Here is a 55771-nt window from a genome sequence, read left to right on the forward strand (position 1 = left end):
GTCGGCGTGAACTCTTCTCGGGCACTGACCGCATAGTTCGCGTTCGGCGCATCGGCCGCAACCGCCCCGGCGAGTTGCACGCGGTTTTCAGGATAACGGAACTGCACGACATAATGCGGCGTCTCCCGGGCTTCGACGACATGGAAGTAGTAGGAGCGGCGGTTGGTGTAGACGGTGATGTTGGTGGCGACGCCAGATGCTGTCGGCTTGATGGCGAAGGCACGGCCACCAGGGACACCGTCGAATTGAAAACCGACCGTATCGCCGGCGATGATCGAGCGGATGGTTTCACCATCACCGAATTCGACTGTGGTCACGCGGGTCAGAGTCGTGACGACACGGTAAACCTGGCCTTCGGTCCAGGTCGCCACGCGCACGCGATTGTCGTGAGAACCCGGGCGGGGCGTGGTCTCGGCCAGGGCGGTCGTTCCAGCAAGCGCGAGAATGCCGGCGGCCAGAAGCGCAGAGATTGGAGTCCGAGTCATTCGGAACGGTCCGATCGGATGGCATATTGGGTGACGGTGAAACCGAAAGGGTTCTGCCAGACATCGTCGATCAAGCGGGTCCGTTCGGGCTGAAAAGCGAACATCAATGTTGCGGTGAAGGATCCGTCCTGTGCCCCTTGCGGGTTGGTCAGGCGCTTTCTGAGACGCACCTGCGCGCGGTTCTCGCCGATCAGCGTGATCGAGGCGATCTCGACGGCCATCTCGGCCGCGGGGCCATATCGCGTCGGCGGATAGCTCTCCTGCCCCGAGGTCCACATGGCACGCATGCTGGCCTCGGCCGCACCGGTGGATTGCGCCAGCACCCGGCGCACGCGCAGATCGTTGTCGAGCTGGTTATAGGTCTCGCGGTCGAGGATGTAGCGATAGATCTGCGCCTCGATGATCGCAGGCCGCTCGGTAAGCCGCACCGTCTCGACCGTGGCATTGGCCAGGGCGAGACCGGTCGCGGGATCATAGGGCACAACGACTGGCGGGGGCGTCTCGATCATCAGGACGACAGCCGCAGCGGCAAGGCAGCCGAAGATCCCGAAGCCAGCCCCGCCAAGGCCGATCATCCGCCAGAGCTGCTCCCGGCGCAGCGCGCCATGGATCAGTTCCTCCTCAACGAGTTCCCGCGCACTCATGCCTGCCGTCATGTCCGGTGCCTTGGCCATGGCCGCAGGCTCGGCAGGGTGAAGTCCATGTAGCGGCGCTCTTCGGCGACGGTGGCGGCATCCACCACGCCCGCGTTGCCCGCGCCGAGTGTCTGGATCGCTTCAAGCTCCCACATCCGGGTCATCGCGATGGCCAGTTCCGCCGTGACGCGGGTGTTGTGATCCATCGACTCCTTGAGGTCCTCGATGTCGGGGATCATCGCGACGAGCTGTTCAACACGTTCGAGCGACTGAGCGGCCTCGGCATGGCTGTTCTGGGCCGCCGCCGACATCACGGCGCCGGTTGTGGCGCGGGTGGCGACACCTTCTGCGCCGGGATTGCCGCTGGTGGCAATCTCGCGGAGTGAGTCCTCGTCAAACCCGGCACTTGCCAGCGCCTGTTCCATCTGCGTGCGCATGGGCCCGGCATTGGGCCCGATGAGAGCGCTCCAATCGCCCGCCTGGATGCCTCGGATCAGGCCGGGTATGTCTTCGAAGTTGGCCTCAATCAAGGTGTCGAGGTCCCCGCCCATGGCAAGCCCGAGGATGCTGCGCGGCCCGGTGATCGAGGCATGCATCTCGTTCAGCTGATCGAGCTGGCTTTGCAGCATGTCCAGTTGCTCCAACGCATTGTCCAGAAGATCGGTCTGGATCCCGAAATCCTGCAGCATCTGCTGAAGCTGGCGGATTTCCTGGGCAATGTTCTGGGTGTCCACCGTGGGCACACCCTGTGCCGCGGCAGGTCCGGTGACATTGAGGGCAAGCGCGAGAGCGATGCTACCGGCGAAAAGGGAACGGGGCAGGCGCAGGTTCAACGCAAATCCTCCTGACTGTAATCCATGTATTGCCGCTCGGCAGCCTGGGCGGCCGCCCAGGCGATCTGCTCGGCGCTGAGTGGCTCGGTTCGGGCGGCCTTGATCCGGGTCCGGATTGCGACCAGCCGGGCCAGTTCGGCCCGGGCATAGGTGTTGAGTGCGATGGCCTCGTGGAGATCTTCGGTCTCACCGAGGCGGGTGATGATGTCCTGAACCCGCAGGGCGGCGGCACGGACCGAGACCAGCGAATAATCGCCATAGACCCCGGCGCCATGGGCCGAGAGGCTGAAACTCGCGTTGGCGAGGAGCACAGGGTCGATGGTGCCGAGCGCATCGATGCCGCCCACGGCGGCGAGGTAGCTGTTGTACTGCTGCGGGATCACCACGACATAGTGCTGGGTTTCCGCGAAGGGCGGCACACCGCCATAATCCTGCACGTTGCCCGGACCGGCGTTATAGGCGGCGAGCGCATGGATAATGCTGCCATCGAACATGTTAAGCATGTGGACGAGGTATCGCGCACCGCCCGTGACCTGCAGATAGGGATCGTCGTAATAGGCTGGGTAGATCCCGAGATCGCCCGCTGTGCCGGGCATGATCTGGGTAAGTCCGAAGGCCCCCACGGGTGAGCGTGCCCCGATCTGGAAACGGCTTTCCTGCCAGATCAGCGCCTGCAAGAGAAAGCGCCATTGCACGAGTGAAAGACCCGCGCGGCCGACCCCGGACAGACTATGGGTGTCGCGTGCTGCGCGGATGATCAGCTCCTCAATCCCCTCCCGGGCATCGCCGAACATCCGCGCAGCCGCTGGATTGGTATCCTCGGGCGCATAGAGACTGGCGGCCGCGCTTTCGATGCCGTCCACAGTCCCCTGCCCCGCCTCGAGCCCGGCCACGGTGCCTGCGACATCGCCGGAGCCGAGGGACATGGCATCCATCAGCCCTTCGAGGGAGGCGAGTTGCTGACGCTCGATCTCGGCCAGTTCCTCCTCGCGGCTTAGCCGGTCCTGCTGCAGTGCCAGGTCCCGATCGGTCTGCTCAAGGATGGTCTGCCGCTCTGCGAAGAGGCGCAGGTCGAAGGTCGGCACGCCCTGGGCGACCGCTGGCCCCGCCGTGGGAGCTGCCAGTGCAAAGCCGATCATCGAGAGAGGAAGCCAGGTCCGCATTGGTTCAGCCGCCCGCCCCCAAGAGGACGAAATCGCAGGCCGTGTCGCGCGCCCCCATGGTCGAGATCGTGGCGGTGGCGGTTCCTGCCTGCGCAGGAGCCTCGCGAAAATTGAAGCAGTTGGCTTGCGGGGGGGTGTGCTGTGCACAGGCTGTCAGGGTCAGGCCGAGCCCGAGCAGCACGACGCTGCGAATGATGGTACGGGTCATGTCACTCTCCAGAAATCAGGACGGTCGCGATAATCGGCGCCCGCAAGCGCTTCGCCTTTCTCCATTCCGCCAAGGATGGTCACGAGCGGGCCGAGCGCGCTGAGATCGGCATCGATCACGACCGACCCGCGGTCGTCGCGGACAAGCGCGAGCCGCGAGGCGGAACCGACGCCCAGGAGCACGTCGAGTTCTTTCTCGGTCAGGCCGAGCATCGCGTAGTCAGCGGCCGAGGCGCGGATGTTGGGCAGAAGCACTTGCGTTGGCACGGCTTCCACAATGGTCTTGCCGGTCCGCGTGCGCTCAAGCTGGCTGGCATATTGCGTCATCATCACGACGACGGCGTTCTGCTTGCGGGCGGTCACCAGCCAGTTTGAGAGGCGCTCTGCGAAGTAGGCGTTGTCGAGGGCTTTCCATGCTTCGTCGATGACGATGATGGTGGGCTTGCGGTCCTCGATCACCCGCTCGACCCGGCGGAAGAGGTACGACAGGACCGCCATACGTTCCCGCTCACTCTCGGAATCGAGAATGCCGGTGAGGTCAAAGCCCGCGACGTCGCCGTCGATGCTGAAGCTGTCCTCGGCATTGGCCCCGAAGATCCAGCCGTAGCGACCCTCGGCCGTCCATTCCTGCATACGCTCGAAGAGATCGCCCTCGTCATCGGTCGAGACCAGCAGCGAGGCGAAATCCGACCAGTTCCTGAGCCCTGCATGTCCTGCGCTCGCGTTCTGACGCACGACCTCCTGCAATCGGTTGGTTTGAACCGGGGTCAGCGGTCGATCGCGCCGCTCCAAGAGGCTCGCGAGCCAATCAGCAAGCCATGCCTGGCCCCGCATGTCGATCTCGGTCTGGAGCGGATTGAGCCCCGTGGGCCGTCCGGCACGCACCGTCGAATAGCTGCCCCCTAGCGCGCGGACGGCCATTTCCATGCCGGCGCGATAGTCGAAGACGACGACCCGCGCGCCAGCGCGCCGGGCCATGGTCATCAGGAAAGCCGCCAGCACGGATTTGCCCGAGCCGGGACGGCCGAGGATCAGCGTGTGGCCTCCCGTGGGTTCGCGGTCCGGTGCGCCCTGTTCGTGGAAGTTGAAGCGAAAACCGCTGCGCTCGGGCGTCGGGAAAAGCGTGATCGGCACGCCCCAAGGGACTTCTCGACCTGTCTTGCCAAGGGGCGTGCGGTGGAAGGTGGCGAGATCGGCGAAGTTGTGGTTCGTGATCGCGGCCTTGCGGCTTCGCGCCCCTGTGTTCCCTGGATGCTGCGCCATGAAATGCGCCCTCGCCCCGAAGGCTTCCGAGATCAGGTTGATGCCGGAGGTGGCGGAGATGTTGCGGATCTCGGCCGCGATATCGTCAAGCGCCGTCTGGGTGCGGGCATAGACCGCCACGGTCATGTGGTGGTCGCCGAAGATCAGGCGTTTGGATTCCAGATCGTCCTGCGCGAGTTCCAGTTCCTGCGCGAGGCTGACGGCTCCGTCATTAGCGGCCTGCATAAGCCGCAGCTGCCGCTTGATCCGGCCCGCCATGATGTTGGCGTTGATCGGCACAAAGGAGTGGGTGACCACCATGTCGACGGGCAGATTCAACTCGTCGAGCATCAGGCCATCGGTCTTGGCGGGGTAGTTCTTCACCGCAAAGATCGCCCCGAGCTTGTCGCCCACGGCGCCGTCCGAGAGCGCGATGGTCGTGCCGCGGAAGGTGACGCGGGTATTGGCAACATCTTCGGCGATTACGCCGAGGCGCGACCGGGGGAAGAGCGGATGCTCTTCGCCTGTGTTGAGCGACCCGAGGAAGCCCAGAAGCTCGCCGGTGCTTGCGGCCAGCAGGCGGGGCTTCAGCTCATCGAAGGACGACAGGAGGAACCCGACGACCTCGTCGAGCTTACGCAAGCGGCGGGTCGTGTCCGCTGCATGTCGCGCGCGAGACGCCCCGAGACCGAAGGGCAGACGGCTGCTCGCCTCGGGACGCTTCAGCACCGTCAGGGTCAGGGTCTTGTCGCGCAGGCCAGATTGACCGAGATGCGCGCGCCAGCGCTGGTCGATGGCCGCTGCGAACCCTTCGCCGGGGATGGGCGGCAGGGTCACATCGACCGCTTTCGACACCTTGTGCAGGTAGAAGGAGAACTCGGTCCCCACCTGCGCGACGATGCCTGCCAGGAGCCCGCCGATCCGGTCGAGATGCCCGTCCTCGCTGGTGGTGCTGTTGACCCCTTCCAGCCTGATGCATTGCATCAGCTCGTTGCCGCGTGTCCGGATCGTTCGGTCGTTTACGAGGCTCACATAAGGCAGCATCATTGAGAGCCGCTTCTCGCCCTTGACCCATGAGGGTAGCGCAGTCAGCGGATCGAGCGCCTCCGCCACGTCATCGGCAAGTCCATCACGGGGCATAGCTGTCGCCTCCGTCGAGCTTGCGGTTCGTGGTCGGCGGGGTTTCCTGCAGGGTGATCACCAGGACATCGAGGAAGTTCGGATCCCAGTCCGCGGCCTTCCAGAGTGCCGGCCAGGCCAGCCCCGCGAACACAGCCACCACCCAGCTCTGTACCCAGAGGAACAGGAGCGTCGAGCCGAAGAGCCAGACCATAGCGTACATGATCGGCAAGCCCATCAGCTTGGGTGGCCTGAGAAGACCGATGAACACGCGGGACTGGTCAGCCATGGATGGAGCTCAGGTGGTCCAGATGGCGGCGACGATGGTGGGTGCTGCGGCGATGCCCGCGATTGCAACCACGACCCAGAGCGCCTGAAGGAAATCGAGGATGCCGAAGAGCCAGGAAAGGAACACGCCGATCAGCGCAAGCGTTCCGATCACGATTCCCAAGGGACCGGTGATCGCATCGACAATGCCTTGAAGCAGGGTCTGCACTGGCGAAAGGTCGATGCTCTGCGCAAGCGCTGGACCCGCCAGCACGATAAGGGCCATCGCGCCGAGCGCAACGGTCGAAGGTCTCGGTGTCATGAAAGATCTCCTCTGAGCCGCTCATACACGGCAGTCACACGGGCCACATGCCCTTGGGTTTCGCGAAAAGGGGGAATGCCGCCGTGGCGCGTGACCGCCTCCGGACCAGCGTTGTAGGCAGCAAGGGCCAGAGAGCCCTCGCCGAACTGGTCGAGCATCATCAGCAGGTAGCGGGCTGATCCGTCGAGGTTCTGCACAATGTCATGTGGGTCCACGCCGAGATCGCGGGCGGTGTCTGGCATAAGCTGCCCCAGGCCTATGGCACCGACAGGGCTACGTGCAGCCGGATTGTATGCGCTCTCGACTTCGATATTGGCCCGGTAAAGGAGCGCCCAATCAGTGACTGAAAGCCCTGCGCGACGCAGCGCACCATGCCCGGCATAGCGTAGAGCCGTGGTCTCGATGGCTTGGAGGATTTCTGGGGTGGCGCGGGCGGCAGATCGAGCCGGGATCGCTATCTCGCTCGTTGCGTCAGGAACGCGAGGTTCTGCAAAGAGAAAAAGACGCCCGTTTGCCTCTTGAGACGAGGAAATCAATTGGCCGTCGGGGCGGACCTGGAAGATGAAACCGTCGGCCAGGGCCGGGGGCGCGGAACAAACGCCTGTACCCAAAGCAACGACGAGCGCAGTTGCGCGGTCAGCTGCCTTTGACCGGAGGCGCTGCGTGGCGCTCGCGGCCACCTTCTTCAAGTGGGATGCTAGCGGTCGTACAGCCCATGTCGGCCAGGAAACTGACAAGACCAACGATGGTTTTGAAGTCGCGGAGTTTGAGGACGCTTCGGCTGGTGACGAGCATTTTATCGTCACGCCCATCAGTGGCGACGGCGCGGATGACCCACGAGCCGTACCAGCTGTTGTGGCGCTTCTCCGCTCTCTCCTTGCAGACCACCTCAATGAGGTAGCCCTCGGCGAGTAAGCCGCGCAGTCCGTCTTCGGTGACCACATTCGGTGCTTCTTCTATCATGACCTCCCCTGGGCCCTCCTCATCATGAGTATCGGTCCGCGGGGACATTTTCACACGGGCGATACAAGACAACATAATTGACTGCAAGACGATTTATTTGAGTTGACGAACCGTCTTTGGCTGCAATAGGTAGCTACCGCACGAAACCATAAATTTGAAGTGGCAAAGGAGTTTTGCCCTGCGCATGTTTTGTGCATTTCGATACGGTTTGCTTGGTCTTGTTGTGCCTCTCGCGTCGATTGGCCAAATCGCCAATGCATGTACCGCGCCGGAACGGCCCTTCCTGCCTGAGCGGCCCGAAGACATTCGAGAATATGCCGATCTGCTCCGTTCTGATTTCGAGGGCTACATCGCCGACATTCAGGAATACTTCCGCTGTCTTGATGCCGAGCGCGCCCGCGCGTTTCAGGAGGCGCGCGAGGTCAGTGAAGACTATGGAAGGCTGGTCGAGATATTGGAATGACTCTTCATCGTCTCCATGTTGGAGACTTTGAAAGCAGACACTATATAACTTTAATGTCCGCATAAGCGGACATTAAAGCGTCAAAGCCTTCTCCAGATCGTCGTGCTCGAAAGCACTTTCCAGATAGTCGAGCTCGCGTGCCAGAGCCCCGACCTGATGCGCAACTTCGCGCCACGTCGCTGTCGCTCTTGCGACTTCAGTGACGATTCCCCGGGCGAATTGGGTGCGGAGGCCGAATTCAGGTGCCACGGCCAACACCAGGTCAATGTCACAGGTCCCGTCGTCGAAATCGATCCGTGTCTGCAGGACACGCGGTTTTTCCAACTGGGACGTCGGGTTGATGTCGAACGCCGGCGACAGCCGCCATCCAGCTGGCCCATCCCATAGAAACCCGTGATTGCGCAGATGGTCGTCCGTATTCGAAACCAGAACAGTGAAGACAAGGCGGCGATAGAGTTCTTCACGATCCCTGGCAGCCTGGCTGCCAGTCCTGGTGATCGCGTCTACGATCTCGAGATAGCTGCCAGATACGCCATCCCGGTTCTGGGTCATGGTCATGGCTGACATATACGGGATGCGTTCGCCTGCGGCGCTTCGGTCAAACCGGGCGCTCAGGTAGACCGGCCGATCGCCGATTTTTGCCAGAGAGTGGTCAGCCATGTTCAGGCCGGCCCGATCTGCCAATCGCGCGGCGACTTCCTCCCAGCGTTCCTTGCTGTAATCGTCGTCAGCCTTGGGAAACTTGGCGATCGAGAGCTTGCCCTGCACATCATAGACCGAGCATTTTGGGCGTGCACCGCCAAGCGATGCCCCGGGCGCAAAAATGAGATCGAGGTCCTCGTCTCGTTCCTCGCCAGCTTCGAAACGCCCGACTGCGTCGAGAAGACGCTGGAGCGCGATGTACCCTGGAACGCCATCTTGGATGGGTGCTGCACAGCTGGCATCGCCACGCCATCGCAGCCGTAAGGCTCCGATACGGCTGACATCGGAGACACCCATAAGATAATCCGTCTCGAACAGGGTTCGAACCGGACGTTCCTCCCGCGCAGCGCGGCGCCGTTCCCGACGCCGCATCAAGGCACGACCCCAGTTGTCTGGGGCACTGTCGCCAAGGGCCGGAAACATCTCTCCGTTGCCTGAAGGCACAAACGGCCCGGGCGAGAGAGGCACGCCCTGATCAATAGCAAACCGCTCTGGCCGGTTCAGCCAGTCGTCCGAGTATTCGAAAACGACGGTTTCGCGCGCCCGGGATGGCACACAACGCATGGTGCCGACAGGCACCATCTCTCCATCGAGCTCAATGTCGATTTCGACGACCCGTTCTGCCATGGCCTAGCTGCTCTCCTTGGAGCCAGGCTTCTTGCGCGCAAGAACCGCGCGTTTCGGCAAGCGCTCAAGAGCTGCATGTGCACCTTGGGGATCGTTCCTGGCATCAGCGAGATCTGCAAATCCATCCATCAGGTTCAATGCTTGCAGCACAGCCGCATAGATGCCGATGGACACGCCAGCATCACCTTTTTCGATCTTGTGGTAGGTTGAGCGCGCAATACCCGCCCGCTCGGCGACAACAGACGCCGGCAAGCCGCGGCGCAAACGTGCGTCACGGATATCGGACCCGAGCTTGCGGATCGCTCGCTTGGCTGCGGGGGGAGGTAGGTATGACGCAGGCAATGCTTCTATCCTCGGTCTTATTGCGACCTTTATGTATGCATAAGTAGACATACGGCAAGTGATTGAGTCTCGCTGACTGGCTTCTCCGAGCAATTGCCGCATCCAAACCATAGATCCTGGGCCTTCGAGCCGGATATCCCAATCAAAGAAATCAGATTGCTTTCAATCGTGTTGCATTGTATTCGTGCGAATGGTTTTGTGGGGAGTCGATACATGAGACACCATATCGTGCGGCTGGCGATGGCCGCGACATTGGCACTTTCGGGCCAAGTTCCTCTTGCGACGCCCACAAGTGCCTACCAAGTGGATTGCGCCATCCTGCTTTGTCTTGCTGGTGGCTGGCCAGCATCGGCACCTTGTGCGCATGCTCGAGCCGTCTTCATCCGCCGGATTACCCCCTGGCCCATCGAGCCGCCGCTCCAGATATGGCGCTGCCCTATGGGGGTGTCGTTTTCTCCTGTGGAAAGCCCCGGACCGGCCGAGCGCCTGTTCGACGCCGCATTCCAAGCCACCCTGTCCCAGCAGTCCTTCCCCGGCGACGGACAGGTGATCAAGGTTCAATCCACGGATGGCGCCGACATCGATATCTCGGGCGACGCCTTCGATTTCGTGCGCAGCATTCGCGTCTATCACATTCAGTACCGCCAGCACGAAAACCGAGACGGCGACTGCAATCGCAGCGACTCGACGCGATTGGGGTCCTACGGCGTGCAAGGCGATTACCGATGGACAAGATCCAACGTGGGCCAAGTGCCGGCCGCATCTGGCCTGAGCATCCCGAATGGATGCGGCAGCTACTTCTACCGCTCCGTCTTCGTCGACTGGCGTGATCACGCCGGGACCTATGGTTCTGAAGAAGTTCGCTACTGACAAAATCTGCGCGCGGTTCCGCCGCGCGCGTCCTCACAACCCCGCACGAAAGGCTGTGCAAAGCCCGCAAAAAGGAGACGACGCCAGACCGTGAAGCCTGACGCCGTGCTAGAAAACTCCGTGAACAAGAGTTTCCTAGTGCACCGCCAAAACACCTGCAGCCAGAAAAGTTGTTTTGCTGGCAAGAATGTTGTTGTCTCACGACATGACGTCGGATCTCCAAGGAGACCTCGACCATGGAACCTACGACCGGCCTGATCCTGCGACGGATCACGCAAACAAATCTCTCTGTTGCAGCGCACAAGCTGGCCACCCTTATCCTCGATGCCATCGCCTGGAAGGATGGCTACAACGGTTTGTCGCGCGGAACGGCAGCCTTCACCCTCTCGGCCCTTGCGGAGAAGATGGGTGTCTCACGGCAGTATCTTGCGGTCCTTCTGAGCGAACTTGACACGTCGGCGTTGCAGCTCGAGCGGGCAAAGCCGAATGGCAAATTCGCGCCCTGGATCTTTCGGTTTTCAGCCTTCGACGAGGAGAGTGAAACCCATGATCTCGCGTCAGGTGAAAGCGACACATCACTATCTAGAGATAATAATAGCAAAACTATCTTCTCAGGGCAGATCGAAATCACCGAGAGTTCGAACGTTTTTCAGACCAGTTGGGCGGAGCTCATCAAGGCAGCGAAGGCCACGCTCCCCTGCTGGAACGTCGACGCCCAGGTCATCTGGGATCGCTTCCTCGCCTTCAATCGGTCCCGAGGCAACGGCAGGGTGCCGGCTGGCTTCCTGCTTGGCTTCATGCGCCGATGGCGGAATTCGTCGGGGACTCCGCCTCGTCCCGCGGCCAAGCCGCCCGCGAGATCAATAACCGGCTCCAAAGAGCGCGAATTGCTGAGACAGATGCAAGCCGCGCCAACTGCGAACCGCCAGTTCCACGCGTCCGACTTGTGTCGCTTGATCGGACACGCTGCCTACGAAGCGCGGGTGCTCGATGTGATCCGCAAGTTTGGGTGTCAGAGGTTTTCAGCAACCTTGGCGGTGCACGGACGAGCGGTGTTGGCAGGGCAAATTCCCAGGTAGGTTCGCTTGGCAGGCGTTGTAGGCGGGAAACCCCGCTACAGGCGTCAAGATCCGATAGTGAAGTTTATGTTAAAAAACTGAATGCTCCGAAGCTGAGAGGGCTTCGAACAGCCGTGCGACGGCTTCGGCGCCTGGGTCATTGTTGCCGCGCAATTGATCGCTGCGGACGTAACTGGAACGCCCGGCACCTGCGACGGTCAGGAATGACGTGCTTTCGGCGCCGGAACGCGCCGCTTCGGCAGCGGCGACGAGGCCATCTTCGAGGCGTTCGAGCGCGGGCGCAAAAGCGTCGATCATTGTCCGGTCTCCCGGCTTGGCCCCGCCGATGTCCTGAAGGCTGTGCAGCCCCCACCTCAGGGCCTCCGTCACGGGTAGGCCTTCTGCACAGGCCTCGGCTGCAGCTGAAAAGAGAATTGCCAGCAATATACCCGACGATCCGCCCATGGTTTGCGTCAGCTCCTGACTGATCGCCCGGAAAAGCTGGGTCAGATCGGACAGAGGCAAATGCTGAAGCCGCTCGAGCAGGGCCCGCGCGGCGATAGCGACGGTGGTGCCGGTGTCGCCATCACCGGTCCTGGCATCCAGATAGTTCAGGTCTTCTTCGGCCTCGATCAGGGCTCTGCAACAGGTCTTGAGCATCCGGGCATTGCCGGCATGCCAGGAGGCCGGGCCGGTCGGGGCTTTCGCAAGATCGGGAAGAGCGACGACGCCGGGCGCCCCGAGTGTCTTCATGGACATCCAGCCAGGCGCTTCGGTCGGTGCCTCAAGGTGCGGCGTATCCTCGGTGGAAAGCGGATAGAGCGAGATCGAAAACCCGTGCATGTCGAGCGCGGTCATCATCGCGGCCGGGCCGATCACCTGGGTGATTTTCGATCCGATCGCCGAGGTGCGCAGTGCATCGAGGAGGATCAACATCTCAAGGGTCGTCGTTCCGCCCAGATTGTTGACCAGAGCGACATAGGTGCCGGCCCCCAGGCGTGGTTCCATTTTGGCCAGCACATCGGCCATGGCCTTGCGGGCATCCAGGAACGGGATCTGTTCCGCCCCCGGTTCGCCATGGATCCCGAGGCCCAGTTCGATGTCTCCGTCTGCGATTCGATTATCCCGCCGGGCGCCCGGCACAGTGCAGCTGCTGAGAGCCATGCCGATGCTAATTGCCTGGGCCGAGGCGCATTCCGCAGCCTGTGTGGCCTCGGCCAGGTCGCCGTCGGCTTCGGCCACTGCGCCCGCAATCTTGTGAACGAACAACGTTCCAGCGATGCCGCGCGGACTTGAGATGTCCGGCAACGCGAAATCGTCACCCACGACAACCATGCTGACGCGCAGACCCATTTCGCGGGCCCGGGCGGCGGCAAGCCCAAAATTCAGCCGGTCACCCGTGTAGCTTTTTACGATCAACAGACAACCCGCCGGGCCGGTCACGGCCACGATACCCGCGAGGATCGCATCGACAGAGGGAGAGGCGAAGACATCGCCGCAGACCGCGGCTGTCAACATGCCCTTGCCCACGAACCCGGCGTGTGCCGGTTCGTGACCCGATCCGCCGCCAGACACGATCGCGACCTTTCGCCTGTCCCAGTCCGACCGGAGCACGACACGAACAAAGGGGTACCCGTCCAGACGGACCAGCCTGCCATTCGAGGCCGCGACGAGCCCGTTGATGGCATCCTGAACGATATCCTGCTTGCGATTGATGAATTGAGCCATTCCGCTTCGCTCTCCTAACGCGTTTTGCTGACGTCCCGCCGAGCGCCCCTGGAGGTGGGCACCCGGCGAGCGCAAGTTTTCAGGTATGGGCCCGGCGAGGGCGCCCGGGAGGCCTGTTGATTGGATCGGAGGGCCGGGTGCGAACCCGGCCCCCACTGGGTTCAGTTGATGGCGCTGCTGTAGAAATTCGCCTCCAGCTCAGCCATGTCGACGGCGGCAAGGTCGTCCGGCAAAGCATAGGCATAGGCATCGGCCCTGACCTGATCGCGATCGAAGGCATTTCCTTCCGCGATGAAGTCATTGAGCACGTAGTCGGCGGCGTTGATCTCGGTCGACAGGAGGCCAATTTCCCGCTGCACGTCGAAGAACCGCTGGAAGCCCGCGATGTCATGTTCGCCCCAGCCGGCGCGCTGCGACAGGTCGCCCTTGAAGGTGCGGTGGATCTGCATGAGGCTTTCGGTTCCGGCGCGTGCGCCAAAGCCTTCGCGGGTCGCCGGAAGCGCCTTGAAGACGATATCGGCGGCCGCACGCGGGTTGTGTTCCGCGAATTCGTGCCCCATCGCCATGCCCTTCACATAGGCCTGCAGGAAAGCGCGGCGGTCAGGGTCTTCGACATCGGCGCGGCGCACCACCTGGCTGTTGGACGGCAGCGGCGAGCCGCGCATGCCCATCCAGTAGTCGAAGGACTGGCCATTCTTTTCCAGAAGCGCCCGCAGGCCTTCCCAGGCAAGGCAGGCGTCGCCTTCGCCCGCGGCTAGGGCGGCCGTCCAGTTCGGGAAACCGGCCTCGATATAGCGCACCTTGGTCACGTCGACGCCGACCGCCTTCAGCATCGGATCGGCGATGGATTGCCACGCGGCCGAACCGAGCAGGACGGTCTTGCCTTCAAGACCGCGCAAATCGGTCATACCTTCGCCCTTGCGGAAGGCGATGTTGAAAAGGTCAAGGTAGCCGGTGCCGAAGATGGACACGAGGCCCATGTCGTTCTCGATCGAATTGCCAAGAATACCGGGCGCTGGGAAGCCCATGTCCGCCTGCCCGACCGAGACGAACTGCACCACCGCGGTGCCGCCCGGGGGCCCCGGTTGCAGCTCCAACTCCACGCCCAGGTCGCCGAAGTAGCCCATCGCCTGCGCGACCCAGATGGCGTAGTCGTCCATGACCTCGATCGTGCCGCGGGGCGAAATCCACGTATGTTTACCCGAATAGGGTTCGGCGGATGCGGCGCCGGGCAGCCAGAGCCCGCTACCGATGGTGCTGGCCATGACGACGCCTGCCCCGCTGACTTTCAGAAACTTCCTCCGGGACAGGCCCGAAATGTTGACAGGGTTCTGCATGACCCACTCCTCCACTGTATCCGCTCTGTTGGATGGAACCGGCCCGCCGAGCGGCTGGGCAAGGCCGCTCCGCTTCAGCTTTCCCAGCCGGCCAGTTTCTTGCCGAGCCAGGAGAAGAAGACGTAGATGCAGATCCCCATGATCGCGAGGATCAGGATCACGGCAAAGAATTCGGCGGTGCGGAGCGTCGACGAAAAGGTCGTCAGCTTGCTGCCGAGGCCAAAGCCGCCGCCGGACATTTCCGCGCCGATGGCGGTGATAACCGAAAAGATAGCGCCCATCATCAGGCCAACGATGATCATTGGCATCGCCATGGGCACACGGATCTTCGTGAAGATCTGGAAGGTCGTCGCGCCGTAGGACCGCGCCAACGCGATCTTGTCTTGGTCGACGCGGCGAAATCCGGTGGCCGAATTGATCATCACCATCGGCCCCGCCGCGAGGGCAACCGCGATGATGCGCGGGGCATATCCAAAGCCGAAATTCAGGATCAGAAGCGGCACCAGCGCCAGCATGGGCGTCGTGACAAGAAGCAGGATGTAGGGCGTGATGATCTTTTCCACGAAGGGAAACTGGGTAATCACCGCCGCCAGGATCATGCCGATCGACGCGCCGATGGTGTAGCCGACGGCCAGTTCGACCAGTGTGTAGCCAAGATGCGGCGCGATCTCTCCTGAATGCTCGAACAGCGCCGTCACGATGGCCGAGGGCGTCGGCATGACGAATTCCTTGACCTCGAAGAAGCGCAGCAGGAACTCGGCGCCGCCGATGATGACGATTGCGACGGCGAGGATGGCCGCGACCTCTGTCATGTTCTGGATCTTCGGCCCGCTGGTCAGGCCGCCCGCCATGTTCACGCCGGTGGTCTTGTTGCTCTCGCTCATGTGGCTCACTCCGCTGCGACGGCCGCGGAGGCCGAGGAAGGTTGATGTTGGATTTCGGCCTTGATCTCGTTCACGAGGTCGAAGAAGGCCTTGGTTTCCATGAGCTTGAGGTTGCGCGGCCGCTCGAACGGCACCTCGAAGACGCGGTGCATGCGGCCCGGACGGGCGCTCATGACGTAGACCTTGTTGGACAGGAACACCGCCTCTTGAATGGAGTGGGTGATCAGCATGATGGTCTTGCGGGTCTCTTCCCAGATTTCCTCCATCAGCAGGTTCATCTCGTCCCGCGTGAAGGCGTCGAGGGCGCCGAAGGGTTCGTCCATCAGCAGGACTTCGGGGTCGGAAGCCAGCGCCCGGACGATCGAGGCCCGCTGCTGCATGCCGCCTGAAAGCTCCTTGGGCATCTTCGCGCCAAAGCCGCCGAGGCCAACGCGCTCCAGAAGTGCGGCGATCTTCTTGCGGTCGGGCGTCTTGCGCCGGATCTCGAAGGGAAACTCGATATTCTGCTGAATCGTGCGCCAGGGCAGAAGGTTTGCCAACTGGAACATCATACCGATGGCGTGGTGCGGTTTCCTGATCTTGTCAGGGCCGAGGGAGATTTCCCCGGAGCTGAGCTGGTGAAGTCCGGCGATGGACCATAGCAGGGTCGTCTTCCCGCATCCGGACGGACCGACGACCGAGATGAACTCCCCCTGCTCTACCGTCAGGTCCACATCCTGAAGCGCGTGAACCTGGCCGGACCCGGTTTCATAGGCCTTGGTGGCCCCTTGAACACGCAATGCCTTGCGATCTTGTGTCATGTCTTAGCGTCCTTCTCCTCGCGCGCCGACAAACGTCGGGCGCCGGGCCGCGCGACGGGTCTCGCGCAGGCCAATCTGTGTTGCCTTGTCGGGTGGGTCAGTCCGTTAGCAAGTCCGCGAGCGTGGCATCGACCTGGGCCATGTAGCCCGGCTCGAACCCGTTCAGGCCCATGTGGCCCTCCTTCGATCCGATCACGGCCAGCGTCGCCCCCGGGATCATGGCCCGGTCCAGTTCGCATTCGTCGGGCGGAAAGAAGAGATCGTGGTCAATGGGCATGATGCAGGTCTTCGCCGTGATCCGGCCGAGGGCGGCGGCAAGATCGCCCCCGGCATGGCGGCCGACATCCGCGCGGCGCCACTTGTGCATTTCGCAAAGCAGCACGTTTGGGTCCATCGGTTCGAAATAGGCCTTCATCACCCCATTGATGAAGTCATCGAGTGACGACATGCCCAGCACGCTGCGCCAGCGTTCTTCCTGGTAGAATGCGCGCGACCAGCCCAGCGTCGCGACGATCCGCGCCATCCGGTCCATGCCATTGCGGACATCTAGGCCAGAGGCATACCAGCCCCCGTTCCAGGCCGGGTCGGACATGATCGCCTCTTCCAGCGCCTGCACGAATACTTGCTGATGTAAGGAAATTTGCGCGGTGGCCGCGATCGGCGCGGCGCGCTCCACCATGTCGGAATGCTCCACGGCCCATTCATACACCTGCTGCCCGCCCATGGAGCCGCCGACCACAAGGGCAAGCCTGTCGATGCCGAAGTGCTCGGTCACCAACTTGTGCTGGGCGGCAACGTCATCGCCGATACTCAGCTTGGGAAACTTGCCCATGGTTTGCGGTGCAGGATTGTTCTGCGGCGAGGTCGAAACCCCATCGCCCAGCTGATCGGCGATGATGATGAAATACTTGCCCGGATCAAGCGCGTGATCCGGCCCGACATAGACATCCTCCATCACCTTTGCGGTCCCGGAAAACCAGGTGGTGACGAGGATGGCGTTGGATTTGTCGGCGTTGAGCGTCCCGAGGGTGCGGTAGGCCAGCCTGGCTCTGCGCAGGGTCTCCCCTGGCTCGAGCACAAGGTTGCCCAGGTCGAAAAGTTCGAACGCGCCTTGGGTTGCTGCCGAATAATGGCCGTTCTCGATCATCGTTTTCTCCTCCCCTGATGCGCCTCTCCCCGGGCGCAGCCGGACCGCCGGAGCGGCCCTGTCTTGGGATGGGAAGGTAGAAAACGGGGCGGCCGCGATCTATCGCGAATATTCGCGATGCGCGGTGGTGCTAGTGCCGGAGGCTTGTCAGCCCGGCCAGCAGGCTGACAAGCCCCGCGGTGCTCTGGACGCCCAGCTTGGCGCGAATGCTGCGCAGCTGGTGGTCGATGGTCGACAGGGAGCGTTCCCTTATGCGGGCGATTTCCTTGTAGCTCAGCCCTTGCGCGACAAGTCTGGCGATCTCGATCTCGGACTGCGTCAGGGCATCCAACGTCCCATCGGCTTGCCGGCCATAGTGAAACACGCTGGTTACGTCCTGGCGGTGGACCGGTTTCGCCGCCACGGTCTCGGAGATATGCCGGGCCACGTCGATGATCGGGCTGAGAACGTCGGCGACCGTCTGCTCGAAGCAGTCGAAGAGGCCGGACTCGCTCGGGACCTCATGCTCGGTCCAGTCGGCGCAGATCAGGCCGAAGCTGTTGCCCCGCACCCGCAGCGCCGCCCCGAGTTTTGACTTGGTGCGCGCGCCGGACAGCCTTTGCCGCATTCCCGGCGTGACCCGCCTGTCCTGCTTGAGATCGGCGAAGATCACGGGCCGTTCGCCCGACCACATCGCCTGCATGATCGGGTCGCGGTTGTCGACCGCCCCGCTGCCGAATGACGGGATGTCGTAATCCGCGTTGCGGGCTTCCGAATAACCAGGGTGGTATTGCACGGCGACCGCCTGACCAAACCCGGTGTCGACGCGGTGACAGCCCAGCTCAGCGCGGACCCAGGTGGTGCCGAGGCTCCAGCATTGCTGCAAATCGCCAAGATGCAAGAGCATGTGCGCGGCTAGGTCCCGCGCGGGTTTGTGCCGAATCACCGGTTGATCGAGAAGCCGGGCACGAAGCTGACGCTGCGCGTCAAGCACATCCGCGGCCTCGATCGCGCCGCCTGTGATCGTGGCGTCTGTCTTGCCCGGCACTTCGGGTCCACCTCCCTTTTCGCCGACTCCGCGCCGTCTGGTCCGGAGAGGCAAAGACCCGAAACCGCGACGGACAGGGGTCTGCGATCGCGCATTTATAGACCAACGCGGCGGGAAATTCCACTTCGATCACGCATCCTGACGCGCCGTCGTTCCATGCTGGCGCCCAAAATGTGCCATAAGTGGATTGCGACGACACCCCATGTGCTAGAAAGCCTTCACATGGCGGCGCTGGCGGGCCTCGACTGGGCGATGGTCGCGGCGACCGACGCTTGCCAGGCGGCATAGCAGGCAGACCGCGTTTCAGGGTCCATGGCGGGCACGAACCGCCGATCACGCTGCCAGGCGTTCGAGAACCCCTCGATCCCTGGCCAGAGACCGGACGTGTACCCCGCCAGCCAGGCGACACCGAAGGCCGTCGTCTCGGTTATCCTCGGACGGTCGATCGGACAATCGAGCATGTCGTCCAGGAATTGCATCGTCCATTCGGGACTGTTGCACTAGTTGGGGCGGGCTGAATCGGGCCGGCCACGTGGCCGTTTGTCAGGCCGCTGTCTCGAATAGGCCGGCGATGAACGCGATTTCGCCGTGGACGCCCGGTTGTTTGTCATAGACATGGCCGCGCTTGATGGTGCGGATTGTTTCGATGCCGCTCAGAGTCGCTTTGGCAGTTCGCAAGGACCGGAAGCTCTGCCGATATCCCAGGAGACGCTTCATCGCGGCGTGATCGCTTTCGATCATGTTGTTTCGCCACTTTCGGTCGATGTGCCGAATGCTGTCGAAGTGCGGATCATACCGGTGATTGATCTCGCGGATCACACGCCGGTAGGCGTGGGCTTTGTCTGTGCAGATCGTCACTGGCCGGTGGAGCCGCACACGCTCAATCGCCTTTATTAGAAAGGCGTTGGCAGCCTTGGCATCCCGCCGGGCCGTCAGACGAAAGTCGACCATTTGACCGTTCGCATCTATCGCTCGCCAGAGGTAGCGCCACTTGCCGCCGACGCGGATGTAGGTCTCGTCCACGTGCCAATCGACGCTGGCCCGGCGCAGATGCCGCTCGGTGCGCTTCGTCAGTTCCGGGCCGAACTTCTGGACCCAGCGATAGACCGTCGATCGATCTACCTTCACGCAGCGCTCGGCCAGAAGATCAACGACATCCTGGTAAGACAGCGGATAGAGCAGGTACCAGCGGACCGCGCAAAGGATGATGTTTCTCGGGAAGCGGTGGTGCTTGAACGGGGTTCGACGCGGCATGCTCAACCTCAAAACCCTAAAGCTGGCGAAAGCCTGAGATTAACGCAACAGTCCCGTCCATACTGACGACCGGCCCGGAGGCTCCTTGCACGCCCGGCCAAGGGCCGTCTCAGCCGAGCCAGAGCTCTGCCAGTGCTGTTTCCGGCGTTTCGGTGCCACCGTTTTCAACGCCCGCTGCCCAAAGGCTGTTGCCAGCGGCATAGGTGCCAGGTGCGAGGCCGCCGGTCATGCACTGGCTGACCGCACGAAGGCGCGTCCCGGCGCGGATCGCACGGTCGATCACGCGGTGGAGCGCCGGATCGGTTGGCGCGGTGCCCGCCCCGAAGAGCCGCAGGACCGCACTGTCCAGCGGGGCGAGCTGGGCCTCCAGCGCCTCGGCGGACAGGCCCGGAGAGAGCGTCAGAACCGCCAGCCGACGATTGTCGAAGCGCCGCCTCGCGGGCGCTTGGGCAGGCGCCTGCGGTATGTTGCTGAAGGCGTCCGTGGCATTGCTGTGCTGTTTCACCAGTCCGGCGGCCGGCAGGCTGCGCCCGTCGAAAACCAGCCGCACGCCGCTTTCCGGCGCGCGTGATAGCGTCAGGGCAAGCTCCAGACTGCGCTCGGCCACCCCGTCCACCCCGAGAGGTGTCATCGCGCCGCACAGGATGACCGAGCGACCCGATCCCGCCAGGGCGCGGTCCAGTGCCGCGCCCGTGTAGGCCATCGTGTCCGTGCCGTGGGTCAGCAGGACGGGTTGTCCCGGGTGGGAATCGATGAGGTCGAGGATGCAGTTCCAGTGCTCCGGCCCGACATCCGCACTGTCGAGAAGCGGCGCAAAGCTATGGCAGTCCAGCCTGTCGGCTGCACCCAGCCGAGTGCGGACGGCGGCTTCCAGAAGGCCGGGGCAGGGTTCCAACCCCCGGGCACCGGGGGCCATGGCGATGGTCCCGCCGGTATGGATCAGCAGCAGCCCCAGGGGGTCAGCGACCATGGCGCGGCGGATCGAAGGCAACGCGTGCGCTGGCGCTCTCCACCGTGATCTCCGTGCCGAAACCTCGCGACAGCTCTTGCAGGCGGTGAAGGACGGCCCCGGCCTTAGCGCTGTCGTCAATGAGGATGGGCATCCCGTCGCGACCGCATTCCGTGGCGCGGAACTCGATACCCTCGATGCCGGATTTCGACATCTCGATCCGGCAAATGGTGGACCAGGGGTCGATGGCGCGGAAGATCTCGGCCTGCACCGGTGTCGCGTTGTCCCAGTCCTGCTGCGCGATGTGATTGCCAAGGCTGTAGAGGATCGGTTTACCCAGATGGGTCTCCAGACCGGCGGGGCTGTGGGCGTGGTTCCCAAGGACCATGTCCGCGCCCGCCTCGATGATACGGTGTCCGAAGGGACGTTGATACTCCGCCAGCGGCGATCCGGTGCCATAGCCCCAGTGTACGCTGACGATCAGCACGTCCACTTGCGGCCGCAATGCGGCGATCCTGTCCATCAGCGCGTCGGCATCCGCCGGGTCGACCCGGCTGCGCATCGGGATCGGGGCGCCGGGTTCGGTTGCCTGAAGGATCGGGTGAAGTTCCTGCCATTGATCGACCCGCACGGGCGCGATGCCGGGGCGGTCGTCGCGGGCGGCGTAATAGGGGGGCAGCAGGCATGACACGGCCAGGACTCCCAGTGTCAGCCCGTCGAGATCGCGGATCACCGGGGTGTTCGCCGACGCAATATCCGGGCCGCCGCCGACCGTTGTGACACCGGCCTCTTGCAGATGTCCGAGGCTTTCGAGAAAGGCGTCGGGGCCATAATCCCAGGTGTGGTTGGTAGCCACGGTCATCAGGTCGAACCCGGCCACACCAAGGTCCCCGGCCACTTCGGGCGCGACGAGATAGGCGATCGGGGCGTCGGTCCGAAAGCCGGAGCGCGCAAACTGCACCTCGCAGGAGGCCCACCGCACGTCGCCTTCACGCAGAAAGTCCAGCGTGCGTTCGTAGTCGGGCTGCACCGGCACGCCGTCCTGATAAAGCCGCTGTCGAATCACGATATCCCCGGCGGCTGTCATTACCCTAGTCTTCACGGCTTTTCCCTTCTCAATATTTTTGTAGTACGGCTTACCAAGCGAAAATCCTGAATCGCTCCGCCGGTCCTAGTCGCTTGCCGATATTTTAGTCTATCAATTATGGTCATTAATCAATATATTAAAAAAGCTTTACCTGCGCCGATGAGGCCACTACGCTGAAGGCATAATACAGGAGGCGACAGATGGAACGTGACCTTGCCGGCTATGGGCGGACACCGCCGGCGCCCAACTGGCCTCATGGCGCGGCACTGGCGGTGCAGGTCGTTCTGAACGTCGAAGAGGGCGGCGAACGCAGCCCGCTTTACGGCGACGCCGAAGCCGAGAGTTTTCTGAGCGAGACCGTCGGTGCGGAGCCTTGGCAGGGCCAACGTAATCCGAACATGGAGTCGATGTATGAATACGGCAGCCGCGTGGGCTTCTGGCGGTTGCATCGCATCCTGACGCAGGCAGAGGTGCCGGTGACGGTCTTCGCCGTGGCCCGGGCGCTGGCGCAGCAGCCCGAGGCCGTGAGCGCCATGCGCGAGGCGGGCTGGGAGATCGCCAGCCACGGATTGCGCTGGATTGACTACCGAGACATGCCGCGCGACGAAGAGCGGCGACACATGCACGACGCAATCCGCCTGCACACCGAGCTGACCGGCAGCCGCCCGCTGGGCTGGTACACCGGACGGGTTTCGCAAAACACGCTGTCGCTGGTGATGGAGGAGGGAGGCTTCGCCTACACCGCCGATTCCTATGCGGACGAATTGCCCTACTGGGTCCGCGATGGCCAGCGGCGGCGACTGGTTGTGCCCTACACGCTGGACGCGAATGACATGCGTTTTGCCACGCCACAGGGCTTCAACGAGGGGACGCAATTCTTCACGTATCTGCGCGACAGTTTCGACCAGATGTACGAGGAAGGTCTGGCCGGTCGTCCCGCGATCCTTTCTGTCGGGTTGCACAGCAGGCTGGCCGGGCGCCCCGGTCGGGCCCGCGCGCTGGCACGGTTCCTGAGCCATGTCCGCCGTCATGACCGGGTCTGGCTTCCGACCCGGCTCGATATCGCCCGCCATTGGGCGAAAGAGGCCGGGCCGGGCCACTGACACGGCACACCGAAAAACAAGAACGACACAGAACAGGGAACACCGATATGACACTCAATACATACAGCCGAAGCCTTCCGGCCGCGATCCTGGCGGGCGCCCTGACAGTGACCGCGGGACTGGCCGGGGCGCAGGACGCCACGCTGAACCTGAACGTGCAGGGCGGCTGGTCCAGCGCGGGGTATTACAAGGATTTCGAGGTGCCCTTCTGGACAGAACGCCTGCCCGAGGTCAGCGGCGGGCGCATCGGGGCCAGCATCACCAGCCTCGATGCCTCCAGCCTGAAGGGCTCTGAAGTGTTCCGGCTGATGCGGATGGGCGTGATCGACTTCGGGACATCCGCGCTCGGCTATGTCGCCGGGGACGATCCGGTGAACGAGGGGCCCGACCTTGCCGGTGTTGCGCTGGACATCGAGACCGAGCGCAAGGTGCTCGAGGCCTACCGCCCCGAGCTTGTAAGGCTCTACACCGAGAAATACGGCATTCGCCCGCTGTTCTTCTACCCCGCCGAAGCGCAGGTCTTCTGGTGCAACGCGCCGGTGACCGGACTGGCCGATCTGGAGGGGCTGAAGGTGCGCACCGGCAATCGCACCGTGGCGGACTTCGTCTCGGCGGCGGGGGCGACCACCGTCACCATGCCCTTCGGCGAAGTGGTGACCTCGTTGCAGCGCGGAGTGATCGACTGTGCAGTCACTGGGACCTTCTCTGGCAATGCCGCGGGATGGGCCGAAACCGCAACGCATCTCTACCCGCTTGTCATGGGCTGGAGCCCCTTCATGTACGGCGCGAACCAGCGCGTCTGGGACGCGTTGCCCGAGGACGTCCGGGCCCTGCTCACCGAGGAATTCGACCGTTTCGAGGATGAGCTTTGGGTCGCCGCCGCTCGGCGCAACGAAGAAGGACTGAACTGTTCGACCGGCGGGTCCTGCACCTTCGGCAAGCCCTTCGACATGACGCTGGTCCCGGTGACGCCCGAAGACGACGCGCGCCGGGGCGAGATCGTGCGCGAGGTGGTGTTGCCGGCGTTCAGGGATCGCTGCGGCGCGGCCTGCTTTGACGAATGGCAGGCCCGGGTCGGGGCCTTTGTCGATCCGTCCTGAGCCGAGAGGACCTTGGCGCCGCGCCGGGATCGGTGAAACACCGACCCGTAAAACTCGAAAGCAGAGGATCGGTCCAATGATTTTTTTGAGGAAGCTGTCCCGGCTGTCGGTCAGGATCGCGGGGGGCTGCGTTCTGCTCTGCGCGGCAGCCATCGGGATCGAGGTCGTCATGCGCAGGCTTTTCGGCCTCTCGCTTGGCGGGGTGGACGAGATCTCGTCCTATGTCTTCGCCACCGGCGTGGCCTGGTCCCTGGCGTTCACGCTGCTGGAGCGCGCCCATATCCGCATTGACCTGCTGTATGAGCAAATGCCTGCACGGGCCCGCTTCGCGGCGGATCTTCTTGGATTGCTGTCTCTGCTCGTCGTGTCGGTGGTCCTGCTGCAACAGGCGGCCCAGGTCGCATGCACGTCGTGGATTTTCGGCACCCGGTCCAACACGCCGCTGGGTGTGGCCCTGTGGGTGCCACAGCTGATCTGGGTGGCGGGGCTTTTGTTTTTCACCCTGTGCCAGCTGGCGCTTCTTATCGCCCTTCTTCGACTGGCACGGGCCGGGCGCATCGCGCACAGCGGCCACCTGACCGGGATCCGCACCCATTCCGAGGAAACCGAGGACTACATGTCGCAAAGGAATACAGAATGCCAGTAGTCGCCATCGGATTGCTTCTTCTGCTGATCCTGCTGGCGGTGCCAGTGGGCGCGGTGCTGGGCCTGCTGGGGCTGGTCCTGGACCAGGTCTTTACGCCCATGCCGATGTGGCGCGCGATCGGAGAGATCTCTTGGGGCGCCTCGACCGAGTTCACGCTCATGGCGATCCCGCTCTACATCCTTCTGGGCGAGATCTTCCTGCGTTCGGGCATCGCCAGCGATATGTATGAGGCCCTGCGCAAGTGGCTGGTCTGGCTGCCGGGTGGTCTGATGCACGCCAATATCGCCGCCAGCACGCTGTTCGCCGCCACCTCGGGGTCAAGCGTTGCGACTGCGGCCACCATCGGCACTGTCGCACTGCCGCAACAGAAGAAATACGGTTATGGCGAACGCATGTTTCTTGGCTCGATTGCTGCGGGCGGTACGCTTGGTATCTTGATCCCGCCCTCGATCAACATGATCATCTACGGAGTGCTGACCAACACATCTATTCCGCAGCTTTATCTTGCGGCGCTGTTGCCCGGGCTGGTCCTGGCCACGATTTTCATGATGACCATCATAGCCGGAGCCGGCCTGACCCGGTCGGGCCGCGTGGCCGAACGCTTCAGCTGGACCGAGAAACGGGCGGCGCTGAGACACCTGCTGCCGCCTGGGGCGATCTTTGTGGTCATCATGGGGTCAATCTACGCGGGCATCGCCACCCCGACAGAGGCCGCGGGGCTCGGGGTGCTGGCCGCCCTGGTGCTGGCATGGTCGCGGCGAAGGCTGAATGCCGTGCTGCTGATGGCCGCCTTCGAGAACACGATGCGTACCACGGGCATGATCATGCTGATCGTGATGCTGGCCTACTTCCTCAATTTCGTGCTGACCGGGCTGGGTTTGTCGCAGGTGATTGCCGACCTGTTGAACGGGGCCGATCTGTCGCCCCTGCAAACCATCCTTCTCGTGATCGCCTTCTACCTCGTGCTGGGCTGTGTCATGGAAACCCTGTCGATGATGATCGCGACCCTGCCGATCGTTGCGCCGATCGTCTTTGCAGCGGGCTATGATCCGGTGTGGTTCGGTGTCGTGATGATGATGCTGGTCGAACTGGCGATGATCACACCGCCCATCGGGGTGAACCTTTACGTTGTGCAGGGGGTGCGGACATCGGGCAGCATCCGTGATGTCATCCTCGGTTCAATGCCGTTTGTGCTGGCGATCCTTGCGATGATCCTGTTTCTGGTCGCCATGCCCGATGTCGTGACAATGTTCGCGGGGGGATAGAATGATGATTGTGGAAGGCAAGGCAGGAAAAGGCGTTAAGGCGATGGCAAAGATCTCGGCAGCCGGGGCGGGGGCAGAGGACACCGGCGGCCCGATGTCTCTTGGAGAGAAGGTCTATGCCGAGATGAAGGCCGCCATCATAGTGGGCGACTTCCGGCAGGGCGCCATCTTCAACGAGGCGGATCTCGCCGCGCGGTTTTCCGTCAGCACCTCGCCTGTGAAAGAAGCGCTGTCACGGCTGCGGCAGGACGGGCTTGTCCGGGTGATCGGCCGACGCGGTTATGCGGTCACGGAACTGACGCTTCAGGACTTCCACGACCTGATCGAGATCCGCATCGTGCTGGAATGTGCCGCCTGCGAGCTGGCGGCGCCCCGGGTCACCGACGAGCATGTTGCGCAGATGAGCGCGCTGTCCTCGGTCGAGATCGATCTATCGGACAGCCAGAGCCGCCGCGCTTTCACCCGGGCCAATCAGGACTTTCACGAGCTGATCCCCGCGATCGCGGGGAATGTTCGCATACTGAGAGCGATTCAGCAGAATTTCGTCGATATGCAGCGGGCGCTTTTCGTGGACATCGCCCGTGGTGATGAGGTCGGGCTTGTCCACGACCATGATGAGATCATCGGATCGCTCGCGCGCCGCGATCCCCGTGGGGCGAGAGACGCGATGTATCGCCATATCATTCAGGCCCGGGACCGGGTGATTGACCGGATGATGCGGCGGCACAGCAGTTTACAGCATATGTCCCTGACGCCCAAAGAGCAGGGCTGACCCCGCGCGGACCGGTTCGCGGAAATCTGGACGCACCAAAGACACCAGAAACCCACCCTGAAAGGGGCTGGGTCCGGTCCCATTTATACAATTGATAATAAAAAAATAATTGCGCACTGCCAGCATAAGAGACTTGCTCTCAATCCCAGTGCCTGACTAATATTTCTTATAAACATTAATTGAACGACTCGCGTAAAGCACGCGGCCGTTACAAACCGACAGGAGGTCTCCATGACATTCGTATCTTCTCTGACCCGCCGCCGTTTGCTGGCCGGCCTTACCCTGGCCGCAGGTCTTTCAACCGTGGCGCCCGCTGCCGCCGATACCCGGATGCTGATGGCCTCTGGCTATCCGGAAGACAACTTCATGACAGTCAATATCCGCATGTTCCTCGACGAGATCACCGAAACCGCGGAGATCGCCATCGATTTGAAGCCGAATGGCGCGCTCATTCCGCTCAACTCGATCAAGGGCGCGGTACAGAAGGGGCAAGTCCAGCTGGGCGAGGTGCGCCTTGGTGTCCATGCGAACGAGGAACCGATGCTGGACCTTGCAGGCGTGCCCTTTGTGGCGCCTGACTATCCGACGGTCTGGCTGCTGAAAGACATGCAGAAGGATTACGTTTCGGACTGGTTCGACAGTCAGGGGCTGGTGCTGCTCTACCAGGCACCTTGGCCGGGGGCGGGGTTCTATACCAAAGGGCCTATGGACTCGTTAGAGGCCATTCAGGGAAAACGCCTGCGTATCCCCAACACGCCGATCCAATCCATGGGCAACCTGATGGGCTACAACGCCGTGTTGCTGCCATTTGCCGAGGTGCCACAGGCGTTTTCAACCGGGCTGATCGACGCGATGTTTACCAGCCCGCAGACCGGTATCGATATTCAGGCCTGGGATCATACCGATCATTTCACCTATGTCGGCGCCTCGCTGGCCACCAATGCCGTCTTCATGAACCGCCGGGCCTTCGACGCGCTGACGCCCGATCAGCAGACCACTGTCCGCACCGCCGCCGCCCGTGCTGAACTGCGGGGATGGGAGATGAGCGCCGCGGCCACCGAGGCGCAGATCGTGACCCTGCGCGAACAGGGCATGACCATCGGCACGTTGCCCGAGGACATCGCCGCAAAGCTGGACGAGATTGCGCCGCAGCTTGTGCAGGACTGGCTGAAGATCGCCTCGCCAGAGGCGGCAGAGGTCTACCAGCGCTATCAGGCGCTGCGCTGACCCATGCATCCGGAAGCAGACCCAAACCTCGCAGGGCCGGAACGGCCGGGCCTGCGCAGAACGCTCGACCGGCTGTACGAGGCGGGCGGAATGCTCGCGGCGCTTGCCATTCTTGGGATGCTGGTGGCGATCCTGGCCCAGATGGGGTTGCGGCTGATCGCGGTGCCTTTCGATGCCACAGCGCTGTCGGGCTACCTGCTTGCCGCCGCGACCTTCCTTGGTCTGGCACATACGCAAAGGGCAGGTGCGCACATCCGCGTGCGCATGCTGATCGACCGGCTGCCCCAGGCTGCGCGCCCCCCGGCGGACCGGCTGGCGCTGGCGCTGTTCCTCGGCCTTGCATTGTATGCGACATGCTGGGCGGTAGAGCTGGTGCGCTTCGCATGGATCTACAACGAGGTGAGCGAGGGGCTGCTCGCGATCCCGCTCTGGGTTCCGAAGACGGCGCTGGCGCTGGGGCTGGCGCTGCTGTCGGTATCGCTTGCGGATGCGCTGTTCACCGGGGCACCGGACACTCAGGACAACACGGAGAGCCACGATGGCTGAAACGCTGATTTACGGTCTGTCGGTCTTTTCCGTCATCGTTGCCCTGCTGGCCGGGGGCCTGTGGGTCGCGCCGGCCCTGATCGCCGGAGGCTGTCTGGCGCTTTACGCGCTGACCGGCGTGCCGGTCGGCTCGCTGCTGGCGTCCAGCATCTGGGACGCCAGTCACCATTGGCCGCTGACTGCCCTGCCGCTGTTCGTCTGGATGGGCGAGATCCTGTTCCGAAGCCGACTGTCCTCGGATCTCTACCAAGGGCTTGCGCCGATGCTGGGACGGCTGCCGGGCGGATTGCTGCATGTCAATGTCGTGGGCTGCGGCGTGATGGCGTCGATCACGGGCTCGAGTGCCGTCACCGCCGCGACCATCGGCCGGATGAGCCTGCCAGAGCTCGATCGGCAGGGTTACGATCAACGGCTGGCCATCGGGTCGCTGGCGGGATCGGGTACGCTGGGCCTGCTCATCCCGCCATCGATCATGATGATCGTCTATGGCGTTCTGACCCAGCAGAGCATCGCGCGCCTGTTCATCGCCGGTCTGCTGCCGGGCCTGATGCTGATGCTGCTGTTTGCCGGATACATCGCGGCGCGGGCGATCCTGTCCCCCGAAGCCGCGCCGCGCCTTCCGGAAAGGATCTCCCTCTGGGCGAAACTCTGGACGATGCGCAGGCTGGGGCCGGTCTTCGCCCTGATGGGGCTGGTGATCGGCGCGATCTACGGCGGCGTCGCCACCCCCACAGAGGCGGCAACGCTGGGCGTTCTGGGCGCACTCGCCATATCGGCGGCCTATCGCACCCTGAACTGGCACTCCTTCCGCGACGCGCTCGGCGCGGCGGTGCGGACCTCGTGCATGATTACCTTTATCCTGTGCAGCGCCGCTTTCCTCTCGGTCGCGCTCGGCTTTGCCGGGGTACCCTCGGCCCTGTCCGGCGCCATCGCCGGTTGGGACCTCTCTCCCTACGCGCTGCTGCTGGTTCTGACCGGGTTGTACTTGTTTCTCGGCTGCTTCCTTGAAGGCGCCTCGATGATGGTGCTGACCCTGCCCATCGTGCAGCCTCTGGTCGAGGCAGCGGGCTTCGACATGATCTGGTTCGGAATCTTCCTCATCATCTGCATCGAGATGGCCCAGATCACGCCGCCGGTCGGCATGAATCTCTTTGTTCTGCAGGGGATGACGGGACGCAGCCTGCCACTGATCTTCCGGTCGAGCCTGCCCTTCTTTGTCCTGATGCTGGTGGCGCTGATACTTATTAGTCTTGTGCCGGGCATCGTGCTCTGGCCGGTCGGAGGGCTGACATGACGCTCGCAAAGTCCACACTCAGCGACGCGGCTGCGCTGCGACATCTGAAGGCGTTGGTCGCGCAGCCCTCTGTTTTCACCGCGTCCGACTACACCCGCATCACAGATTACTGCGAAACCGTGCTCCGGCGGACCGGGGCGAGATGCCACCGGATCGCCAGTGCCCGGCCCGGGCGCGCCGGACTCTTCGTCAGCCTCGGGCCCGAGGGTCCTGGCGGGGTTATGCTCTCCGGGCATCTCGATGTCGTGCCGGTCGATGGGCAGCCGTGGGCCGGCGACCCCTTCAGCCTGTCGCTTCGGGACGGGCGCGCCTATGGCCGCGGCGCGGCCGACATGAAGGGGTTTGTCGCCTGTGCGCTGGCGGCCTTCGAGGCGGCAGCCGGAACCACGCTGGCGGCGCCGCTGAAGCTGGTCCTGTCTTTCGACGAGGAAGCGGGCTGCCTTGGAATCGCGGAGATGCTGCCGCATCTGGTTCCGTCCATCGGGCTTGCCGACCTGTGCATCGTCGGGGAACCGACGGAGATGAAGCTGGTAACAGGGCACAAGGGCAAGGCCTCCTACCGTGTCGACTGCCATGGCGGCTCGGGTCATTCCGCTCTGTCCCCGACCCTGCCGAGCGCCCTGCACATGGCGGCGGATATCATTGGGATCCTGCGGCGGATCCAAACGGAACTGACGTCGGCAGAGAGCCCCGCACCCGGCTATGCGGTGCCCTGCTCGACACTGCATGCGGGGGTGCTCTCTGGTGGTGTGGCGCTGAACATGGTGCCCGAACGCGCAACGCTGGAATGTGAGATTCGGTATCTTCCGCAAAGCGGGTTGGACGACACGGAAGGGCGGCTGCTGGGCGGGATCGCGGCACTGGCAGACCGCAACCGCGAAGACTTCGCCCGCGACGACATCGGGATCGAGGTGACCCGGACAAGCCATTATCCCGGGCTCGATACCGCCCTATCCGTTGCGCTGCGGGATTATCTGTTGCGTCTGGGCGGGGAGAGCGTGGCCGGTGCTGTCGATTTCGGGACGGAAGCCGGATATCTGGCCGAACTCGGGATGCCGGTGGTGATCTGTGGGCCGGGCCGCATTGCACAGGCGCATCAGCCGGACGAATTCGTGGCGCTGGACCAGCTCTCGAAGTGCTCGGCCATGCTGGACCGGCTGGTCGACAGCCTGGCCGCCGGTCCCCCCCGACATCCGCGGAGCGCCGTGACCCCGCGCGGCGCCCCGGGCGGCCGTTGGTGGCCCGGCGCCGCGCGCATTCTCTGAATATTGCCAACACAGGCGGCCTGCCGGTGACGCGCATGGCCTGCGAAACACGCCCCAGCCTGACCCGGCGTTTTGCGCGATCCAAACCAGGCCGCCCCCACCCAACGGAGACCGCCCTCATGGTACACAACCACCGCGACGAGATGGATAGTATCGGCACATGGGCCGTGCCCGTCGATGCGCTTTACGGTATTCAGACAGCCCGGGCGCTGGACAATTTCAACCTGTCCGACGTCCGTCTGAAGGACTTTCCCGAGATCGTCGTTGCGCTGGTCATGGTCAAGAAGGCTGCGGCCCTTGCCAATGCCGAGCTGGGGGCGATTTCCGTCCGGGCTTCGGCGGCAATCGTCGCCGCCTGCAACGAGATCATCGCGGGCCGCCATCACGACGCCTTCGCGGTGGACATGATTCAGGGCGGCGCTGGCACCTCGACCAACATGAATGCCAACGAGGTGATCGCCAATCTTGCGGCGCTGACGCTGGGCCGACGCCCAGGGGATTACCGCGACATTCACCCCAACGACACCGTGAACCGCTCACAGTCCACCAATGACGTCTATCCCACGGCCATGCGGCTTGCGGTGCTCAGCCAATGCGCGCCTCTTGTGACCGCACTAGAGGGGCTGTGCCGGTCCTTTGATCGCAAGGCCGTGGTGTTTTCCGGAATACGGAAGGTGGGGCGTACGCAGCTACAGGACGCGGTCCCGATCACGCTGGGCGAAGAGTTCGCGGCTTTTTCGGCGGCGATCCGGAACGACATCCGGCGGCTGACCCAGATTTCCGAGGTCCTGCGCGAGGTGAACCTTGGGGGCACGGCTGTCGGCACCGGCGTGAATGCGCCCCGGGGTTATCAGGCGCTGGCGGTGTCCAAGCTTTCCGCGATCTTCGGCACGCCGCTGACTGCCCACGCAGACCTGCTGGCGGCCTCTTACGATCAAGGCGCCTTTGTCACCTATTCGGGCATACTGAAGCGGGTTGCGGTCAAGCTTTCGAAGATCAGCAACGACCTCCGGCTGCTCAGCAGCGGCCCGCTTGCGGGGATCGGCGAGATCCGCCTGCCGCCAGTCCAGGCCGGATCGTCTATCATGCCGGGCAAGGTCAACCCGGTCATTCCCGAGGCGGTGAATCAGGTCGCATACGAGGTGATCGGCCGGGATGTCACCGTGACCATGGCGGCGGAAGCCGGGCAGTTGCAGCTGAACGCGATGGAGCCGGTGATGGTCTACAGCATCCTGCAATCCACGCGGCTGCTGACGCGCGCTGTAAGGATGCTGGACGAGAAATGCGTGGCAGGCATCGAGGCGGATCGGGGGCGCTGCGCCGAGTTGCTGGACAAGAGCATGGCCATGGCCGCATCGCTGGTTCCGGTCATCGGGTACGACAAGGCCGCCCGAGCCGCCAAGCTTGCGCTGGCACAGGGCATCTCGTTGCGTGAGGCAGTCCTGCGCGAGGGGTTTCCGCAAACGTCAGAGCTTGAGGAACTCTTGCCCGCGCCGATCGGCAAGCCGGTTCTGCAACCGCTGGATCAGTCTTAACGTGACTGGCGCCGAATCTGTGCTGGCAAAAACCATCTCCCGCGACGGGAGTGCACTGCAATGACTTACGAGCAAACCGTTCCTTAGGTGTTTGATCCCACGGTTTGATGGTGTGATCCTTTCGAAGGAATGGAAGGATGCCCTATGGGACAAGTTCGTCACGGAAGCGCCACGACCACGCACGCCGTCAGAGCAGCAATACAGCGATCGCAAGCTTCGCTCGCGACGTTGAGCCGGGAGCTCGGGATCAATCCCAAGACGGTTGCGAAGTGGCGTAAACGGCAGACGGTCGATGATCGTAAGACCGGGCCAACGGAGCCTCGTTCGACGGTCCTCACCGAGGCTGAGGAGGCGGCCATCGTCGCGTTTCGACGCCACACGCTGCTGCCGCTTGATGACTGCCTCTATGCCCTTCAGCCGTCCATCCCGCACCTGACGCGCTCAGCGCTGCACCGGTGTCTACAGCGGCATGGCATCTCGCGCCTGCCTGACGTCAAGGGCGACAAGCCGAAGCGGTCGAAGTTCAAACGCTACCCGATCGGCTTCTTCCACGTCGACATCGCCGAAGTGCAGACTGCCGAAGGAAAGCTCTTCCTGTTCGTTGGCATCGACCGCACGAGCAAGTTTGCCGTGACCCAGCTCGTCGAGAAGGCGGACACAAGGACGCCCTGGGAGTTCCTGCAACACATGCTCGAAGCCGTGCCATATCAGGTCCACACCGTCCTCACTGACAACGGCATTCAGTTCGCCGAGCAGCCTCGGAACCGGAATACCGCGTATTCACGGCCGATGCGCTTTGACATGATCTGCGAGGCAAACGGGATCGAGCACCGGCTAACCAAGCCCAACCATCCTTGGACCAACGGACAGGTCGAACGGATGAACCGCACGATCAAGGAGGCGACCGTCAAACGGTACCATTACGACAGCCACGACCAGCTGCGCACGCACCTCGCAGACTTCATGGCAGCTTACAACTTCGCGCCCCGCCTCAAGACCATCAACGGGCTCACACCATACGAATACATCTGCAAGATATGGACATCAGAGCCAGACAGATTCATCCTCGATCCGATCCACCAGATGCCGGGACTGAACACTTAGGGTCAGGACCCATTGATTTACGCTTGGCGGCGTGATTCACGGCTCAAGAACCGGGCGGTGAACATGTCTGATCTTTTCTGGCTGACGGATGCGCAGATGGCGCGCCTTGAGCCCTTCTTTCCAAAGCCACACGGCAAGCCACGCGTCGATGATCGGCGCGTGTTGAGCGGGATTATCTTCATCAACCTCAATGGGTTACGGTGGCGCGACGCCCCTTCGGCCTATGGCCCACACAAAACGCTCAATAACCGTTGGAAGCGGTGGAGCAACAGGGACGTCTTCGCCAGGATGATGGCGGGTCTGGCTGCCGAGCATGGCGAACGGAAGACCGTGATGATCGATGCAACCTATCTCAAGGCCCACCGAACGGCGACCAGCATGGGCGTGAAAAAAGGGGGGCGTGGCCGCCTGATCGGACGCACCAAGGGCGGAATGAACACCAAGCTGCATGCCATCTGCGACAGCCTGGGCCGACCGCTCAATCTGTTCGTCACGGCAGGTCAGGTCAGCGACTACATCGGCGCATGGGCATTGCTGAGCAGCCTGCCGGACGTGGACTGGCTGCTCGGGGACCGTGGATATGACGCCGATTGGGTCAGAGAAGCGTTGCAAGACAAAGGGATACGCGCATGTATCCCAGGCCGAAATCAGCGCAAGAAAACCGTCAAGTACGACAAGCGCCGATACAAACGGCGCAACCGGATCGAGATCATGTTCGGCAGGCTCAAGGACTGGAGGAGGGTTGCAACCCGTTATGACCGCGGCCCACAAACCTTCTTCTGAGCAATCCCACTCGCTGCGACCGTAATCTTCTGGCTTTGAGAGAGAACGAGATGCCGTAACGGGGCCTGCGTCGCGACCCGCCCGTTACCGTTGCAAAATCGAGGGCAAGCTGGCGCCATTCCCGTATCGGATTCACTGGGAGGGCTACGAGATGAAGCTGTTTGTCGGACTGGATGTGTCACTGGAGAAGACCGCGATCTGCGTGATCAGCGAGCATGGGAAGATCTTGAAGGAGGCGCAGGTGGCGAGCGAGCCAGAGCCGCTGTTGCGCTGGATCAACAATCAGGACGGCGCAATCGCTGCCGTCGGGCTGGAGGCTGGTCCCTTATCACAGTGGCTGCATCGCGGGTTATCAGAGGCAGGACAACCTGTTGTGCTGATGGAAACTCGACAGGTCAAAGGAGCCTTGAAGGCCATGCCCATCAAGACGGACCGGCGTGATGCAGAAGGTATCGCGCGTCTGCTGCACCTCGGCTGGTTCGGACCGGTTCACTGCAAATCAGTCTCCGCACAAGAGGTTCGCGCTGTGCTCAGCGCCCGGAAGGCCGTGCAACAAGGGTTCATCACACTGGAGATGTCGCTGCGGGGGCTACTTCGGAACTTCGGCCTCAAGATCGGCACCATTTCACGCGGCCGGTTCGAACAGCGTATCCGCGAACTGGCGGCAGGTAATCCGATGCTGGAAGCGGCAACCGAACACATGCTAAGCGCGCGGTCGGCGCTGCGGCGAGACTTGGCGGGCCTTGAACGCCACGTCCGGCAACTCGCGCAGGAAGATCCGGTCTGCCGCCGGTTGATGTCGATGCCCGGGATCGGCGCTGTCGTGGCCTTGACCTATCGATCTGCGGTCGATGATCCCGCCCGGTTCACTTCCTCGAAGAAGGTAGGGCCGTGGGTTGGCCTGACGCCGTCGCGAAACCAGTCGGGAGAGCGCGACATCTCGGGTGGAATTACCAATGCGGGTGACGTCATTCTCCGCCGTGCCCTGTGCCAGGCGGCAACCGTGATGATGCATCGCGGGCAGGCGACATGGCTGCGAACATGGGCCGCGAAGATCGCGCGCCGACGTGGTTCCAAGCGCGCGATGGTTGCACTGGCCCGGCGCATCGCCGTGATCCTGCACCGCATGTGGAAAGATGACACCGACTTCCGCTTCGACATTCCGGGGCTTCATACTGGCTGAAGATACAGGCTCCAGACTGCTGCCCGTCTAATCGCGGGCCTTCGAGGTCCCCACGGGACGCGGTTCCGGTGATGCCGTGCTCAGGACTGATGCCGATCGTATCGAGCACGCCTATGAGATGGGCACATCGGAATTGCATTGAACCAGCATCATGTTGGCAGCCATCGCGCTGACCACGGACCGAAGCATGCACCCGGGTCGATCTCAGACGAAGGCTATCGAGAAGGTAAGCAGATCAAGTGTACAAGACACAAAACCGCGGTTTGGCGGCGCGTCCCGCATGCGCAAAAACCGCTTGACTGGAACGTCCCCGTTACCGAAGTCCTGAGCCTAATGCGACAGTCCCGCGCTTTTCGAAGGACTCGTTACACGAGCATTCGCGCCAACTCCGCGCCCGTGGGAAACGCTCCGACGGTGCCGGGGCGCGCGACGGTGTGGGCCGCTGCTCGTGATGCGTGTTCGAGCGCTTTGGGATCAAGGCCAGTTCCGCGCAACATGGCGGAGCCCAGTGAGACAGCCATGAAGCAATCGCCGGCTCCCGTCGTGTCGACCACAGCGCAGGGCACTCCCGGCACAGCGCGATGCCCCGCCGCATCAATCAACGCCGCGCCGCGGCCGCCGAGCGTGAGCACCACCTGGGCGACGCCCTCGGCCCGCAGATGGTCGACGCCGCCCAGGGCCTGTGCCTCGCCCTCGTTGACGAAGACCATGTCCAGCAGCGTCCAGAGATCCTGAAAATGCTCCTGCAGCGGCGACGGGTTCATCGCGGTGCGCATTCCCCGGGTCCGGGCCTCGCACAAGAGCGCGGCGGTGGTTTCGCCCGAAAGGTTGCCTTGGAGGACCAAGAGGTCTCCGGGCCCTGCAGTGTCCAGCGCGGATCGCGCCAGATCCGGACACAGGCCGGCAGCGGCCTCGCGGGTGGTGATGACCGCGTTCTCGCCCTCATCGGCCATCAGGATGATCGAGAAATCGCTGGGCACCTCGGCCAGTTCCATCAGCCGCGCCTCTAACGGCTCTGCCGCGAGGCGCCGCGCGATCTCCTGTCCTCTCGCATCGGCTCCCACTGCGGCGGTGAACCGGCAGGTCAGCCCGGTGCGGGCCAAGACGATGGCCTGATTGGCACCCTTGCCACCAAGGTCCCGCGACAGGGCGGTGCCAAAGATGGACGCTCCGGGAGCGGGGAAATCGGCGACCGAAAGGGTTTCGTCCAGTGCCACGTTTCCAACGACGAATGATTTGACCAAAGACGCCTCTCGACATGAAGGTTATTCGGATGTGGGTTGCGGGACGACACGCGGTCGCCCCACTGCAGCGGGCGGCTCAGCGCGCGAAGTGGTGCATCTGCCAGTCGGCGACCGCCAGCACCCCGGCATCATTGCCCGGCGCGCCAACAACCTGCACGCCGATCGGCGCGCTGACCTCATCCGCCAGCAACGGCACGGCGCAGCACGGCAGACCGAGCAGGCTCCAAGTGCGGTTGAAAGCCGGATTGCCGGTGCCGTCCTCGAACCGCGGCGCGGACCCACAGGCGGCGGGAGTCACCCAGACCGCCGCCGGGTCGAGCTCGGTCAGCGCGCGGGAGCGGAGGCGTTGCAGGTCCATGCGGTCAGCGTGGCGCTGCGATGGTGTCACCGTCAGCCCCTCCTCGATCTGCCCGTGCAGGCCCGGCGACATGGCGTCGGGCGCGGTGTTCAACTCATGCGCCAGCGCCTCGGCCGACTCCCAGACCATCAGCCGCGCATGCAACGCCGGCACAGCGTCGAGCGCCGCGACAAGACCGGGCGGCAGCGCGTCGCGGGTGTCGGCAGCGCTAGCAAGCGCAGCCTCGAAGCTCTCCCATGCGGGCAGGAGCGTGGGCTCTGCCTCGGGCCACGCCACCGAGCGGAAAATGCCAATGGGACAGGGCGCTTGCGCCGTGGTGGCGAGCGGCAGCGCGAGCCCGCTCAGCGCCTCGATCCCCAGCCCGATGTCCGGCACGTTGCATGCGAAAAGCCCGACGGTGTCGAGTCTGCGTGCAAGGGCCGTGACCCCGAAGCTGTCGATGGTGTCGAAGGAAGTCTTGAAGCCGACCTCGCCGCAGAAGGACGCCGGGCGGACGATCGAGCCCGAGGTCTGCGCGCCAAGCGCCAGCGGCACCAGCCCCGCCGCGACCGCGGCCGCCGATCCGGAGGATGAGCCGCCGGGTGAGCGGTCCGTGGCGGTTGGGTTGCGCGTCCGGCTGGCTTTGTAGCTGGCAAACTCGGTGGTCACGGTCTTGCCGAGCACCACCGCCCCGGCCCGCCGGGCCAGCGCCACCGCCGGTGCGTCGAACCCCGCGATCCGGTCTTTCCAGATCGGTGAGCCCGCAGTCCATGCCAGCCCGTCCACGGCGAAGATGTCCTTCACTCCCAGCGGGACGCCATGCAGCAGCCCGCGACCCGCCCCGGCATCAAGCGCGCGGGCCTGCGCCCGGGCGCCATCGGCATCCACCTGCACAAAGGCGCGCAGCCACGGCTCGGCCTCGGCGATCTGCGCCAACCGGTGTTCGGTGACCTGCACGGCGGTCAGCCGCCCGGCGGCGATGGCGTCGCGGGTGTCCCGCGCCCCGAGGGGCATGCTGTTCAGTGTCATGGCAGAGTCCGAGCTGGTGCGGCGGGGAGTTTAAGATGCGGCGGGCAAATGGCCGAGGAATTGCTTCAGCTCCGGCGTCTTTGGCGCTTCGAAAAGCTCATCCGGGGCGCCAATCTCATGGATGCGCCCTTGGTGCATGAAGGCCACCCGGTCGCAGACCTCGCGCGCGAAGCGCATCTCATGGGTCACCATGATCAGCGTCATCCCCGAGGTTGCGAGAGCGCGCACGACGCCCAGCACTTCCTGCACCAATTCAGGATCTAGCGCTGAGGTGATTTCGTCGCAGAGTAGCGCCTTCGGCGACATGGCCAGCGCGCGGGCAATGGCGACACGCTGCTGTTGTCCGCCTGACAGGTTGCGCGGATAGGCATCGAAGCGCTCGCCCAGTCCGACCTTGCTGAGCATCTCGCGGGCGACCTGCTCTGCCTCGTCGCGCGGGACACCCTTCACGACCTGCTGCGCGAGCATGACATTGCGCCCGGCCGTGAGGTGGGGGAAGAGTTCGAACTGCTGGAAGATCATGCCGATCTGCTGGCGCATCTTGCGCAGCCCGGCGGCGCTGTAGTGCAGATCCTCGCCCAGGATGCGGACCCGGCCGGAATTGATCTGCTCAAGCCCGTTGAGGCAGCGCAAAAAGGTACTCTTGCCCGAGCCGCTGCGCCCGATCAGCGCCACGACCTCGCCCTGCAGCACCGACAGTTCGATGCCCTTGAGCACTTCGGTTTCACCGTAGGATTTGCGGAGATGTTCGACGTCAATGAGAGACACTGTATTTTTCCTCGATCCGCCGCGCAGCGATCGACACCGGCCAGCACAGCAGAAAATAGATGATGGCAACGAAGCCGTAGACCTTGAACGGCTGAAAGGTGGTGTTGGCGATGGCGTTCCCGGCCTGGAACAACTCGACGTAACCGATGATCGCAGTCACCGCCGTGGCCTTCATGATGTCGACCAGAAAGCCGACCGTCGGGCCGATGGCGAGGCTGAAGGCCTGCGGCAGCACCACGTAACGCATCTGCTCGACGTAGCTCATCGCAAGACTGGACGAAGCCTCCCATTGCCCGCGCGGCACCGCCGCGACGCAGCCGCGCCATATCTCGCTGAGGAAGGCCGCGCTCCAGGCGATCAGCGCAATCGCCGCTGCGGCCCAGGCGGGCAAAAGCACGCCGAGATAGGCGATACCGAAGAACAGCAGGTAGAGCTGCATCAGCAGCGGCGTGCCCTGAAAGAAGGTGACATAAAGCGCGAGGATACGTTGCATCAGCCGGTTCGACGACATACCCATCATCAGCAGCACCAGTGCGAGCAGGCCACCACCGATGGCGCCCACGACGAACAGCACCAGCGTGTAGCGCGTCGCCAGCAACAGCGACGTGATGATCTGGGGATCGGTGTAACTGATCATGAGTTAAGCCCCCGCGCGACGACCCGTTCGCCGAATGTCATCAGGCTGCGGCGCAGCCCGAAAGAAATCAGCAGGAACAACAGGCTCGAGAAAAAGAAGGTTTCGAACGAGCGGAAGTTCCGCGTCTCGATGAAGGTGGTTGCCCAGGTCAGTTCTTCGACCGCAATAAGCGAGACCACCGCCGAGTCGAGCAGGGCCATCGTCGCCAGCGAGCAGAGCGCCGGCCAGACCCTTGCAAGCGCCGGGACCAGTTGCACATGGTAGAAGGCCTGTGCACCGTTGAAGCCGAGGCTCAGTGCCGCTTCGGTCTGTCCGGGCGGCGTCGCGCGCAGACCTGACTCGACGATTTTCGTGCCGAAAGCCGCGACCATCAGGCACAAAGAGGCGACTGCGGCGCCATACGGATCGAGACCAATGCCGAACCGTGGCAGCGCGAAGAAAATGAAGAACAGGTGGATCATGTAGGGCGTGTTGCGGAAGACCTCGACATAGGCGTTGATCGGCCACCGGCCCCGGCGCGGGCCAGAGGCAAGCGCCCAGCCAAGCAGGATGGACAAGGGGGCCGCCACCACGATGGCCAGAAGCGTCAAGGCGATTGTCCGAGCGGCACCCAGAACAAGGATGTCCCAATAGTCGATTATCCAATCAAATGGCATCGCGGGCTTTCTCTTCCAACGTAAACGTGGTGGCGGTCGGGCTTCAGAAGCCCTCGGGCAGGTCGGTCTTCATCCAGCGGACGGAGATCTCGTTCAGGCGGCCATCGGCCTTCACCTCGGCGATGAAACCGTTGAGGTAATCCAGCATCTGCGTGTCGCCTTCGCGCACGCCGATGTAGCAGGGCGAGCTATTGATCAGGAACTTCGGAACGATCTCACGCGGCAGGTTCGGGTTTTCCATCAGAGCGGCAGCGGTGACGTTGCCGGTGGCAAAGAAATCCACGGCGCCGGCGAAATAGGCGCTGAATCCGCTCGCGCCGCTTTCGAACCGGGTGATCGTCACGTCGTCACCGGTCTTCGCGCTCAGTTCGAGATCCTCGATAGTGCCGGTGGTAACACCCACGGAATACCCTTTGAGATCTTCGGGGCCATTGACCTCGATGTCGGCCGGACCGAAGACGCCGTTGTAGAACGGCGCGTATTGGTCGGAGAAGTCGATGACCTTGTCGCGCTCTTCGTTCTTGCCGAAGCTGGAGATGACGATGTCGACCCGTCCGCTGGTGAGCAGCGGCACACGGTTGCTGCCCACGGCGTTGGTGATCTCGAGCGCGACGCCGAGGTCGTCGGCGATCAGTTGCGCCATCTCAACGTCATAACCGACAAGACCGCCGTCCGGGGCCTTCATGCCGAAGGGCGGGCTATCGGACGGAACGCCGACGCGGATCGTACCGCGCTCGCGGATCTCGTCGAGTGTGCCAGCTTGCACGGCGAATGCGGCAAGGCTTGCTGCGCAGGCCAGCAGGGTAGAGCGGATCAGGGAAAGGGGAGTCATCTGGTGTCACCTCCGTGGACGTCTGCCGTATCGTTTCGTGTCGGACGCGGGCCTGACAGTCGGCCCTGCGTCGCCAGCCAGACAATCCCGATGCCGCGCTGGTGATCCAGCGCTGGGGCTGTCCGGCGCCCCGATGTGACGCAAGTTTAAGCATCCAAGGCACCCCAAATGACAAAAAGTCCTAATTGTTATGCTTTGTAGTAACAAAATGGCATCACATTTCAGGCCCTTTGAGAATCCATCGCGCTTTCCTGCTGCCTCTAGTCCTGCCGTCGCCCTTCCGTCCAGTCCCCCCTACCCGCTCAAATCAACGGAACTGATCCCGTCCCCCAACGCAAAGGGACCAGTTTACTACGGTGCGCCGTGTCCGCTTTGGGCACATGCCCGGGGACGGTCTGCACGCGTGAAGGCAGAGATCCGGCCCGAGTGCAGTCAGTTTCCGTGCAGCCTCCGATCTGGGCCAGTCGCGAGTCGCATGACCTTTGCAACCGTCGAAGCGCTGGCGGCATGGCTGCGTGGCCCCGGTGTCCAAAATGATCGGCATGTGGATCGGCCTCTGATCGGCAGGGCGATCACAACTGAGAATGGCTTTGAGATGCGCGTTCCCACAATCCTCCATACCCCCGCGCTCCGGTGCGGCAGCCTCTGGCGATGGAAGCGGCAGCGCGATCCGTCGCATCGGCACACCGATGTATTGCGCACCGCGTCGCGCAACGCGCCGCGTTCGACGCGCCGTCCGCAGTTCGGGGGCGGGCACGATAATTCCTCGGGAAAGGGGTCCCCCCCCGACAGCCGGCCCCAAACCCCCAGTTCGCGGTCGGCTACAGGTCGCCAAAGCCACTTCGCGCCAACCGCCTCGATCCCGACCTGTGCGACAGCGAAGCAAGGGTCGTCCGGGTGCTGTGAGCCCCCCAAAAAGAACGCCCACTGTCTTCATGTGCAGCAACGACCTGCCGACTCCGGCGAAGCAGGCCGCGATTCTTTGCCTGGGTGGTACCGAAGACCGCCCGCTGATCTTCCGGGCACGCCAATCGAGGTAAACAGCGACTCATTTGCATGCATTTTGAGCATGTAAGAGCAAATATACAGTTTGACATGACATTTAGATACAAATGAAGATGTCTTTTGAGTATCATGACCGCGGTAAGACAAGAAGGACCCCACCATGCCCACGCCGATCCCGCTCGATCTCGCTATCCGAAATGCCACCGTCGCCACCAGTCAGGGCGTGGCCCGCATGGACATCGGCGTGGCCGGGGGCCGTATCTTGCAGCTTGGCGTGGTCGGCCCGGCAGAGGAAGAGGTCGATGCGACGGGGCTGATCGCGACGCCCGGCGGCGTCGATACGCATTGTCACCTCGACCAGGTCGAGCCCGGCATGGGCAACGGCGCAGAATCGCTGGCCACCGGGGGCCGCTCGGCATTGGCGGGGGGCACGACCTCTGCGGTCTCTTTCCTTGCGCAGATCCCCGATCACAGCCTGTCGGCGGTCTTCGACGAGAGCATGCGCCGTGGCGAGGCCGCCCGCATCGATTACTCCTTCCACCAGATCATCACCGAGGCCACGCCCGAGATCATGGCCGAGGTGCCGCAGATCATCGAGCGCGGCATCCGCAGCCTCAAGGCATTCCTGACCTACGACGACGCCCGGCTGAACGATGCAGAGTTCCTCGAGGTGCTGGAGACGGCGCGGCGCAGCGGCGCCATGGTCGCCGTGCATTGCGAGAACTATCACGCAATCGCTTGGCTGACGAAGAAGCTGCTGGCGGACGGCCGGTCCTCGCCCAAGTACCACGCCTGGTCGCGACCCAAGGTGGTCGAGCGCGAGGCCACCTACCGCGCCATATGCCTGGCTGAACTGGTCGGCACGCCGATCCAGATCTTTCACGTCTCCTGCGCTGAGGTCGCCGAAGAAATCGCGCGGGCGCAGGCGCGCGGTGTGAAAGTATGGGGCGAGACTTGCCCGCAATATCTCGTGTTGAGCGAGACAGACATGGACCGTCCCGGGCTGGAGGGGGCGGGCTTCATGTGCAGCCCCTCCCCGCGCGCGGTGGAGGATCAGGCCGGACTATGGAATATGATCCGGCGCGGGGTGATCGACGTGATCTCCTCGGACCACTCCGCCTTCAACCTCGAAGGGCCGCAGGGCAAGAAGTCCGGTGGGCCGGACACGCCTTTCAGCAAGATCCCCAACGGCGTTCCGGGCGTGGGCGCACGGATGCCGCTGGTCTTTTCAGAAGGGGTGTCCAAGGGGCGGATCACGCTGGATCATTTCGTCCGCCTGACCGCCACCAATCCGGCAAAGCTTTATGGTCTGGCGCCGCGCAAGGGCGACATCTCCATCGGGTTCGATGCGGACATCGTGCTGTGGGATGCCGAACGCGAGGTGACGCTAGACTCGGCCCTCATGCAACACGCGGTCGATTACAGCCCCTACGAGGGACTCACCGTCAAGGGATGGCCGGTTGCCACCTACCTGCGCGGCACCCTCGCAATGCGCGACGGCGCTGTGCTGGCCCCCGAGGGCGCCGGCATGTTCCTGCCGCGCGACAGATATCCGCTGGGTGCCCCTGCGGACAACGTACCCAACGGGTTCAAGGCCGCCGAGATTCCCTGATCCGGTGGCCAAACAGCCGGCAATGACCGGTACGCTATCACCCCTTTCCCAACAGGAGACTAACGATGACGATGTCAAATGCACGCGCCGGCTGGACCCGACGCAATTTCCTAAAGACGTCCGGCACTGCGCTGGCGGCCACCGCCCTTCCGGCCCCGATGGTCTGGGCGCAGAACATCAAGGACGTAGTCCTGCGGACGACCTCGACAGGAACCGCGGCCGCGAATGCCGTTGCTGCGAAAGCGAAGGAAGACATCGGCGTGACCATCCAGTTCACCGCACTGGACACCGATTCCGTCAACAACCGCGTCGTGACCCAGCCCGACAGCTACGAGATCGCCGACATCGAGTACTTCAGCTGCCGGAAAGTCTTCCCGACCGGGGTCCTGCAGCCGATGGATACCAAGCGGATCAAGTACTACGACGAGATCGTGCCGCTGTTCAAAACCGGCAAACTGACCCCCGACAGCCAGATCGCGCAGGGCACCGCGCCGCACACCGTGGGTTTTGTCGAGGGGCCGGACTCCACCACCTTCGCCGATAGCGAAACCGAGTGGATGACGCTGATCCCGACCACCTACAACGCCGATACGCTGGGCATCCGCACCGACATGATCGACCGCGAGATCACCAGCTGGGCCGACATCATGGACCCCGAGTTCAAGGGCCGCGCGGCGCTGGTGAACATCCCCTCGATCGGCATCATGGATGCGGCGATGATCCTCGAGGCGCAGGGCGTGCTGACCTATGGCGACAAGGGCAACATGACGCGCGACGAGATCGACCAGACCGTCGAGTTCCTGATCAAGGCCAAGCGCGACGGCCAATTCCGCGCGCTGTGGAAGAGCTTTGACGAGAGCGTCAACCTGATGACGTCGGGCGAGGTGGTGATCCAGTCCATGTGGTCGCCTGCCGTGGCCGCCGTGCGCTCTCAGGGGATCCCCTGCGTGTACCAGCCGCTCAAGGAAGGGTATCGCGCCTGGGGTGGCGGCATGGGTCTGGCCCGCGGTCTGGACGGCCTGCAGAAGGATGCGGCCTATGAGTACATCAACTGGTATCTGTCGGGCTGGGCCGGCGCCTACCTGAACCGCGAGGGCTATTACAGCGGCGTGCTGTCGACCGCCAAGCAGTACATGACCGAGAACGAGTGGGGCTTCTGGATGGAAGGCAAGCCCGCCACCGCTCCGATCGTCAGCCCGGAAGGCGTGAAGATGGAAGACGTGGGCGCGGTGCGCGACGGCGGCTCTTTCGAAGAGCGCATGGGCAACGTGGCCTGCTGGAACTCGACCATGGACGAAGACCGCTACATGGTCATGAAGTGGAACGAATTCGTCGCCGCATGATCCGTCCGGGGCCGTCACCCCTGCGGCGCCGGCCCCGATTCCCTTTCGAAACCCAGACACCAGGATGCGCATGCCCCAGAAGGATGTAGAGCTCGTCGGGCTGACCAAACGGTTCGGCTCGTCGGTTGCCGTGAACACCATCGACCTCCAGATCGCCGAAGCCAGCTATTGCTGTCTTCTCGGCCCTTCGGGCTGCGGAAAATCCACCACCCTGCGGATGATCGCGGGCCACGAGGAAGCCACCAGCGGCGACATCCTCGTGCGGGACAAACGGGTGACGCAGCTGCCGCCGTCGCGGCGCGGCACCGCCATGATGTTCCAGAGCTACGCGCTGTTCCCGCATCTGAATGCGCGCGACAATGTGGCCTTCAGCCTGCAGATGCGCGGCGTCGGCAAGGCCGAGCGCCATGCCAAGGCGCATGAGCTTCTGGAACTGGTGGAGATGACCGGCTATCTTGACCGGCGTCCGCACGAGTTGTCCGGCGGGCAGCAGCAGCGCGTGGCACTGGCGCGGGCCCTGGTCAACGAGCCATCGGTGCTGTTGCTGGATGAGCCGCTGTCGGCGCTGGACCCGTTCCTGCGGATTCGCATGCGCGAGGAGCTGAAGCGGATCCAGCGCGATCTGGGCATCACCTTTATCCACGTGACCCACAGCCAGGACGAAGCGCTGGCCCTGGGCGATCAGGTTGTCGTCATGCAGGACGGCGAGATCCGCCAGAGCGGGACCGCCCGCGCAGTCTACGAGACGCCGCAGAACGAGTTTGTCGCGCGCTTCATCGGTGGCCACAACATCCTGTCGTCGGACCGGGGCCCGGTGTCTGTGCGCGCCGACCACATGGCAATCGCCCCCGCTGACCAGGGCGGCCCTGCCGATCAGCGCAGCCTGCACGGCACCGTGGGGGCCGTGGAATACCAGGGCAGCCGCGTGCGCATCACCGTCGACGAGGGCCGTGGCAGCGACCGCCGCCACGTTGTGGAGCTGGGGGACCGCGACTACTTCGCGGCGCCGGTTTCTGCCGGGGCGCCGGTCAACGTCAGCTGGACGGCCGCCGACGAGCATCCGCTGCAGACGGTGGGGGTATAAGATGCAGGCGTCATCCTCGACCTCTTTGCACAGCCGGTTCGACCGGCTTTTGCCCTATCTCCAGATCGCGCCGCTGGCGCTGGTCTTGTTCGTCTTCCTGCTGATCCCGCTGGGTCTGATCGTCGTGGTCAGCTTCTGGGACTACGACAGCTTCCGCGTCATCCCCGCCTTCGTGACCTTCAACTACGCCGAGATGCTGTCCTCTCCCACCATCTGGCGCACGATGTGGAGCACGGTGCAGTTCACCCTGCTGACGCTGGCGATCACCGGGGCCATCGGGTTTTTGGTGGCCTATTACATCGCCTTCTACGTCCGCTCGCCGCTGATGAAGACGATCTTCTTCATGGCCTGCACCATCCCCTTTCTGACCTCGAACATCATCCGCATGATCTCCTGGGTGCCGTTCCTGGGGCGCAATGGGCTGATCAATTCCATGCTGATGGACATCGGCCTGATCGCCGAGCCGCTGGATTTCCTCCTGTACTCGCGCTTTGCCGTGGTGCTGGTCTACGTCTACCTCTTCACGCTTTTCATGGTGACGCCGCTGTTCAACGCCATGGCGCGCATCGACCGCAGCGTGATCGAGGCCGCCGTGGACGCCGGTGCATCTCCCCTGCAGATCATGTTCCGCGTGGTGGCGCCGCTGACCAAAACCGGCTTCGCGATCGGGGCCGTCTTTATCATCACGCTGGTGATGGGCGATTTCGTCACCGTACGACTGATGGGCGGCGGACAAAGCGCGTCGACCGGGCTGCTCATCACCAACCAGATCTCGCTGCTGCAATATCCGGCCGCCTGCGCCAACGCCGTGCTGCTGCTGGTCGTCGTAATGATCGCCATCGGTGGCATCCTGCGCAACGTCGACATCCGGAGAGCGATATGATCCGTCACAGCCCCCTGTCCCGAGTCCTTCAGGTCATCATGTGGCTTTTCCTGCTGTTCCTCTACGGGCCGACGCTGACCATCCTGATCCTGTCCTTCCAGGGGCCGATGGGCGGTCTGACCTTCCCCCTGAAAGACCCGTCGCTGCATTGGTTCGCCTCGCTCTTCGAGGTCCAGCGCGTGGGTGACTTCGGCGGCTCGCTGAAGCGTTCGCTGATCCTTGCCGTGCTGGTCATGTTCGTGAACGTGCTGATCGCGGTGCCTGCCGGCATGGCCCTGCGCAAGGGGTTCCGGGGCAGTCGCGCGATCTTCTGGCTGACCATCGCCAGCCTGATCGTGCCGTCGATCCTGGTCAGCCTGGGCGTCGGGCTTCTGTTCAGCCAGACCGGGTTGGGCACCAAGTGGTACACGAGCGCCTTCGGTGCGCACCTGACCTGGACGCTGCCCTTCGGTGTGCTGATCATGATCGGCGTTTTTGCCCGCCTCAATCCCGCCTACGAAGAGGCGGCGGTCGATGCCGGGGCGACGCGGTGGCAGACCTTCCGGCATGTGACCTTTCCGATCATCCTGCCAAACGTGGTCGGCGTGATGCTCTTCGGTTTCTCGCTGTCCTACGACGAGATGCCGCGCACCGTGCTCGCAGGCGGGGCCTACAACACCCTGCCGCTGGAAATCTACGCCATGACCAACAACGTCACCACGCCCGTGCTTTATGCGCTGGGGTCGCTGACGACGCTGGTGTCCTTCCTCGTGATCGCTCTTGCGCTCACGCTGATGACCCTCGCCCGCCGCCGCACCGGTGGCGGCGCTGCCCTCAGAAAACCGAAACAGGAGTCCTAATCCGTGACAACCACCACTCACAAATCCATCGACCGCCGCCCCGTACCGGACATGCCCAGCAAGTCCTGCGTTTCCGTCTACCGTCTGCCCGGCGGGGGTGGCTTCCTCTGGGGTGTGGCCACGGCACGCGACCTCAGCCTCGACATGCCGGATCAGGCGCGCGACGCCATGGCCGTGATCGATGGATACCTTCAGGACCACGGGCTGGAGCGCAAGGACATCGTGAAATGCGAGGTCGTCACGACCGACCACGACCGCAAGCCTGAATTCGACGCCGTCTGGCAAGAGTGGATGCCCGAGGGCTACGGCCCGGTCCGGTCCTTCGTGGAATCGAAGATGCCCGAGGGCGACCTGGTCGAGCTGATCATCACCGCCGCGCTGCATACCGACGAGGCCTGAGATGTTTCCATCAGACTTCCAACCGGCCCCGGGCCAGTTCCGGCCCGGCGCCATCGGCCATGGCCGCTGCCGCGTCACGCCGAATTACGCGCTGATGCCGCCCGAGGGCGTCATGGACAGCTACCTGCCGCAGTGGGTCGATACCACGGCCCGCTTCCTGGCCGCTCCGCAGCTGGGCGCGCGCTTTGGGCAGGTCATCCTGGAGATGGCGGCCACGGGCGGCACCCGCGGGCGCGTGCGGGACGGCCTTCAGCACCTGTTCTGGGTGCTGGAGGGCGCGGTCATACTGACCGTGGACGATCACGACCCGGTGGAACTGACGCCGGGCGGCTATGCCTTCCTGCCGGCAGGCACCGGGCACAGCGTTTCGGCGTCGGGCGATGCGCCCGCGCGGCTGATGGACATCCGCAAGCCCTATGTCCGGGCAGAGGGCTTTGACGCGCCGCCGGTGATCCTGTCGCATCGCGACACGCTGGAGAAGATCAACCACAACGGCACCATCGGGCGGACGTGGGAACACCTGATGCCCTACGGCGACATGCGTTTCGACTTCGAGGTCAATATCCTGTCCTTCGAGCCGGGCGTGCATTTTCCTGACATCGAGACCCACATCATGGAACATGGGCTTCTGATGCTGGAAGGTCAGGGGCTCTACCTTCTGGATCGCGACTGGCACGAGGTCTGGGAGGGCGATTTTATCTGGATGGGTCCCTATTGTCCGCAGTTCTTCTACCCCACCGGTTGGACCCGTTCGGCCTACATGCTCTACAAGAACGTCAATCGGGACCTCGACTTCTCCCATGCGTGACGCCGGGGATCCCGCCGCCTCGCGGTTTCTGACGCGCATCGAGGCGCTGGCGCGCATATCGGACGAATCCGACTGCCTCACCCGCCTGCCGCTTGGCGAAGGCCAGCGGCAGGCGGGTGAGATGATCGCCGGCTGGATGCGCGAAGCGGGCATGGACTGCCATCGCGATGCCACCGGGAACCTGATAGGCCAATACCCCGCAACCCCGCACGACAACCGCCCTGTGCTGGCACTCGGCTCGCATTTCGATACCGTGCGCAACGCGGGGCGCTTTGACGGCACGCTCGGCATCCTTGCCGCCATTGAGACCGTGCAAGCCCTGCATGACGAAGGGATCGCACTGGACGTGACCCTGCAGGTTCTGGCCTTCGAGGACGAAGAGGGCGTGTGTTTCGGCACAAGTCGCCTCGGGAGCCACGCCTACAGCGGCATGCTCACCGAAGCCGATCTGGCCGCCGAGGGCGCCGGGGGTCTGACGGTCGCCGACCGCTTGCGGGCGGCGGACCTCTCGCCCGAGGCTGCGCTGCGCGCCCGCGCCGCGCCCCCCGATGCCTATGTCGAGCTGCACATCGAGCAAGGCCCGGTCCTCGAAGCTATGGGTGCACCTCTAGCAGTCGTCAGCTCCATCGTCGGGCAAACGCGGCTCTCGGTTACGCTGCTCGGGGCCGCAGGCCATGCCGGGACCGTCCCGATGCGGATGCGCCGCGATGCTTTGGCAGGGGCAGCGGATTGCGTGCTGGCGATCGAGGCTCTGGCAAAAAAGCAGGGCGTCGTCGCCACCGTCGGTCAGCTCGACTGTCGACCCGGTGCGATCAATGTCATTCCCGGCGAGGTAGCCTTTACCGTGGACATGCGCAGCGGCAATCCCGCGCGACAGGCAGTGGCGCGAACCGAGCTGGACCGCGCGCTCGAAGAGATCGCCGGCCGGCGCGGCCTGACGCTGACGGTGGAGCAACTCAGCCATGTCCCGCCCACCACCTGCGACCCCGCGCTGCTGGCGCAGCTCGCGGCGGCGGTTGGCACGGAAGCCCCGATCATGGAAAGCGGTGCCGGACACGACGCCATCGCCATGTCCCGTATCGCGCCAGTCGGAATGCTGTTCGTCGCCTGTCGCGGCGGCATCAGCCACGACCCTGCCGAGCATGTGGAGCCGGCCGATGTCTCCGCGGCCCTTCAGGCGCTGCGGCGCTTCGTCACCGCCTACTCACCCCTCCGAACCTGATGGCGGGCTCAGAGGTCCACGCGAAACCGGTACCGATCCGAGCGGTAGGTCACGATGGCGAACTCGATCGGCAAGCCTTGCCGGGAACGCGCCACGCGGCGCGCGACGAGGACCGGGTCGCTTTCGGTCACGTCGAGATGGGGACAGACCTGCTGGGTCGCGAGGCTGGCCTCGATGTACTCGACCCCACCGACAATCTCGATCCCAAGCTCCGCACGCAGCCATTCGTAAAGCGAGCCCTCGGCAAGCTGTTCGGAGGTGGGCGGCGTCTTGGCCCCAAAGATATCCGGCCGCACCCAAGAGATCGAATGGCCGATCAGGCGCTCGTTGGCTTTGAGCTGGCGCTCGACGTAAAACGGTTGGTCGCCCGAGGGCAGACCCAGGGACTGCGTAGCCTCCAGCGACGCCGGCGCCATGCCGCATCCCAGCACCTGATAGCCGGGCATCATCCCACGACTGCGCATGTCCTCGGCAAAGCCACGGATCTGGTTCACCGGCTGATCGACACGCGTATCGACAACGACGCTACCGATTCCGGCACGGCGCTTGATCAGCCCCTCCTGTACAAGTTGCTGCATTGCGGAACGGGTTGTCGTTCGGCTGACCCCGAACTGCGTGTTTATCTCCGCTTCGGTCGGCAGGGTGGCACCCACTGGAAACTCCCCGGACTCGATCGCCCGTCGGAAGATCTCGGCCAGCTGCAACCATCTCGGGGCGCCATTGCTGACGAGAACAGACGTGCTCCAGTTCATGGGAATGCCTTTGATACTACAGAGGCACAAAGTTTAGCCCGTCCGGACCACGATGTCATCAGTCCTCAGAGGTCTTCCGTCCCGAACGCAGCAAACTTGCCGCAATCACGGGCATTTATCTTGAACGGAACCCTAGAATCTTCGAATGCTGCCTTTGAGCCCTTCCAAGATCGAAGCATTCGCTATATTGTAATTACAAAGGAACAAAGGCATCCAAATGTCACGACTACTCGTTTTCGGTGACGCGAGCTTCGATCAGACGTTTTTCGCGCCGCATATCCCTGCGCCGGACGAAAAGGTGCACTGTTCCGGCTTCGCCGAGGGCTATGGCGGCGTTGCGCTGAACACCGCCATAGCCGCCGCGCGTGCCGGGGGTGAGGTCACGCTCGTGGCACAGGTCGGCACCGATGCGCCCTCTGCGGCACTGGCCGACTACCTTTCGGAGGCAGGCGTCCCGCATCGGCTGAACGCGGCCGACGGTGTGATCGCCCGGGTCACGACACTGGTCGCGACCGATGGCGAAAAACGGCTGCTGCTCTATCCCGGTGTTTCGCTCTACCCCGATCTGGCCTGCGCCGAGGGGCTGTCCCTCGATGGCGTCGCACATGTGCACACCGCGATCTACGGCCCGGCGGGCACGCTCCTTATCGAGCGGGCGCGGAGCGCTGGGGCAAGCTGGTCGCTGGATCTGGAGCCCGCAACCTTCGCCGCGGGCCTTGAGGCCTTGGAGCCGCAGATCGAGGGGGCCGCGCTGCTCTTCGTCAATGATCGCGCCGCAGCGCAGATCGGCGCGGACGCGGTCGATGTCCTCTTTGAAATGGGGGCCGCCGCCGTGCTGCGCACCCGTGGACCGGCAGGCGCGACGCTGTACTGCCCCGACGGGAGTGAGAGTGCAAATGCCTCCTGCCCGAAGGACATGCCGATCGTCGACACCACCGGCGCCGGCGACTGCCTTGCAGGCTGGTATCTGGCGCGACACCTCGCGGGCGCGCCCCCGCAAGAGGCCCTGCGCATGGCGGTCACCGCCGCGACGCGCGCCTGCGGTTTTCCAGGAACACATGCGGGCTATCCCAGCTTGCACGAGATTGAACAGTAAAGGACCCGCCACCGAGATGACTGCACCGATCGTGATGCCCCCGAAACCAAGCGCGCTCGAGACCCTCTTCGAAAAGAAGAAGCCAATCATCGGCGTGATACACCTCGCCGCCCTGCCCGGCGCCCCCTTCTACGACGGCGCTCCCCTGCGCGAGATCTATGCCGCCGCCGTGCGCGACGCCAAGACGCTCGCGGCGGGTGGCGTCGACGGGATCATGATCGAGAACGCGGGAGACATGCCCTTTGCCCGCCCCGAGGACATCGGCTTCGAAACCGTCGCCTTCCTGACCGCCGCGTGTGAAGCCGTGCGCGGGGCGGTCGACACGCCCATCGGCATCACCTGCGTCGCCAACGGCGCCATCCCCGGGCTTGCCGTGGCCAAGGCGGTGGGTGCCCGCTGGGTGCGCGTCAACCAATGGGCCAACGCCTATGTCGCCAACGAGGGCTTCCTGAACGGGGCGGCCTCGGCGGCAATGCGCTACCGGGCACAAATCGCGGCCAAGGATGTAGCGGTCCTCGCGGACGTCCACGTGAAATTCGGAGCCCATGCCATCACCGCCGACCGTACGATCACCGAGCAGGCCACCGATGCCGAGTGGTTCGGCGCTGACGTACTGATCGCGACCGGCCAGCGCACGGGGTCGCCAACACAGCCCGAGGAGGTGCGCCAGGTGCGTGCAGGCACGCATCTTCCGGTCATCGTCGGATCGGGGCTTTCGCCCGAACAGGTTCCGGCTCTGATGGAGGTGGCCGACGGGGCCATCGTCGGTCAATGGCTGAAGGTCGATGCCCGCTGGTGGAACCCGGTCGATCCGGCCCGCGTCGAACGCTTGATGACCGCGATGGACCAGGTGCGCCCGGCATGAGCAACCTCACCGCGGACACGGACGTCTTTGCCTCGGACCCCGAGGCGGGCCAAAGGGCCTGCATCGTCTTCACCGGTACGCGGCAGGACGACCTGCCGGGCATCTACACAGAGGCGCATCGCGCCGCGATCGAGGCGGTTCTGGCCGAACTGATCGCCGAGGGCTGGATCCTTTCGCAGCGCCGCGTGTTCGACGGGACGGCGCCGAAAATCCCGATCGCGCTCGACACCGGGTTCACACACGCCCATGACATCGCGGGGGTCTTCGAGGCCCCGGACCTCGACGCGGCCATCGCCGGCACGGTGCGGCTCGAACGCGCTGGCTGGGCGCGACTGTTCCGCACCGAATGGATAATCGGCCTGCGTGAATTCGCCCCGATCCTCGGCGAAGGCGCGCATGGCGATCACGGCTGGGCCTTTCTTGCGCTCTGGGAATGGAACGACCAGTGGTGCGAGGCGACCCCTGCCGAGCGCAACGAGTATGATCTGGAATGCGATATCGCCTTCCGCGGCGATCTTGCGCATGGCGTTAACATCTCGGGCCGCATGCGGCTCGACCTCGGCCACCACTGGCATCACCTCGGCTACTGGGAAATCGCTGGCCCCGACGTTGCAGATAGCGCCATTCGCGGCCACGAAGCGGTCGCCGACTTCAAATTCACCACATCGCGCCACATCGTCGGCAAGCTGCGCCCGCTCGCCGAGCTGATCCGGCCCCGCCACAGCGAAGGGACCTAACCCCATGTCCACCACCAAAACTGACGCCCCGACCTGCCTCTGGCTGCACTACGCCCGCCCGCGCCCACACTGGTACACGCTCCCCGACGCCGAGCGCACCGAACTGCAGGCACGTTGGAGCGCATTGCGCTCAACGGCCGTCGCCGCAGGTGCCGAAAACCGCGGCCGGTTCCACATCCGCGGCCAGCACGATTTTGAAACCATCGAGACATGGGTGTTCGATGGCTCCGCCGCCGCCTTTGCTCATTGGCAGGCGCTGGTGGATGCGCGTTACAGCGAGTTCTTCGCCTTCTCCAACAACATCGGCCTCGCCTGCGCGCAGAGCGCAGCCTGAGCCCGGCCGGGCCGCGGCCCCTCCTTTCGTGCAGGACCACAATGACCCAGACGATTTCCAACATCGCATCCGACGCCATCCGCGACATCTTCGGGCGCCCCAAGGCGTTGATCGGCATGGTGCATTGCCCCGCCCTGCCGGGCGCGCCGCGCTACAAGGGGGCGGCCCTCGACACGATCTACGACGCCTGCATGCGTGACGCCGAGGCGCTGATCGCCGGCGGCTTTCATGGGCTGATCATCGAGAACCACGGCGACATTCCCTTCTCCAAACCCGAGGACATGGGCCATGAGACCGCTGCCTTCCTGTCGGTGATCACCGACCGGATCCGCCGCGCGCTCGGGGTGCCGCTCGGGATCAACGTGCTCGCCAATGCGCCGATCCCGGCTATTGCCACTGCCGTTGCCGGTGGCGCGGCGTTCATTCGGGTGAACCAGTGGGCCAACGCATATGTCGCCAACGAAGGCTTCATGGAGGGCCGCGCCGCCGAGGCCATGCGCTACCGCGCCGCGCTGCGCGCCGACAACGTGAAGATCTTCGCCGATAGCCACGTGAAGCACGGCGCCCATGCCATCACCGGCGACCGCACGATCGAGGAGCTGACCCGCGATCTCGCCTTCTTTGACGCCGATTGCGTCATCGCCACCGGCAACCGCACCGGCGACAGCGCCGCAACCGACGAGATCCGCACCATCGGCGATGCCACTCACCTGCCGGTTTTGGTCGGCTCTGGCGTCACCGAGGGCAACGTGCGCGAGATCCTCGGCCTGACCAATGGCGTCATCGTCGCCTCGTCGCTCAAGGAAGGCGGCGTCTGGTGGAACCCGGTCGAACCGGCGCGGGTGGCGTCCTTCGTTTCGGTCGCGCAAGAGGCGCTCGAGGCATGACGCAGGCGCTCTCTGACCGCATCCTCGCAGAAAACGCCGAGGTTTTTGACGCCATGGTCGGGCACCGCTTCGTGCGCGATGTGGCGGCCGACACGCTGACCGCCGAGGCCTTCGACCGCTACCTGCAGATCGAAGGCGATTTCGTCGAGACCGCCATCGCCATCTTCGGCTACGCGGTGGCCAAGGCCCCGGACATCGCGGCGAGGCGCAAGTTGATCGCGGTGCTGGACGCGCTCGCCAACGAGCAGATCGCCTATTTCGAGCGCGTCATCGAGGCCCGCTGCATCACCTTCGAGTCGGCACTGCGCAGCCACCCGGATGTTGTGGCCTTTGGTGGCGGCATGCTCGAGATCGCCCGCGACGGCAGCTACTCCGAGATCCTCGCAGCGATGTTCGCCGCCGAATGGATGTATCTGACGTGGAATGACCAGGTGGCCGCCGACATGCCGAGCGATCCTGATCTGCGCCATTGGGTCGACATGCATGTCTCCGAGGGTTTCCGGCACGGCGCCCATTGGCTGAAGGACAGTCTCGACGCGCTCGGCACCGAGCTTTCTGAGCAGGAAAAGGCACGGTGCTCCGAGATCTTCGGACGTGCACAGCAGCTCGAAATCGACTTCCACAGCGCGGTCTACGTCGATGAAGCGTAGCCTCAGGAGCTTGGTAAGGCGGGCATGGCGAGACCCTGTTTCGGCCGGACCAACCTTGCCAGCGGAACCCAGAAATATCTGGCGTCTACCTATTCCTGTCTTGCTGAGCTAAGGAATACCGCGCGGGAAGTGGTGAGCATCGCGAGCGCCTTGCCTTCGTTGAGCACCCGTATGACCTCCGCATCCCGCTGCTGCAGATGCGTTACCATGGCGTTGTGGTGCAATGCCTCCGCCAGATCGCACACCTCGACGCCTTTCCCGTCAGCAGTGACAGCGGTCACGGGAGCTTGTGGGCAGGCGCGCCTGCATAGGGCAGCAAGGCTTGATGGCGCATGCCGTCGGCTGTGACCGTGGCGATATCCTGATCCGGGTCGACCTGCCTCAGGAGGTCCGGCAGCATCGGTGCGTCGCCGAAATT

Annotated in this window: 59 protein-coding genes and 1 pseudogene (2 of these 60 cut by a window edge); 30 read left to right on the forward strand and 30 right to left on the reverse strand. The window is 63.7% G+C overall.

Annotated elements, in window-relative coordinates; genetic code table 11:
• The 10 genes in view from ABFK29_RS23075 to ABFK29_RS23120 are tightly spaced (at most 9 nt apart) and all read right to left on the reverse strand, a layout consistent with a single transcriptional unit that may run on beyond the window.
• Nucleotides 1-485, reverse strand: the 5' portion of a protein-coding gene (locus tag ABFK29_RS23075; RefSeq protein ID WP_005859629.1) for a TrbG/VirB9 family P-type conjugative transfer protein. It extends 217 nt beyond the left edge of the window; 485 of the gene's 702 nt are visible here — the first part of the coding sequence; its start codon is at nt 483-485; its stop codon lies beyond the left edge, outside the window.
• Nucleotides 482-1129, reverse strand: a complete 648-nt coding sequence (locus ABFK29_RS23080; RefSeq protein WP_040604627.1) for a virB8 family protein — start codon at nt 1127-1129, stop codon at nt 482-484. The genes ABFK29_RS23075 and ABFK29_RS23080 overlap by 4 nt, the downstream gene beginning before the upstream one ends.
• A gap of 8 nt (nt 1130-1137) precedes the next feature.
• Nucleotides 1138-1953 (reverse strand): type IV secretion system protein, encoded by an 816-nt coding sequence (locus ABFK29_RS23085; protein ID WP_005859625.1) that lies wholly within the window; start codon nt 1951-1953, stop codon nt 1138-1140.
• The gene (locus tag ABFK29_RS23090; RefSeq protein WP_005859624.1) at nt 1950-3116 is read right to left on the reverse strand and encodes a lytic transglycosylase domain-containing protein; all 1167 of its coding nucleotides are present in this window, start codon (nt 3114-3116) and stop codon (nt 1950-1952) included. The genes ABFK29_RS23085 and ABFK29_RS23090 overlap by 4 nt, the downstream gene beginning before the upstream one ends.
• 4 nt (nt 3117-3120) lie before the next feature.
• Complete coding sequence (locus ABFK29_RS23095; protein ID WP_005859623.1) at nt 3121-3324, reverse strand: hypothetical protein; 204 nt, start codon at nt 3322-3324, stop codon at nt 3121-3123.
• On the reverse strand, nt 3321-5705 hold the full coding sequence (locus ABFK29_RS23100) for a type IV secretion system DNA-binding domain-containing protein (protein ID WP_005859622.1): 2385 nt from the start codon (nt 5703-5705) through the stop codon (nt 3321-3323). The genes ABFK29_RS23095 and ABFK29_RS23100 overlap by 4 nt, the downstream gene beginning before the upstream one ends.
• Nucleotides 5695-5973, reverse strand: a complete 279-nt coding sequence (locus ABFK29_RS23105; RefSeq protein WP_005859621.1) for a type IV secretion system protein VirB3 — start codon at nt 5971-5973, stop codon at nt 5695-5697. The genes ABFK29_RS23100 and ABFK29_RS23105 overlap by 11 nt, the downstream gene beginning before the upstream one ends.
• Before the next feature lie 9 nt (nt 5974-5982).
• Nucleotides 5983-6273, reverse strand: a complete 291-nt coding sequence (locus tag ABFK29_RS23110; RefSeq protein ID WP_040604626.1) for a TrbC/VirB2 family protein — start codon at nt 6271-6273, stop codon at nt 5983-5985.
• Nucleotides 6270-6953, reverse strand: coding sequence for a lytic transglycosylase domain-containing protein (locus ABFK29_RS23115; protein ID WP_005859617.1), 684 nt, complete (start codon nt 6951-6953; stop codon nt 6270-6272). The genes ABFK29_RS23110 and ABFK29_RS23115 overlap by 4 nt, the downstream gene beginning before the upstream one ends.
• The gene (locus tag ABFK29_RS23120; protein WP_010138156.1) at nt 6910-7236 is read right to left on the reverse strand and encodes a hypothetical protein; all 327 of its coding nucleotides are present in this window, start codon (nt 7234-7236) and stop codon (nt 6910-6912) included. The genes ABFK29_RS23115 and ABFK29_RS23120 overlap by 44 nt, the downstream gene beginning before the upstream one ends.
• A 184-nt stretch (nt 7237-7420) precedes the next feature.
• Here ABFK29_RS23120 and ABFK29_RS23125 point away from each other — a divergent pair, with 184 nt between their 5' ends.
• Nucleotides 7421-7699, forward strand: coding sequence for a hypothetical protein (locus tag ABFK29_RS23125; protein ID WP_040604625.1), 279 nt, complete (start codon nt 7421-7423; stop codon nt 7697-7699).
• Nucleotides 7700-7771: 72 nt separating this feature from the next.
• Here ABFK29_RS23125 and ABFK29_RS23130 read toward each other — a convergent pair whose 3' ends face one another.
• Together ABFK29_RS23130 and ABFK29_RS23135 are read right to left on the reverse strand one after the other, a co-directional pair.
• Entirely contained in the window at nt 7772-9028 is a 1257-nt protein-coding gene (locus ABFK29_RS23130) for a type II toxin-antitoxin system HipA family toxin (protein WP_005859611.1), read from the reverse strand.
• A 3-nt stretch (nt 9029-9031) separates the two neighbouring features.
• Entirely contained in the window at nt 9032-9370 is a 339-nt protein-coding gene (locus tag ABFK29_RS23135) for a helix-turn-helix domain-containing protein (protein WP_005859609.1), read from the reverse strand.
• Nucleotides 9371-9583: 213 nt separating this feature from the next.
• On the opposite strand from ABFK29_RS23135, the gene ABFK29_RS23140 reads away from it, so the two are divergent.
• Together ABFK29_RS23140 and ABFK29_RS23145 are read left to right on the forward strand one after the other, a co-directional pair.
• Nucleotides 9584-10240, forward strand: coding sequence for a hypothetical protein (locus ABFK29_RS23140; RefSeq protein WP_198135714.1), 657 nt, complete (start codon nt 9584-9586; stop codon nt 10238-10240).
• Nucleotides 10241-10476: 236 nt separating this feature from the next.
• The gene (locus ABFK29_RS23145; protein WP_005859605.1) at nt 10477-11319 is read left to right on the forward strand and encodes a hypothetical protein; all 843 of its coding nucleotides are present in this window, start codon (nt 10477-10479) and stop codon (nt 11317-11319) included.
• 69 nt (nt 11320-11388) lie between these two features.
• Here the strand turns inward: ABFK29_RS23145 and ABFK29_RS23150 are convergent, their stop codons facing one another.
• From ABFK29_RS23150 to ABFK29_RS23195, 10 genes are all read right to left on the reverse strand, one after another.
• Nucleotides 11389-13026 (reverse strand): dihydroxyacetone kinase subunit DhaK, encoded by a 1638-nt coding sequence (locus tag ABFK29_RS23150; protein ID WP_005859603.1) that lies wholly within the window; start codon nt 13024-13026, stop codon nt 11389-11391.
• A gap of 161 nt (nt 13027-13187) precedes the next feature.
• The gene (locus ABFK29_RS23155; protein ID WP_040604624.1) at nt 13188-14363 is read right to left on the reverse strand and encodes an ABC transporter substrate-binding protein; all 1176 of its coding nucleotides are present in this window, start codon (nt 14361-14363) and stop codon (nt 13188-13190) included.
• A 74-nt stretch (nt 14364-14437) separates the two neighbouring features.
• On the reverse strand, nt 14438-15247 hold the full coding sequence (locus ABFK29_RS23160; protein ID WP_005859599.1) for an ABC transporter permease: 810 nt from the start codon (nt 15245-15247) through the stop codon (nt 14438-14440).
• A 5-nt stretch (nt 15248-15252) separates the two neighbouring features.
• On the reverse strand, nt 15253-16047 hold the full coding sequence (locus ABFK29_RS23165; protein WP_005859597.1) for an ABC transporter ATP-binding protein: 795 nt from the start codon (nt 16045-16047) through the stop codon (nt 15253-15255).
• A gap of 97 nt (nt 16048-16144) precedes the next feature.
• Nucleotides 16145-17194 carry an alpha/beta fold hydrolase gene (locus ABFK29_RS23170; RefSeq protein ID WP_005859596.1) on the reverse strand — a complete coding sequence of 350 codons (1050 nt, stop codon included), beginning with the start codon at nt 17192-17194 and terminating at the stop codon, nt 16145-16147.
• 130 nt (nt 17195-17324) lie between these two features.
• Nucleotides 17325-18221, reverse strand: coding sequence for a helix-turn-helix transcriptional regulator (locus ABFK29_RS23175; RefSeq protein WP_005859595.1), 897 nt, complete (start codon nt 18219-18221; stop codon nt 17325-17327).
• Nucleotides 18222-18439: 218 nt separating this feature from the next.
• Complete coding sequence (locus tag ABFK29_RS23180) at nt 18440-18700, reverse strand: FGGY-family carbohydrate kinase (protein ID WP_005859588.1); 261 nt, start codon at nt 18698-18700, stop codon at nt 18440-18442.
• A 64-nt stretch (nt 18701-18764) separates the two neighbouring features.
• The gene (locus tag ABFK29_RS23185) at nt 18765-19475 is read right to left on the reverse strand and encodes an IS6 family transposase (RefSeq protein WP_005859586.1); all 711 of its coding nucleotides are present in this window, start codon (nt 19473-19475) and stop codon (nt 18765-18767) included.
• 109 nt (nt 19476-19584) lie between these two features.
• A complete protein-coding gene (locus ABFK29_RS23190; RefSeq protein ID WP_005859584.1) occupies nt 19585-20445 on the reverse strand; it encodes an asparaginase domain-containing protein in 861 nt (286 codons plus the stop codon).
• The gene (locus ABFK29_RS23195) at nt 20435-21526 is read right to left on the reverse strand and encodes a CapA family protein (RefSeq protein WP_157136496.1); all 1092 of its coding nucleotides are present in this window, start codon (nt 21524-21526) and stop codon (nt 20435-20437) included. Before ABFK29_RS23195 ends, ABFK29_RS23190 begins: the two co-directional genes overlap by 11 nt.
• Before the next feature lie 185 nt (nt 21527-21711).
• On the opposite strand from ABFK29_RS23195, the gene puuE reads away from it, so the two are divergent.
• The 13 genes from puuE (at nt 21712) to ABFK29_RS23260 (ending at nt 35334) form a co-directional block, all read left to right on the forward strand.
• Entirely contained in the window at nt 21712-22614 is a 903-nt protein-coding gene (puuE, locus tag ABFK29_RS23200) for an allantoinase PuuE (protein ID WP_005859580.1), read from the forward strand.
• 47 nt (nt 22615-22661) lie between these two features.
• The gene (locus ABFK29_RS23205; RefSeq protein ID WP_005859579.1) at nt 22662-23714 is read left to right on the forward strand and encodes a TRAP transporter substrate-binding protein; all 1053 of its coding nucleotides are present in this window, start codon (nt 22662-22664) and stop codon (nt 23712-23714) included.
• 76 nt (nt 23715-23790) lie between these two features.
• Nucleotides 23791-24360: a TRAP transporter small permease subunit gene (locus ABFK29_RS23210; protein ID WP_005859578.1), complete on the forward strand. Its 570-nt coding sequence runs from the start codon at nt 23791-23793 to the stop codon at nt 24358-24360.
• Nucleotides 24351-25625 carry a TRAP transporter large permease gene (locus ABFK29_RS23215; RefSeq protein ID WP_005859577.1) on the forward strand — a complete coding sequence of 425 codons (1275 nt, stop codon included), beginning with the start codon at nt 24351-24353 and terminating at the stop codon, nt 25623-25625. The genes ABFK29_RS23210 and ABFK29_RS23215 overlap by 10 nt, the downstream gene beginning before the upstream one ends.
• A gap of 94 nt (nt 25626-25719) precedes the next feature.
• A complete protein-coding gene (locus ABFK29_RS23220; RefSeq protein ID WP_269725297.1) occupies nt 25720-26397 on the forward strand; it encodes a GntR family transcriptional regulator in 678 nt (225 codons plus the stop codon).
• Between the two features lie 231 nt (nt 26398-26628).
• Complete coding sequence (locus tag ABFK29_RS23225; protein WP_040604622.1) at nt 26629-27624, forward strand: TRAP transporter substrate-binding protein; 996 nt, start codon at nt 26629-26631, stop codon at nt 27622-27624.
• 3 nt (nt 27625-27627) lie between these two features.
• A complete protein-coding gene (locus ABFK29_RS23230) occupies nt 27628-28170 on the forward strand; it encodes a TRAP transporter small permease (protein ID WP_005859566.1) in 543 nt (180 codons plus the stop codon).
• A complete protein-coding gene (locus tag ABFK29_RS23235; protein ID WP_005859564.1) occupies nt 28163-29464 on the forward strand; it encodes a TRAP transporter large permease in 1302 nt (433 codons plus the stop codon). The genes ABFK29_RS23230 and ABFK29_RS23235 overlap by 8 nt, the downstream gene beginning before the upstream one ends.
• Entirely contained in the window at nt 29461-30729 is a 1269-nt protein-coding gene (locus ABFK29_RS23240; RefSeq protein WP_005859558.1) for a M20/M25/M40 family metallo-hydrolase, read from the forward strand. Before ABFK29_RS23235 ends, ABFK29_RS23240 begins: the two co-directional genes overlap by 4 nt.
• A gap of 119 nt (nt 30730-30848) precedes the next feature.
• Nucleotides 30849-32264, forward strand: a complete 1416-nt coding sequence (locus ABFK29_RS23245; RefSeq protein WP_005859556.1) for an aspartate ammonia-lyase — start codon at nt 30849-30851, stop codon at nt 32262-32264.
• Between the two features lie 144 nt (nt 32265-32408).
• The gene (locus ABFK29_RS23250; RefSeq protein WP_005859554.1) at nt 32409-33368 is read left to right on the forward strand and encodes an IS481 family transposase; all 960 of its coding nucleotides are present in this window, start codon (nt 32409-32411) and stop codon (nt 33366-33368) included.
• A gap of 63 nt (nt 33369-33431) precedes the next feature.
• Nucleotides 33432-34151 carry an IS5 family transposase gene (locus tag ABFK29_RS23255; RefSeq protein ID WP_005859553.1) on the forward strand — a complete coding sequence of 240 codons (720 nt, stop codon included), beginning with the start codon at nt 33432-33434 and terminating at the stop codon, nt 34149-34151.
• 151 nt (nt 34152-34302) lie between these two features.
• The gene (locus ABFK29_RS23260; protein WP_005859550.1) at nt 34303-35334 is read left to right on the forward strand and encodes an IS110 family transposase; all 1032 of its coding nucleotides are present in this window, start codon (nt 34303-34305) and stop codon (nt 35332-35334) included.
• A gap of 365 nt (nt 35335-35699) precedes the next feature.
• On the opposite strand, the gene ABFK29_RS23265 is transcribed toward ABFK29_RS23260, so the two are convergent.
• From ABFK29_RS23265 to ABFK29_RS23290, 6 genes are all read right to left on the reverse strand, one after another.
• The gene (locus ABFK29_RS23265; protein ID WP_040604621.1) at nt 35700-36578 is read right to left on the reverse strand and encodes a ribokinase; all 879 of its coding nucleotides are present in this window, start codon (nt 36576-36578) and stop codon (nt 35700-35702) included.
• Nucleotides 36579-36654: 76 nt separating this feature from the next.
• Nucleotides 36655-37944, reverse strand: a complete 1290-nt coding sequence (locus tag ABFK29_RS23270) for an amidase (protein ID WP_005859545.1) — start codon at nt 37942-37944, stop codon at nt 36655-36657.
• A gap of 30 nt (nt 37945-37974) precedes the next feature.
• On the reverse strand, nt 37975-38712 hold the full coding sequence (locus ABFK29_RS23275) for an amino acid ABC transporter ATP-binding protein (RefSeq protein ID WP_005859543.1): 738 nt from the start codon (nt 38710-38712) through the stop codon (nt 37975-37977).
• Nucleotides 38699-39349 carry an amino acid ABC transporter permease gene (locus ABFK29_RS23280; RefSeq protein ID WP_005859540.1) on the reverse strand — a complete coding sequence of 217 codons (651 nt, stop codon included), beginning with the start codon at nt 39347-39349 and terminating at the stop codon, nt 38699-38701. The genes ABFK29_RS23275 and ABFK29_RS23280 overlap by 14 nt, the downstream gene beginning before the upstream one ends.
• Nucleotides 39346-40005, reverse strand: a complete 660-nt coding sequence (locus ABFK29_RS23285; RefSeq protein ID WP_005859538.1) for an amino acid ABC transporter permease — start codon at nt 40003-40005, stop codon at nt 39346-39348. Before ABFK29_RS23285 ends, ABFK29_RS23280 begins: the two co-directional genes overlap by 4 nt.
• Before the next feature lie 43 nt (nt 40006-40048).
• On the reverse strand, nt 40049-40837 hold the full coding sequence (locus ABFK29_RS23290) for a transporter substrate-binding domain-containing protein (RefSeq protein ID WP_005859536.1): 789 nt from the start codon (nt 40835-40837) through the stop codon (nt 40049-40051).
• Nucleotides 40838-42002: 1165 nt separating this feature from the next.
• Between ABFK29_RS23290 and hydA the strand changes: the two genes are divergently transcribed.
• From hydA to ABFK29_RS23330, 8 genes are all read left to right on the forward strand, one after another.
• Nucleotides 42003-43454 carry a dihydropyrimidinase gene (gene hydA / locus ABFK29_RS23295; protein ID WP_005859534.1) on the forward strand — a complete coding sequence of 484 codons (1452 nt, stop codon included), beginning with the start codon at nt 42003-42005 and terminating at the stop codon, nt 43452-43454.
• A 65-nt stretch (nt 43455-43519) separates the two neighbouring features.
• Nucleotides 43520-44797, forward strand: a complete 1278-nt coding sequence (locus tag ABFK29_RS23300; RefSeq protein WP_005859532.1) for an ABC transporter substrate-binding protein — start codon at nt 43520-43522, stop codon at nt 44795-44797.
• A 64-nt stretch (nt 44798-44861) separates the two neighbouring features.
• Entirely contained in the window at nt 44862-45881 is a 1020-nt protein-coding gene (locus ABFK29_RS23305; RefSeq protein WP_005859530.1) for an ABC transporter ATP-binding protein, read from the forward strand.
• A 1-nt stretch (nt 45882) separates the two neighbouring features.
• Nucleotides 45883-46764 carry an ABC transporter permease gene (locus tag ABFK29_RS23310; RefSeq protein WP_005859521.1) on the forward strand — a complete coding sequence of 294 codons (882 nt, stop codon included), beginning with the start codon at nt 45883-45885 and terminating at the stop codon, nt 46762-46764.
• Nucleotides 46761-47603: an ABC transporter permease gene (locus ABFK29_RS23315; protein ID WP_050772424.1), complete on the forward strand. Its 843-nt coding sequence runs from the start codon at nt 46761-46763 to the stop codon at nt 47601-47603. Before ABFK29_RS23310 ends, ABFK29_RS23315 begins: the two co-directional genes overlap by 4 nt.
• Nucleotides 47604-47606: 3 nt before the next feature.
• Nucleotides 47607-48002, forward strand: a complete 396-nt coding sequence (locus tag ABFK29_RS23320; RefSeq protein WP_198135712.1) for a RidA family protein — start codon at nt 47607-47609, stop codon at nt 48000-48002.
• Nucleotide 48003: 1 nt separating this feature from the next.
• Nucleotides 48004-48810 (forward strand): (S)-ureidoglycine aminohydrolase, encoded by an 807-nt coding sequence (gene allE / locus ABFK29_RS23325; protein ID WP_005859516.1) that lies wholly within the window; start codon nt 48004-48006, stop codon nt 48808-48810.
• Nucleotides 48803-50032 carry a Zn-dependent hydrolase gene (locus ABFK29_RS23330; protein ID WP_005859514.1) on the forward strand — a complete coding sequence of 410 codons (1230 nt, stop codon included), beginning with the start codon at nt 48803-48805 and terminating at the stop codon, nt 50030-50032. The genes allE and ABFK29_RS23330 overlap by 8 nt, the downstream gene beginning before the upstream one ends.
• Before the next feature lie 8 nt (nt 50033-50040).
• Here ABFK29_RS23330 and ABFK29_RS23335 read toward each other — a convergent pair whose 3' ends face one another.
• Complete coding sequence (locus ABFK29_RS23335) at nt 50041-50784, reverse strand: GntR family transcriptional regulator (protein WP_005859513.1); 744 nt, start codon at nt 50782-50784, stop codon at nt 50041-50043.
• Nucleotides 50785-51001: 217 nt separating this feature from the next.
• On the opposite strand from ABFK29_RS23335, the gene ABFK29_RS23340 reads away from it, so the two are divergent.
• Genes ABFK29_RS23340 through ABFK29_RS23365 form a run of 6 tightly spaced genes read left to right on the forward strand, consistent with a single transcriptional unit; the run spans nt 51002 to nt 55353 of the window.
• Nucleotides 51002-51880 (forward strand): carbohydrate kinase family protein, encoded by an 879-nt coding sequence (locus ABFK29_RS23340; RefSeq protein WP_005859512.1) that lies wholly within the window; start codon nt 51002-51004, stop codon nt 51878-51880.
• A gap of 16 nt (nt 51881-51896) precedes the next feature.
• Nucleotides 51897-52745, forward strand: a complete 849-nt coding sequence (locus ABFK29_RS23345; protein WP_005859511.1) for a BtpA/SgcQ family protein — start codon at nt 51897-51899, stop codon at nt 52743-52745.
• The gene (locus ABFK29_RS23350) at nt 52742-53482 is read left to right on the forward strand and encodes a hypothetical protein (protein ID WP_005859509.1); all 741 of its coding nucleotides are present in this window, start codon (nt 52742-52744) and stop codon (nt 53480-53482) included. Before ABFK29_RS23345 ends, ABFK29_RS23350 begins: the two co-directional genes overlap by 4 nt.
• Nucleotides 53483-53486: 4 nt before the next feature.
• Complete coding sequence (locus ABFK29_RS23355) at nt 53487-53816, forward strand: hypothetical protein (protein ID WP_005859507.1); 330 nt, start codon at nt 53487-53489, stop codon at nt 53814-53816.
• 41 nt (nt 53817-53857) lie between these two features.
• Nucleotides 53858-54703: a BtpA/SgcQ family protein gene (locus ABFK29_RS23360; protein WP_005859504.1), complete on the forward strand. Its 846-nt coding sequence runs from the start codon at nt 53858-53860 to the stop codon at nt 54701-54703.
• Complete coding sequence (locus ABFK29_RS23365; RefSeq protein ID WP_005859502.1) at nt 54700-55353, forward strand: TenA family protein; 654 nt, start codon at nt 54700-54702, stop codon at nt 55351-55353. The genes ABFK29_RS23360 and ABFK29_RS23365 overlap by 4 nt, the downstream gene beginning before the upstream one ends.
• A 334-nt stretch (nt 55354-55687) precedes the next feature.
• On the opposite strand, the pseudogene ABFK29_RS23370 reads toward ABFK29_RS23365, so the two are convergent.
• Nucleotides 55688-55771, reverse strand: a pseudogene (locus ABFK29_RS23370) (transposase); its annotated part runs 167 nt beyond the window's last position; the annotation flags it as partial.

This window comes from Sagittula stellata E-37, assembly GCF_039724765.1.
Lineage (GTDB): Bacteria > Pseudomonadota > Alphaproteobacteria > Rhodobacterales > Rhodobacteraceae > Sagittula > Sagittula stellata.

Excerpts from the sequence above, each read along its gene's own strand:
- ABFK29_RS23170 (WP_005859596.1), bottom strand. The coding sequence starts at position 17,194 with ATGATCGAGAACGGCCATTATTCGGCAGCAACCCAAGGCGCGTTCGAA.
- ABFK29_RS23190 (WP_005859584.1), bottom strand. The coding sequence starts at position 20,445 with ATGGTCGCTGACCCCCTGGGGCTGCTGCTGATCCATACCGGCGGGACC.
- ABFK29_RS23245 (WP_005859556.1), top strand. The coding sequence starts at position 30,849 with ATGGTACACAACCACCGCGACGAGATGGATAGTATCGGCACATGGGCC.
- ABFK29_RS23290 (WP_005859536.1), bottom strand. The coding sequence starts at position 40,837 with ATGACTCCCCTTTCCCTGATCCGCTCTACCCTGCTGGCCTGCGCAGCA.
- ABFK29_RS23365 (WP_005859502.1), top strand. The coding sequence starts at position 54,700 with ATGACGCAGGCGCTCTCTGACCGCATCCTCGCAGAAAACGCCGAGGTT.
- ABFK29_RS23160 (WP_005859599.1), bottom strand. The coding sequence starts at position 15,247 with ATGAGCGAGAGCAACAAGACCACCGGCGTGAACATGGCGGGCGGCCTG.
- ABFK29_RS23250 (WP_005859554.1), top strand. The coding sequence starts at position 32,409 with ATGGGACAAGTTCGTCACGGAAGCGCCACGACCACGCACGCCGTCAGA.
- ABFK29_RS23090 (WP_005859624.1), bottom strand. The coding sequence starts at position 3,116 with ATGCGGACCTGGCTTCCTCTCTCGATGATCGGCTTTGCACTGGCAGCT.
- ABFK29_RS23145 (WP_005859605.1), top strand. The coding sequence starts at position 10,477 with ATGGAACCTACGACCGGCCTGATCCTGCGACGGATCACGCAAACAAAT.
- ABFK29_RS23300 (WP_005859532.1), top strand. The coding sequence starts at position 43,520 with ATGACGATGTCAAATGCACGCGCCGGCTGGACCCGACGCAATTTCCTA.
- ABFK29_RS23180 (WP_005859588.1), bottom strand. The coding sequence starts at position 18,700 with ATGCAATTCCTGGACGACATGCTCGATTGTCCGATCGACCGTCCGAGG.
- ABFK29_RS23105 (WP_005859621.1), bottom strand. The coding sequence starts at position 5,973 with ATGGCTGACCAGTCCCGCGTGTTCATCGGTCTTCTCAGGCCACCCAAG.
- ABFK29_RS23235 (WP_005859564.1), top strand. The coding sequence starts at position 28,163 with ATGGCTGAAACGCTGATTTACGGTCTGTCGGTCTTTTCCGTCATCGTT.
- ABFK29_RS23270 (WP_005859545.1), bottom strand. The coding sequence starts at position 37,944 with ATGACACTGAACAGCATGCCCCTCGGGGCGCGGGACACCCGCGACGCC.
- ABFK29_RS23285 (WP_005859538.1), bottom strand. The coding sequence starts at position 40,005 with ATGCCATTTGATTGGATAATCGACTATTGGGACATCCTTGTTCTGGGT.
- ABFK29_RS23080 (WP_040604627.1), bottom strand. The coding sequence starts at position 1,129 with ATGAGTGCGCGGGAACTCGTTGAGGAGGAACTGATCCATGGCGCGCTG.
- ABFK29_RS23355 (WP_005859507.1), top strand. The coding sequence starts at position 53,487 with ATGTCCACCACCAAAACTGACGCCCCGACCTGCCTCTGGCTGCACTAC.
- ABFK29_RS23205 (WP_005859579.1), top strand. The coding sequence starts at position 22,662 with ATGACACTCAATACATACAGCCGAAGCCTTCCGGCCGCGATCCTGGCG.
- ABFK29_RS23335 (WP_005859513.1), bottom strand. The coding sequence starts at position 50,784 with ATGAACTGGAGCACGTCTGTTCTCGTCAGCAATGGCGCCCCGAGATGG.
- allE (WP_005859516.1), top strand. The coding sequence starts at position 48,004 with ATGTTTCCATCAGACTTCCAACCGGCCCCGGGCCAGTTCCGGCCCGGC.
- ABFK29_RS23125 (WP_040604625.1), top strand. The coding sequence starts at position 7,421 with ATGTTTTGTGCATTTCGATACGGTTTGCTTGGTCTTGTTGTGCCTCTC.
- ABFK29_RS23315 (WP_050772424.1), top strand. The coding sequence starts at position 46,761 with ATGATCCGTCACAGCCCCCTGTCCCGAGTCCTTCAGGTCATCATGTGG.
- hydA (WP_005859534.1), top strand. The coding sequence starts at position 42,003 with ATGCCCACGCCGATCCCGCTCGATCTCGCTATCCGAAATGCCACCGTC.
- ABFK29_RS23240 (WP_005859558.1), top strand. The coding sequence starts at position 29,461 with ATGACGCTCGCAAAGTCCACACTCAGCGACGCGGCTGCGCTGCGACAT.
- ABFK29_RS23215 (WP_005859577.1), top strand. The coding sequence starts at position 24,351 with ATGCCAGTAGTCGCCATCGGATTGCTTCTTCTGCTGATCCTGCTGGCG.
- ABFK29_RS23280 (WP_005859540.1), bottom strand. The coding sequence starts at position 39,349 with ATGATCAGTTACACCGATCCCCAGATCATCACGTCGCTGTTGCTGGCG.
- ABFK29_RS23155 (WP_040604624.1), bottom strand. The coding sequence starts at position 14,363 with ATGCAGAACCCTGTCAACATTTCGGGCCTGTCCCGGAGGAAGTTTCTG.
- ABFK29_RS23225 (WP_040604622.1), top strand. The coding sequence starts at position 26,629 with ATGACATTCGTATCTTCTCTGACCCGCCGCCGTTTGCTGGCCGGCCTT.
- ABFK29_RS23120 (WP_010138156.1), bottom strand. The coding sequence starts at position 7,236 with ATGATAGAAGAAGCACCGAATGTGGTCACCGAAGACGGACTGCGCGGC.
- ABFK29_RS23330 (WP_005859514.1), top strand. The coding sequence starts at position 48,803 with ATGCGTGACGCCGGGGATCCCGCCGCCTCGCGGTTTCTGACGCGCATC.
- ABFK29_RS23230 (WP_005859566.1), top strand. The coding sequence starts at position 27,628 with ATGCATCCGGAAGCAGACCCAAACCTCGCAGGGCCGGAACGGCCGGGC.
- ABFK29_RS23150 (WP_005859603.1), bottom strand. The coding sequence starts at position 13,026 with ATGGCTCAATTCATCAATCGCAAGCAGGATATCGTTCAGGATGCCATC.
- ABFK29_RS23165 (WP_005859597.1), bottom strand. The coding sequence starts at position 16,047 with ATGACACAAGATCGCAAGGCATTGCGTGTTCAAGGGGCCACCAAGGCC.
- ABFK29_RS23140 (WP_198135714.1), top strand. The coding sequence starts at position 9,584 with ATGAGACACCATATCGTGCGGCTGGCGATGGCCGCGACATTGGCACTT.
- ABFK29_RS23210 (WP_005859578.1), top strand. The coding sequence starts at position 23,791 with ATGATTTTTTTGAGGAAGCTGTCCCGGCTGTCGGTCAGGATCGCGGGG.
- ABFK29_RS23185 (WP_005859586.1), bottom strand. The coding sequence starts at position 19,475 with ATGCCGCGTCGAACCCCGTTCAAGCACCACCGCTTCCCGAGAAACATC.
- ABFK29_RS23360 (WP_005859504.1), top strand. The coding sequence starts at position 53,858 with ATGACCCAGACGATTTCCAACATCGCATCCGACGCCATCCGCGACATC.
- ABFK29_RS23310 (WP_005859521.1), top strand. The coding sequence starts at position 45,883 with ATGCAGGCGTCATCCTCGACCTCTTTGCACAGCCGGTTCGACCGGCTT.
- puuE (WP_005859580.1), top strand. The coding sequence starts at position 21,712 with ATGGAACGTGACCTTGCCGGCTATGGGCGGACACCGCCGGCGCCCAAC.
- ABFK29_RS23095 (WP_005859623.1), bottom strand. The coding sequence starts at position 3,324 with ATGACCCGTACCATCATTCGCAGCGTCGTGCTGCTCGGGCTCGGCCTG.
- ABFK29_RS23100 (WP_005859622.1), bottom strand. The coding sequence starts at position 5,705 with ATGCCCCGTGATGGACTTGCCGATGACGTGGCGGAGGCGCTCGATCCG.
- ABFK29_RS23255 (WP_005859553.1), top strand. The coding sequence starts at position 33,432 with ATGTCTGATCTTTTCTGGCTGACGGATGCGCAGATGGCGCGCCTTGAG.
- ABFK29_RS23345 (WP_005859511.1), top strand. The coding sequence starts at position 51,897 with ATGACTGCACCGATCGTGATGCCCCCGAAACCAAGCGCGCTCGAGACC.
- ABFK29_RS23350 (WP_005859509.1), top strand. The coding sequence starts at position 52,742 with ATGAGCAACCTCACCGCGGACACGGACGTCTTTGCCTCGGACCCCGAG.
- ABFK29_RS23260 (WP_005859550.1), top strand. The coding sequence starts at position 34,303 with ATGAAGCTGTTTGTCGGACTGGATGTGTCACTGGAGAAGACCGCGATC.
- ABFK29_RS23110 (WP_040604626.1), bottom strand. The coding sequence starts at position 6,273 with ATGACACCGAGACCTTCGACCGTTGCGCTCGGCGCGATGGCCCTTATC.
- ABFK29_RS23220 (WP_269725297.1), top strand. The coding sequence starts at position 25,720 with ATGTCTCTTGGAGAGAAGGTCTATGCCGAGATGAAGGCCGCCATCATA.
- ABFK29_RS23340 (WP_005859512.1), top strand. The coding sequence starts at position 51,002 with ATGTCACGACTACTCGTTTTCGGTGACGCGAGCTTCGATCAGACGTTT.
- ABFK29_RS23130 (WP_005859611.1), bottom strand. The coding sequence starts at position 9,028 with ATGGCAGAACGGGTCGTCGAAATCGACATTGAGCTCGATGGAGAGATG.
- ABFK29_RS23305 (WP_005859530.1), top strand. The coding sequence starts at position 44,862 with ATGCGCATGCCCCAGAAGGATGTAGAGCTCGTCGGGCTGACCAAACGG.